The sequence below is a fragment of the Paraburkholderia elongata genome (assembly GCF_013177735.1).
GTDB lineage: Bacteria > Pseudomonadota > Gammaproteobacteria > Burkholderiales > Burkholderiaceae > Paraburkholderia > Paraburkholderia elongata.
On the sequence record NZ_WOEZ01000020.1, the window covers coordinates 1 to 57,008 of the forward strand.

The following is a 57,008-nucleotide window of genomic DNA, read 5'->3' on the forward strand; positions in this document are numbered from 1 at the left end:
TGCTGAGCTGGCACTGGATCTTTCTCGTCAACCTGCCGATTGGCATCGCCGTCTACGCGCTGTGCGTCGCGCTCCTGCCGTCGGCACGCGGCCATGCTCATGGCGAACGGCTCGACGTGGCCGGCGCAGTGACGGTGACGGCTTCGCTGATGCTCGCCGTGTACGCAGTCGTGAACGGCAATGAAGCCGGCTGGACCTCGGCGCAAACCTTGGGCCTGCTGTTCGCCGCGCTCGCTCTGTTGGCCGTGTTTCTCGTTATCGAAGCGCGCGTGCAGCATCCGTTGATGCCGCTCGGTCTGTTCCGTTTGCGCAATGTCGCGACCGCCAACGTGGTCGGCGTACTGTGGGCGGCGGCGATGTTCGCGTGGTTCTTTATCTCCGCGTTGTATCTGCAGCGGGTGCTCGGATACCGGCCCTTGCAGGTCGGGCTCGCGTTTTTGCCGGCCAACCTGATCATGGCGTTCTTTTCGTTGGGCCTGTCGGCGCGCGTGGTGATGCGCTTCGGTCTGCGCATTCCGCTTGCCGTCGGGCTGCTCGTCGCGGCGTGTGGCCTCGCGCTGTTCGCACGCGCTCCGGTCAACGGCAGCTTCGTGCTCGACGTGCTGCCCGGCATGATGCTGCTTGGTTTCGGCGCGGGCATCGCGTTCAATCCCGTGCTGCTGGCTGCCATGAGCGACGTCGATCCGAGCGATTCGGGCCTCGCGTCCGGTATCGTCAATACGTCGTTCATGATGGGTGGCGCACTCGGTCTCGCGGTGCTCGCAAGTCTCGCTGCCGCGCGCAGCGACGCGATGCAAGCTTCTGAAAGCGCCACGGCGGCGCTCAATAGCGGCTATCACGTGGCGTTTCTGTTCGGTGCGATCTTCGCGGCGGCGGCGGGTGTGCTGGGCGGTTTGTTGTTGCGTCCGGGGCAGCCAGGCGGCGCTCACGCGGATGCGCACGGTCACGGCGAATCCACGGCAGCGCAGCCGCATGGCGCAGGTAATGCGGCAACAGAAAACTACTGACCGGCTCCCACCTGAAACCAGGCCGATCGCGGTCAATCAAGCCCAACTGCAAAACCGCAAGCGCGATCAAATGCGCCGGATCGCGCCTGGCTATGCTGGCTTCATGCATACATGAGAGCCGATATGAACCCCGTCGGAAAAGCACTCTGGTTTATCGAAAGCCATTTTGCCCGCGAGCTGACGCTCGACGACATCGCCAACTGCGGATGTGTGTCGCGCTTTCACCTGGCGCGTGCTTTCGAAGCGGCCACTGGGCTTTCGGTGATGCGCTATGTTCGCGCGCGCCGCTTGAGCGAAGCGGCACGGCGCCTCGCCGACGGCGCCCCCGACATCCTGGCGGTCGCCATCGACGCCGGTTACGGTTCTCACGAAGCATTCACGCGCGCGTTTCGCGAGCAATTCGGACTCACACCCGAAGCGCTGCGCGCGCGTGGTCACCTCGACAACATTGCCATCGTGGAGCCGATCAAAATGGACGAAACCCTTCTCACGCATCTCGAACCGCCGCGTTTCGAAGACGGCAAACCGTTTCTCGTCGCGGGCCTAAGCGAGCGCTGCACAAGCGCAACCTGCGCCGCGATTCCTTCGCAGTGGCAGCGCTTTGGCGACTACTTCGGCAAAGTGCCGGGCCAGGTCGGCAACGTGGCGTATGGCGTCAGCTACAACGCCGACGACGCCGGCAATATGGACTATATGTGCGGCGTCGAAGTCAGCGACTTCTCGGCATTGCCTACCGAACTCAGCCGCTTGCGCATTTCCCCGCAGCGCTACGCGGTGTTCAGCCACCGCGAGCATATCTCGACCGTGCGGCGCACCTGGAACACGATCTGGAATCAGTGGCTGCCGGCATCGGGACATATTCCCGCCGATGCGCCGAACTTCGAGCGCTATGACGAGAAGTTCGATCCGGTCAGCGGCATGGGTGGGCTCGAGATCTGGCTGCCGTTGAAGGCTTGATTGGAGGGGTGGCCGGCTCGCCCGGCCGCCGGCCCGATCGTCGGCGCAATGGTCTCCGTGTTGGGGCTGACGCGCCGCCCTGCCGCCGCGCTTGCTCACGGAATGCCCTGGCGGCCTCACGAGAGGCCTGAGCGGCGAGTCGTTGCTGGCGTCCCAACGATTCGGGCGTACCGCCCTACCACTCGCCGCCCTTTCTCGATCGCCTAGTTTTGCGCGACAACCGGTTGCTGCGCAGCGTCGGCTTTAGACGCCGCAGCACTTTCCGATGCGGGGCTTTTGCGCTGTGGGGCGTTTGCGGTGGCGACAGGTCCTCTCCCTCTCTGCGATGCCTCTGCAAGCAGGCTCGCCGCACGGCGATGGCCTGTGCGCTAACTGCCGCCGACCGGACGTTCGCCATGCCGCGGCACCGAACGTCCGATTCCAACTTCAGCGAATGTGTACTTTCGACCCGTTTCTGCCGGTCGAGCCGTCAGAGGTTCAACGGCCGGTATCAAACGTCGAGCAGTCGCACGGTACGATCACTCACGGACAATAGGTCTGCCTACGCATTCCGGGCGGGCGTCGGCCCTTGTGACGACTTCCGCTGTCAAGCGGGCCGCCGCGACTGTCAATGCCGCACTTGCACGTCCTCGCCGCGAACGAGCTCGCTCAGGGTTTCAAGGTGCTTCTCCGCGTACGGGCACCCCGCCATCGTGGTCGGGCAAGCGGGCTATGTCCTTGACATCAAAGCGAAGCGCACTCGGGAAGCCCGGCAGTGACATGCAGTGAAACCTTTGAGAATCGGCGGCATGCGAACGATGCCACGGATACCGACGCATCGGTTGCATCAATCCCCCGAGAGTTGTGCCTAATCCTGCAAACGGACACACAGGCGAATCTATCTGGGGCTACCATGGGAGGACTGGTACACATCCCGGATCGGTTTCGTTGCCCACCATGAGATTCCATGCCTTCAAGGAAATTTCCCAGCTGGTCGCCCGTCATGCAAAAGACGAAGGTGCCAACGTCACGGCTGTCGATAGCCTGTTAGTAGGGCGGCATACTTCCCGTTCGTTGTTGATCCATTGTGCGCAATCCCCGACGTTCGCGATGGTGGTACAGGGCAGAATGAGCATCGAACTCGGTGGACAGGTTCAACATTACGGTGTCGGCGACTACCTGTTTGTGTCGTTCGATGTTCCCGTGGCATTTCAGGTTATAGAGGCTAGCGCAGAACAGCCGTGTCTTGGACTAGGTATGGCGATTTCCCCGGAGCGTCTACACGAAGTGCTCGCGCGGGTGGACTTGCCGCCCCCCCCCACGGCAACCGAAGGTGCATGCAGTGTCATTGTCGCCCGTGCGAGCCTCGACTTGCTGGATGCGACGCTTCGCCTGTTACGCCTGCTGGATGCTCCTGGCGACATCCGGCCGATGGCGCCCCTTATCGAGCAGGAGATCATTTACCGGCTTTTATCCGGGCCGCATGGCGGACGCCTGCTGCAACTGGCCGTCGCTGACAGTCCAGCCAACGGCGTAGCCAAGGCGATCGCCTGGCTGCGCAAGCACTACGAGCAACCGCTGCGGATCACGGACCTTGCCGACCATGTCGGGATGAGCGAGTCCTCATTGCATCATCATTTCAAGGCAATCACCCGCCTTACGCCGATGCAGTACCAGAAGCAACTCCGACTTTACGAGGCACGTCGGCTAATACAGATCGAGCGTCGGAACATCGGCAGCGCCGGCTATGCAGTCGGTTATCAGAGCCGCTCGCAGTTCAGTCGCGAATACAGCCGGCTATACGGGGTATCGCCACAGCAGCACATGAATGGCAGCACTCATGCATGAACGGAGGTAGCTCTCACCGATCCCAACATGTCCGCGGGAACTCTTTCAGGTTCGAGCACGGCCCTCCTAACAAGCTGGAGCCTTTTGCCGATCGCACAGCGGTCGGCATTTTTTTGTTCCGAACGCGCGGATATCGTGCGTCAGCTATCGTCAGACACGCGCTCGTCAGACCGGGCGGTCGCAGCCACCTCTTGCCATTCCGTGCACTAAATGCGGTGCGCAACAAACGAAGCTTTCGATATCCGACATCCCAGCCTCTCGGTAAGCACGGGTGTAGCGGCTCATGAACCACTCATGACAGACGACGTCGAGCCGCCCGTCAAGTCAAAGCTCGAAAACGCGCTCGAGGAAAAGCACAGTCAGCACGACGTTCCCGTCGGATGAGCCCGCGGCGTGGAATTCGGAAGGAACCAAGGGCGGTCCGGTCGGTGAGCCGATTGTAGCCCGCACAGATGCAGCGGGTTGAAGATCTTCCTACACGTCGTGATGGTGAGGCATGCGAACGAGGTCGATAGCCTCTCTCAATGTCGTAGCGCTTACATCATTTTTCTTCGTCACGATGCGGGGCAGCGCAAAGTAGGTGCGACGCACCGGATCACAATACTCTTCATGAGCCTGCTCACTTAGCCAGTCGAGCCGTTCGCTGTCCGCATTACTGGCATGCGCCTCAAATAGGTGCCTGCGAAGGAGTCCAATCTCGCTGGCCGCTTGCCGAAGGGTATCAGCCGCCTCACCCTTCATGGCTTCCGCCAGCTTTCTTAGCTGTTCAAGGTCGACAGGCATATCAGGCTAATTTCTACGCTTTCTGGCCAGGAGGCAAAACCGTTGTGTTTCGCATGAAAACGCCGCTCCGGTTCATCGTCATCCCGTTTCCGTCCTGACCGCCCTTCGCAGACTGTCTTCGTGTCGGATGAAGCCATCCTCATCGGAGAGTTCGTCGTGCGTTACGCCATCCTGACCGGCGCCCGCCAGGACGCCGGGTTGGTCCAGAAGGCGCCGCGCAGGCGATCGCTGCCAGGCTGTGCCGGCGGTTTGGCGGCGGTGGCGCCGATGCTGCCGCGCGGCGAAATTTCGCGGCCGCTCGAGTTGAGACGCCTGATTATTTCGGCGAGCGTGCCATCCGCCTGCCACTCGTCAAAGCGGCGCCTGCATGTAGGCGGCGACGGGTAGCGGCCCGGCAGCCTGGACCAGCCTTCGCCGGTCGAGAGCACCCATAGCACCGCATTGAGAACTGCACGCGTTTCCGCGCGCGGCCGGCCGCGCCGCTCGCTCCGCGCGGGCTTCGCACGGAACAACGCTTCGACCAGTTCCCACTCGCTGTCTCCCAAATCGTCGGCCAGCATCATACTTCACCTCAACAAAGCTAACTCCGGTGTGCCGACCCGCAGCGCGCTCTTCTCGTCCACAGTGCTTCGGGTTGCCTTGACGATAGTCCACCGCGACCTCGAACACCCTCTTCGATCAAGCCCAGATACCCGCTACAGCCTAATCAGGCCGTAAGAAGACGATGCCACGGATGGCGACGCATCGGTTACATCAATTCGCCGAAAGTTGTGCCTGATCCTGCAAACGGATGCACATGCCGATCCATCTGCAGCTACCATTGTGAGGACTGGCACAACTCCCAAATCGGCTTCGTTGACCACCATGAGTACCCCTATCTTCAGGGAAATTGCCCGGCTGGTCGCCCCTTTGAATAGACGAACGGTGGATTGGATGAGAAAAGCTCGTGCAAGGGGCTCGCAGCAAAGTGGAGGAGGACGAATCGATGCTGCGATCCGAACGCTTCTGAGACTTGCGGTTGTGACGGCAATCATTGTCGTAATTGGTTTGCTCGGGATAACGCTTGTCGCGCTGTGTGACGAGGACTGCGAAGTCAATTGGTCAAGCGTTTGTGTCCCATAGCAATCGACGCGCTCGCCTTCGTCCTTTTCGAGGTCAACAGACACCTTTTCTTTTCCGGCGTACATGCAATGCGTGTGAGCTTCTTCATGCAGCATGAAGACATAGTAGGAGACGTGTATTGCACCGCCTGCGAGTTGGGCCTGCGACCGTCGATGCCCGGATCGATGTCCGCCATCACGCACTTCGAACTACCAATCGTCATGCCAATCGTCATTCGGCCACAGGTTCAGCATCACGACGAGCGCAACGACCGCTGCGGCGATGATCCCAATGCCCAACCAGATGACCCGCGTCAGGTCGAACAACAGCCCTTGGATGCAGATCGCCACGCCCGCCAGCGCAGCGAAAGTCGCAAGCGCTGCTAGCGCGATTCTCCATTCAGCTCGCACCATGACGCTCTCCCGAACGGCGCGTCGACTACGCGCCATTTGCCGCGGGTCTCCAACGCTTATCGAACGCCGCCGCACGTGAAAAAGTGCGCCACCACCTGCAGTGGTGGCGCCAAGGCACTTCGGCCCGGGGGGTGGCCGAAGGCGCGGGGATAACGTTCGTCGCAGGTAGCGATCGTTTGGAGCTCTGCGGGGTGACATCGTTAGCTCTCTGGTGCTGCCTGAGCAACGGGACCGAGCCGGATGTTGTCCCAGTCCTTCCATCGTAGCCGCAGATCGATCCGCTGATGTTTCTTTTGCAGGATCAGGCACAACTCTCGCGCGATTGCGGTAACCGATACGCGAGCACTGTGCCATCTTTCGTAAACGGTTGCTTCTCACAAAACCGTTGAATGTGCGATCGCCGGCAACGAGGTTCGGTCGAAGAGAGCAAGCCACCACAGCGCAAAGTCCAATGGGCTGTGCGACGCTTCGGTTAAGCGTACTGATCGCGACCTCAACGTGAACGGGAGCGAGAGATGACGACAAGTATTTTCGGCAGTGCATCGAAGTATCGACCAAAAATCCTGATAGCCTCGACATCGGCGACCAGGGAATCGTGCGACGGTCGCCTGACCGCACTTGCCACTAAGCGACTAGCAGCAGAGAATGCCGTGCTAACGGTATTGAACCTGACTGAATACCCATTGCCGCTCTATCCTGACCGTATCGACGTCCCTGACGACGTCCCCCTGGAGGCCCGATCTCTGCATAAACTGGCGCTCAGACAAAACGGTGTCCTATTGGTGACGACAGCTCGCCACGGCTACTTGCCGAAGTTACTGGTCAACGCCATCGCGTGGCTCGGCGCGATAGAGGCCGAACGACGACAGTCGCCAGAGCGACTCCGACCGGTATACGCATTGGCCGCCGTTTCGGCTGACGGGTTTGGCGTCGACGTCGCCGCACTTAAAATGCGTGTATCGATCGAGATAGACCTGAAGGTGGCGTTCCTTTCCACAGTCCTGGTACGGCACGCATGTCAAGCGTTCGACGAAGCCGGCGAACTGCGAGATGGCCGTACGGTAGCGGCGCTAGAACATCTTACGATGCAACTTGTCGCGGATTCGCAGTGCGACGCTGTCTCGGGCTGAGGCCCCACGGCGACGTTCAGATCGTGGCTTTCTCGCTCCAGGCTACCAGAGAGCCATGCTGGAGCCTGCCGGGCTGCCCGGAAGTTTTCGGGATCAACGAGGGCACAACTCCTCCGTTGTGTCGAACTGCTGCTGGTCATGTGCTGCTGCGGCGATACCCCGTATAGCCGGCTATATTCACGACCGAACTGCGAGCGGCTTTGATAGCCCACCGCATAGCCGGCGCTACCGATGTTCCGACGCTCGATCTCTATTAGCCGACGTGCTTCGTGCAGTCGGAGTTGCTTCTGGTACTGCATCGGCGTGAGGCCGGTGATTGCCTTGAAGTGGTGGTGCAATGAGGACTCGCTCATCCCGACCTGGTCGGCAAGTTCCGGGATGCGCAGTGGTTGCACGTAATGCCTGCGCAACCAGGCGATCGCCTTGGCTATCCCGTTGGCTGGACTGCCGGCCACGGCCAGTTGCAGCAGGCGTCCGCCATGCGGCCCGGATAAAAGCCGGTAAATGATCTCCTGCTCGATAAGGGGCGCCATCGGCCGGATGTCGCCAGGGGTATCCAGCAGGCGTAACAGGCGAAGCGTCGCATCCAGCAAGTCGAAGCTCGCGCTTGCGACAATGACACTGCATGCTCCTTCGGTTGCCGTGGGATCTGGGGGAATGTCCACCCTGGCGAGCACTTCATGTAGACGCTCCGGGGAAATCGACATACCTAGTCCAAGACAGGGCTGTTCCTCGCTAGCCTCTATAACCCGGAATGCCACCGGAACATCGAACGACACAAACAGATAGTCACCCCACCCGAAATTCTGGATCGTCCCACCAAGTTCGATGCTCATTCTGCCCTGTACCACCATCCCGAACATCGGCGATTGCGGGCAATGGATCGCGGGTGAACAGGATGTGTACCGCGCTATCACCAGGCTGTCGACAGGCGTGGCGTTCCGACCTTCGTCCTTCGCATGACGGGCGACCAGCCGGGCAATTTCCCTGAGGGTTTGGATACTCATGGTGGGCAACAATGCCGATCCGGAAGTTGTTCCACCCCATGGTAACGGCAGATAGAACCATTTGGGTGTCTGTTTGCAGGATCAGGCACAACTCTCGGGGGATTGATGTAACCGATGCATCGGTATCCGTGGCATCGTTTTCACGCGGTCGATTCTCACAGGTTTCGCTGCATCCCGCTGCCGCGCTTTCCGAGCGCTTCAGTTTCATTTTCCACGTCACGCCTTACGCACGTTATAGTCGATGACGCAAGAATCTGCTTCGCCCGGGCCGACAACCGGGTTTCCACCGCTGACAGGAAGCAAGCTGGTGATCGCAACCATCGTTGTTGCACTGGCCACGTTCATGTCCGCGCTCGATGTATCGATCGCCAACGTCGCGATACCGACGATCTCCGGCAACCTTGGGGTATCCGTCGATGAAGGCACGTGGGTCATTACGATCTTCGCCGCAGCCAATGCAGTCTCGATGCCGCTGACCGGCTGGTTCACGCAGCGCTTCGGGCAGGTCCGCCTTCTCGTCGGATCCATCCTGATGTTTGTACTGGCCTCGTGGCTTTGCGGGATCGCCCCCAGCCTGCCGTTCCTGCTCGGGGCGAGAGTCCTGCAGGGCGTGGTCGCTGGCCCATTGATTCCACTGTCCCAATCCGTTTTGCTGAGCTCATATCCCAAGGCCAAGGCTGGCCTGGCACTGGCCCTGTGGGCGATGACTGCAACGGTGGGGCCGATCGCCGGACCTATCCTGGGAGGATGGATCACGGACAACTACAGCTGGTCATGGATCTTCTACGTCAATATCCCGGTGGGGATCGCTGCCTCGGCTGTGACGTGGATCATCTATCGGCGCCGGGAAACGCCGACGAAAATACTTCCTATGGACGGGGTGGGACTGCTTCTGCTAGTGGCATGGATCGACCCGCGCACGGTGGCCACCGCGCCTTCATCGGATTTGCGGGTGTCTTTTTGATGTGGACGCAGTACGTGAGCAACGTGGACACGCTACACCTCGTGTTGCCGACCCTCCTGCAGGGTATTCCGACCGTGCTGTGGTTCGTCCCGCTCGTTTCCATCATCCTGTCCGGCCTTCCTCCCGAACGTATTCCTGCCGCAGCAGGCTTGTCGAATTTCATTCGCATTTTCTGTGGTGCCGTCGGGACTTCGATTTCCGGTACTGTGTGGAACAACCGGACGATCCTCCATCACAGCCGCCTTACCGAACAGGCAAGCGTCGCCAACCCTGTATTCAACAATGCCATTGAGTCCATGCAGCAGAGGCTGCACATCAATTTAGATTCTGCACTGGCGCTGTTTGACGTAGCCGTGACCAATCAGGCCGCCGTCATGGGGCTTGACGATTTCTTTTACATTTCGACGTTCATTTTCATCCTCATCATTCCGCTCGTATGGGTAACACGTCCTGTCACGGGAGGGGGTTCCGGCGCCGCGTCGGCAGCACATTAATAATGGAATCGGCTGTACTCAGAGGTGTCCGCCATAGCTGGCACAACCGCAACATGGACCACGTCGCTCGCATACTCATTTTTCGCATCGCCGCTCGGCCGTCAGCCCCTGGTTCACTCAACAGATCCGCTTCACATACCGCTACCGACGCTCACTGACCGCGCGTCCGAGCAAGGAGATTCACGATGAAAGCATTCCGTTTCGACAAGCTCGCCGGTCTGCACGATTTGACGCTACATGACGAGCACCAACCAGTTCCGCAGCGTGGCGAGGTACTCGTCAAGATCCGCGCGGTCTCGCTTAACCGACGCGATCTTCTGATCGCCGAGGGCGGATATCCGGGACCAGTTGCCGAAGGTCGCGTGCCGTGTAGCGACGCGGCGGGAGATGTGATTGCCGTCGGCGAAGGTGTCAGCGCCTTCCGAGCCGGGGATCGGGTGATCAGCACGTATCATCCTCGCTGGTTCGGCGGTCGTCCGCCAGCCACCGTCAGCAACGACACGTATGGCAACGGGGCCGACGGGTGGCTGATGGAATACAAGGCGGTGTCTCAGGAGGCCATCGTGCCGCTGCCATCCGGGCTGTCGTACCAGGAGGGATGTACGCTGCCGTGTGCGGCGGTGACCGCATGGAACGCGCTCTCGGGGCCTTCCCCGATTAGAGCAGGCGATACGGTGCTGACGCTCGGCAGCGGAGGTGTCTCAGTATTTGCCATTCAACTGGCCAAGGTCCTCGGCGCTACGGTCATTAGCACCACGTCGAGCGAACATAAAGGCGCACGACTCAGGCAGCTGGGCGCAGATCGAATCGTCAATTACTCGGACATTGAAGCGTGGGGACGTCACGTCAAGCAAGAATTGACGGACGGGTTGGGCGTCGACCGGGTGGTCGATGTGGTCGGCGCAGGCGCGCTATATCATTCGCTGACGGCCGTTCGTCGCGGCGGGGGAGTCGTACTGGTAGGGCAACTTTCGACTGCCGGTCCCGCTCTCGAGGCGGCGCAGATCACAGCAAGCGGAGCCACGCTCAGACCGGTTCGTGTGGGTGATCGAGCGCTGCTGGAGGAATTGCTTCGCGCCGTCGCTAACGCCCGGGTGAAACCCGTTATCAGTCAAGAGTTTGCATTCGCGGACAGCAGAGCGGCGATGGAAGCGCTTGGCTCGAGTGAACATGTGGGAAAGATTGTCATCGCTTTGCCCGATTAGCTCGTACGCCGTAGCCAGTCGACTGTGCGTCCACCGAGCGATGCACGGTTAGCGCGCCCGGCTTTGCGGTGCACCATAAAACGCCGGGCCTCAACCAGCAAATACGGATACCCCATCATTCCCGCTCGGGCCGTCTTTTGGCGCATACCGTCCGTTCAATGGTGAGGTGCATCGGCCGACGCCCGTGTTGTTCTCGCCACAGGCGATCTGTGATGGCAGCAGGCGCCTCCTCGACGAGGCCTCTGGTAAATTGCGGGACCTCTTCTAAGCTGATGCTTCAGACAGGCCTGCGCATCGTAAATTGCCTCAGCAGAGCTCTTCCACGATGATGGGCTTCGTGTTCTTGCGTTCTCGAGAACCACCCAAAAGAGGCAGTCGCTGGCCGGCTTGACGAGTTCCATCTGCTCGTCGCACAGACACGGAACGCCTGGGTAGTGCCGACCCTTGTAAACGAAATCGTGTGTTGTGTAGAAGAGCCTCACGTGACCTCCTTGCTGGCTAGCGCATCGAGGCAGACCTTCACCGACCGACGCATCCTCGAGGAGCGGCTTGCGCGCTGCGATCAGCGCATCGTCTCGGCGACCGGCATGCCCACGTCCTCGGTCGAGGACAGCTTTTCCGCTTCCGGCAGTTTCTGCGGCCAGCCGCCGGCCAGCGCCTGATAGAGCGCGACCGCGGCCGTGACGCTGCGCGTGCGGCTATCGGCCGCGGCATCCTGGGCGGAGAGCATTTGGCGTTCGGTGTCGAGAGTTTCGAACAGGCCTATGATCCCGGCCTGGTAGCGCACGCGGGCCAGCCGCGCCGCCTCCGCGCTGTCTCGCGCGGCGCGCTCGAGCTGCGCGTCCTCGCTGCGTGTGCGCGCGTCACGGATCAGCGCGTTCTCGGTGTCCTCCAGCGCGAGCAGCACGGTCTGCTGGTACTGCGCGAGCAGGCCGGCCGCATCGGCGCGGCTCGCGGCGATGCGCGCGCGCACGCGGCCGATGTCGAGAAAGGACCAGTCGACGCCGAGGAAGGCCGAATTCATGCCGGTACCGCCGTGAAACAGCGCGCCGGGTGTGAACGCCTGCGTGCCGATCAGCCCGCTTAAGGAAAACCTCGGGAACAGGTCGGCCGTGGCGACCCCGATCTGCGCTGTCGCCGAGTGCAATCGTTCTTCCGCCGCGGCGATGTCGGGACGGCGACGGATCAGGTCGGCCGGCGTGCCGGGATCGATGTCCGCGGGCAGGGCCGGCAGCGGCCTGGGCGCATCGAGTTCGGCGATCAGCGCCTCGGGCGGGCGGCCGGTCAGCACGGCGAGGCGATGCTCGGCCACCGCCACCTGTGCCTCGAGCGCGGGCGCGCGCGAGGAGGTGGTCTCGAACTGGGATCGCGCGAGCGCAAGCTCGTAGTCGGTGTCGCTGCCGGCTTTGTATCGCGCTTCGACGAGGTTCAATGTTTCGCGCTGGTTGTTGGCGTTCTCGCGCGCCACGCGCAAGCGCTCCTGCAGGCCGCGCAGTTGCACGTAGGTGCTCGCGGTCTCGCCGGCGATCGACACCTGCAAGGCGGCGAGATCGGCGCGGCTGGCCGCGGTGTCGGCGCGCGCCGACTCCACTTCGCGACGCACGCGGCCCCACAGATCGAGCTCCCAGCTCGCGTTGGCCTCGATCTCGTAGCTGCGGAACGAGCGCGGCGTACCGGGCACGGCCTGCAACTCGCTCAGCTTCTGATGCCCGCCCTGCGCGCTGGCGGTAATGGTCGGCACGTAGTCGAACCTGGCCTCGCGCAACAGCGCGTCGGCGCGATCGTAGTTCGCCAGCGCACTGCGCAGATCGTGGTTCGCGGCCAGCGCCTGTTCGACGAGTTGAGTCAACTGCGGATCGCCGAACGCCTGCCAGAACTGCATGTCGGCGGGGACCGGCGCAGCGATGCCGGCGGCGCTCGACGCGGACACGGCTTCCTTGCGCGCGAACCGCGCGGGCACAGGCAGGTCGGAGCGATGGTAATCGGGGCCGACCGCGCAGCCGGCCAAGGTCAGGCTGGCGGCGATCAGCAGGGACGGAGTTAACCTGCGCATGGCGTTTGCTTCTCCAGGGAAATCGTTTATCGGCCGCGCGGAACTGCGCGATCTGCTCGGCTTTTTCCGGATGCGCATCGAGACTGCGTTGCGCCCGGTGTCGTCAATGCCCATCCAGACCGACGCGGTAGCGACGCCGTGCTTGCCGGGCTTCAACCATGCGCCATGCTGCCCTCACCATGCTGGACCAGCTTGCGGCCGGACAGCTTGCGCAGGCCGACGTAGAACACCGGCGTGAGGAACAGGCCGAACAGGGTCACGCCGATCATCCCGGCGAACACGGTGACGCCGGTGGCCGAGCGCACCTCGGCGCCCGCGCCATGCGAGAGCACCAGCGGAACGGTGCCGGCGATGAAGGCCACCGAGGTCATCACGATCGGGCGAAGGCGCAGGCGGCAGGCTTCGAGCGCGGCTTCGACGATGCCCTTGCCCTGGAATTCCAGCTCTCGCGCGAATTCCACGATCAGGATCGCGTTCTTGCACGCCAGGCCCATCAGCACCACCAGGCCGACCTGCACGAAGGTGTTGTTGTCGCCGCCGAATAGCTTGACACCGGCCAGCGCCGAGAGCATGCACATCGGCACGATCAGGATCACCGCGAGCGGCAGCACCCAACTCTCGTACAGCGCGGCGAGTACGAGGAAAGCCAGCAGGATCGCGACCGGAAACACGAGTAACGAGGCCTTGCCCTGAGTGGCTTCCTGGAAACTCAGGTCGGTCCATTCGAAGCTCATGCCGTTCGGTAACACCTTTCCGGCAATCTCGGTGATCTTGTCCATCGCCTGTGCGGATGAGAGCAGAGCCGGGTTAGCCTCGCCGACGAAATCAGCGGCCGGATGACCGTTGTAGCGGATCACCGGATCGGGTCCGTAGCTCTGCTTGATGTTCACCATCGAGCCGATCGGCACCATCTCGCCCTGAGCGTTGCGTGTTTTCAGGTTGCCAATGTCTTCGACCTTTTTACGGTAGTCGCCCCCGGCCTGCGCATACACACGCCAGGTGCGGCCAAACAGATTGAAATCGTTGACATAGCTGGAACCGAGATAGACCTGCAAGGTCTCGAACAGGTCGCTTAGCGCCACGCCTTGTGTCTTGGCCTTGAGGCGGTCCACATTCACGTCGAGCTGCGGCACGTTGGACTGGTAGCCCGAAAACGGGAGGCCCATACCCGGCTGCTTCATGAGCGCGCCTTGCAGCGCGCCCACGCCTTGCTGCAACTCGCCGTAACCTCTTCCAGCACGATCTTCGACGAACAGCGAATAGCCGGCGCCGTTGCCGAGCCCTAGGATCGGCGGCGGCATCATGACAAACGCCATGCCTTCCTTGATCGTGCTGAGCTTGGCCTGGATCGCATCAGCGATCTGCTTGGCGCTAACGTGACGCTCGTCGAACTTCTTCAGAATCACGAACGCTATGGCGTAGTTGGGCGTGTTGGTGAACTGGGTTGGGTTGAGGCCAGCGAACGAAACCGTGTGGTCAACGCCTTCTGTCTCCAGGGCCATTTTGTCCATTCGCTTCACGACCGCGTCGGAGCGACTGATCGAAGCGCCATCCGGCAGTTTCACGCCAGCGATCAGGTAGAGCTTGTCCTGGGTCGGGATAAAGCCGCGCGGTACGTTGTTGAACATAAGGCCCGTGCCCACGAGTAGCACCGCGTAGACCGCGAACGCCGCGCCACGGCGCTTGAGGATGCGCGATACCGAACCCTGGTACTTGTCCGAACTCACCTTGAAGAAGCGGTTGAACGGGCCAAACACCCAGCCGAACGCGCGCTCAATTCCGCGAGAAACCGCGTCCTTGGGCGAGTCGTGCGCGTGTAGGAGCTTGGCCGCAAGCGCCGGCGACAAGGTCAACGAGTTAATCGCCGAGATCACTGTCGAGATCGCGATGGTCACCGCGAACTGCTTGTAGAAGGTACCAGTGACGCCGGTCAGGAAGGCCATCGGCACGAACACCGCGCAAAGCACCAGCGCAATGGCCACGATTGGTCCGGAAACCTCCCTCATAGCTTGATGCGCCGCTTCCAGCGGCGTGCGCCCTTCCTCGATATTTCGTTCGACGTTCTCGACCACGACGATCGCGTCGTCGACGACGATACCGATCGCCAGCACGAGGCCGAACAAGGTAAGTGTGTTGATCGAGAAACCGAGCACATACAGCACAGCGAAGGTGCCGACTACCGACACCGGCACCGCGATCAGCGGAATGATCGAGGCGCGCCAGGTCTGGAGGAACAGAATTACCACCAGCACGACTAATAGAATCGCCTCGCCCAGCGTGTGCGCCACGGCTTTGATCGAATCGCGCACGAAAATGGTGCTGTCGTAGTACGAATGGTAGGTCATGCCGGGCGGGAACTGCTTGGACAACTCGTCCATCTTCGCGATCACTGCATCGCGTACGGTCAACATGTTGGCTCCCGGCGCCTGAAACACGCCGATGGCCGTGGTATACCTGCCATCAACCGCGCCACGCAGGGTGTAGTCGCTAGAGCCAAGTTCGATGCGCGCTACGTCGGCGAGGCGGACGACCTCGCCGTTGGCGCCTGTCTTAAGCACAACGTTGCCGAACTCCTCGGGCGATTGCAAACGGCCCTGCGCATTGATGGCGATCATAAAATCACTACCGCCTTTAATGGGTTCAGCGCCAAGCTGACCCGCCGACACCTGGATGTTCTGATCCTGTATCGCGCGGACCACGTCGCCCGCGGTCATGCCTCGGGAGGCGACCTTGCTCGGATCGATCCAGACGCGCATCGCGTAGTCCCCGCCGCCGAACATGCGTATCTGGCCGACGCCGGGCAGGCGCGCGAGTTCGTCCTTGATCTTGATGTTGGCGTAGTTGCGCAGGTAAAGCGCATCGTAGCGGCCGTCCGGAGAGTACGGCGTGACCATGACGGCGAAGGTCGGCGACTGCTTCTGCGTGGTCACGCCGAGCGCGACCACTTCCGAAGGAAGACGCGACAGCGCCTGGGCCACGCGGTTCTGGACGTCGACCTGGGCCTGACTGGGATCGGTACCTGGCTCAAACGTGACCGTCATCTGCAAAACACCGTCTGAACCGGCCACCGATTTCATGTACATCATGTGGTCGGCACCGTTGATCTGCTCCTCCAGCGGCACCGAAACAGTTTCGGCAATCACCTTGGGATTGGCGCCGGGATAGGTTGCGGTCACAACCACGGTCGGCGGCACTACCTCGGGGTACTCGCTGATCGGCAGCAGTGGGATCGCGATCAAGCCGCCGACGAAGATTACGATCGAAAGCACCGCCGCGAAGATTGGGCGGTCGATAAAGAATTTGGAGATATTCATGTCGCGCTTTCCTTACTTCGCTGCGATCGAAGCTGGAGCTACCGCCGGCGCGCCCATGACCACCGTGCTGGCGTTCACTGGTGCGCCCGGAAAGAAAATCTTCTGCAGGCCGGCGACAATGACCCTATCATCCGGCGCGAGCCCGGACTGCACGATACGTAGACCATCGGCGAACCCGCCAAGCGTGACGTCCTTGCGCAGAGCCTCGTGCTTCGGGCCCACCACATAGACATACTTACGGTCCTGGTCGGTCATGATCGCCTTGTCGTCGATCAGCATCGCCCTGAACTCGGCGCTGCCCTCGAGCTGCACACGCGCGTACAGACCCGGGGTCAACGCGCGGTCTGGATTCGGCACCACCGCGCGCAGATTGATCGTGCCGGTGGCCGAGTCGACCTGGTTGTTGACGAAGTTGACCGTGCCGGAATACGGAAAGCCCGTTTCGTTGGCGAGGCCGATGCGCACCGGATTAGCCAAGTCTGGTCGCTGGCCTTTACGCGCGAGTGCCGCGTAGCGCAGGTAGGTCTGCTCGTCCGGTTGGAAGTACACATAGACCGGATTCTGCGAGACGACGCTGGTCAGCACGCTCTGGTCAGCCTGGGCCAGATTGCCGTCGGTCAGCATGGCGCGACTGACGCGCCCGGCGATCGGCGAGCGCACCTCGGTAAAGCCAAGATTGAGCTTCGTCGTGGCCAGCGCCGCCTCGGCCGCGCGCACGTCGGCGTCGGCCTGAGCGAGACCGGCGTGGCGCGTGTCGACGTCCTCGCGCGAAATCGCGTTGGCCGCGATCAGCGTCTGCGCGCGCTGATCCTGCGCACGCGCCAATTGAGCCGCCGCGCGCGCACGTTCGAGCTGCGCCGCCGCGCTGTCATAGGCGGCCTTGTACGGGCGTGGGTCGATCACGAACAGCAGATCGCCGGACTTGATCTCATCGCCTTCCTTGAATGCGATACGGTCGATGTAGCCGCTGACCCGCGCGCGCACCTCGACCGCGTCGATGGCGGCGATGCGGCCGGTGAACTCGTCCCACTGGCGCACGGGCTTGACCACGACCTGAGCCGCGCTAACCTCGGCCGGGGGCGGCGCCGCCGACTGCGCACTGCCCTTGCTGCACGCCGGGAGACCAGCGGTCAACGCTGCGGTGGCAAGCAAAGAAAATCCCGCGCGCAACAGCGCGCAATAACGCTCGGAGTAAGGCACAAGCATCTCCTTCCACTTGAAAACGGAGAAAAGTTCAACGCGCTTTAGCCCATCAAGTGGACCGCTCTTTACACGACGCACAGCCGAACTCAAATCGAAATGGAAATTACAAAATTAACTACCCACAATTTCCAACAACTCATCGGCGTGAAGCTTTGCCCAATCCAGCAGCATCAACGGTGCGCGACCTAGAATTCTTTTCGTATCGTCTGCAACGCTTCCGATGTAGGCCATTCTTCCGTTCTCAACGTCCCGGAAAAATTCGAACCCTCCCTTTGCATAGGCCGATTCGTACGTTGAAGCCGCTGGTATCACCATTTCCTTCAGAAAAAGCTCGTGATTACGAACCTCTGCTGTGAACTGATAACCAGTAGCCGCGGTTAGCGTTCCAGCCACCTGCTGCGGATCAAGTACATCTGCTGAAAACCAGTAGTCCTTTTCATGGTGTTTTTCCGGACCCTCCATAAGAATGGCTGCCGCCGCTTCCGCAACATCTTCCAAGGCTGTAAACCCAATGGGTTTGGAAGTGTATACGCGGCACCGACCACCTTCGACCCGCCACCCCGCTAGCAAATTCTGCATAAACATATTGGGATGCAAATTCGTCCACGCAACGCCACTATCGCGAAGATACGCTTCGATCAACTGATGCCAGGCAAAAACCGTCGCGTATGCGTCGTGCTCTCGTGTAAATACGCCCAGATGCACAATATGACTCACTCCGTTTCGCCTGGCCGCATCAATCAATGTTTTGCTCTGCACAAGCATGTCGACCGTATATCCATTTATAAGAAAAATCCCTGTGACATCTTTCAATGCCTCATCGAAAGTTCGTGGATCATCGAGATCGATATAGCGGGATGCGCCAAATTGGTCTGCGAGCGCGTCCAGATGTGCTTTTCTTCGCGTCCCCGCCGAAAATTGCGCACCGCTACTTCTTAAATTCTTAGCGACGAGCGTTCCTACTTGCCCCGTCGCGCCCAATACAAGCAGATTGTTTGAATTACTCATTTGAATCCCTCTCCTACAGTTTTTTGCTCCGCGAGTGATGAGCCATTTCAGCGAAGGTGGGGTACGTACGCTCGTCATGCATCAAGCGTACTGTCCCCGTCGCTCAAAAGTAATGGGCGACAGCGACCTAATAGCGGTCAGCGGTGGGTGCCCGGCTGACGGTTCGGGCGAAGCTGGCGAAGTGAAAGTTCGCTTCATTAACTATTCGTGTGAGCAGTGGTGTGGAAAATGGAACTGACGCGCTCGGAAAACGCGGCAGCGGGATGCAGTGAAACCTGTGCAAACTGCATGAGAACGATGCCACGATTGCCGACACATCGGTTACATCGATTCCCCGAGAGTTGTGCCTAATCCTGCATACGCAGGCACAGGGGGCGCTCTGCAGCTAACATGGAAAGAGTGAGGTTTCATCTGTATTTTCGCCTTCCCAAAGCCCCAAGTTAGCCAGCCGTCTCCTTCGCTTGCTGAGCGTTGAGCCGGTCCCGCAGGAACAGAGTCAGCGATACGAAGCCGAGCGACGAATGACAACTATTGCCGCTATAAAACGCCTCGATGGATTCAAAAAAATCCGCAGCAGCGTCCCGATGCAGGCGATACCTCGTGCCATGCTCCCGCTCGCTCTTCAGGCTGTTAAGGAAGGGTTCAGTCGGCGAATTACCCTAGCAATTTCCCCTACTGCTCATCGAGCGGCGTATGCCATAGATTGTGAGCTTGCGCTGGAGCCCATGACTCGCACCTTGACTACCATGGTCGAAGTGGTGCAACTCGCCAGGTGCGAGCCTGCGGCGAAACTGTTTCGGTACCGTGGACACTTCTTCTTTCCTTCCTTTGGGTCGACTTCATACACGACACGTTGGAAGGCGAAATCTCAGGGGTAGTTTCACCGCTAAACCTTATGAAAAGTGATCGGCGTACTCAGCATACCTAATCCTTTTGCTTTCTGTGCTTTCGGTTCACCCCTGTACCGAAGCGTCGGCGATAAGCGCTCGATATAGCCCCCCGGATAATGCGGATCATCAGGATTAGGATTTGATGTACAGGAGCGGTACCTTGACGCCTTTTGGGCGGGTGCTTCCTTGCCATTGCCTTAAAAATTTTCAAGCTCTAGTAGCGCGACGCCCACAGACCGATAGAAGCGAGCTCAGTCGACGAAATCAGGATAACCGGGGTGCGAGCCGTTGCAAGCGAGAGGTCGCAGCCATCCGGGAAAGGCCCGGCATCAAGTGCTCCCCGGGCGCGGTGGGAAGGGCGGTTGAATCTGCTTGCAATGTCAACCACGCTGTAGGTCGGCCGATCGTACCCAGTGACGCCCGCCTGCTGCGCGGCCTACTGGGCGGTCTGCTGACGTTGATACTCGTCGTGCTTCATTTGCATGTAGTCGGCGCGGCTGACCTCGTGCAATTGCCGCTGATACTGCTCGGTCGCATCGAACCAGTCAGTTAGGCGTTTGTCGAGGCGGGCGTTGGGCGGGCTGGAAAGCGCACCCAGATAGGCATCGATGGCGAGGTAATAACGCATGGTATTGCGTTCCACCAGACCGCGCACGCCGCCGATGTATTGCGTCTCGCCCGTCGACGGATCGGACGTGGAGGAAAAGCCAACCTTGTCGCTGCCGATCGTCGCCAGATAGGTTTTCATCGCAAGCCGTCCCGCCGTGCCGTAACCGTAGGCGTAGGTCAGATGGATAAAGGTGCGGCTATCGGCCACGGGTATCGCCTCCAGCACGATACGGTAGTCTTTCGTGCTCAGCGGACCCGTGGCGGCGGAGAGCTCCACCCGAAGATAATCCGGGCTGCTCGCTGCCAGGCGATAGTTGAATTGCACGCGGTAGGACGAGGAAAGCGATTCCTCGGTTTTCTTGCCGATGTTCACCGCGAGGACCATACCACTTGCGCTCGTCGATGCATGGCAGTACTTGGTGTTCAGGTGGAGGATCAGCACGTCGCACCAGTTGGCCGGGCCCTGAGTCGGGTCGTTGAGCGTGCCGTTGACGGTTGCGAACGGATAGTTGACCACGCCGTAAATATCGCCCTTGAGTGCCGAGGGCAACTCCTGCGACTCGAGGTATAGCAGTCGCTGGAACTGATTGTGCGCGAGCTGCTGCGTCAGACTCTGGTATTTGTCGCGCAGGCTCGCCGCATTGTCGGCCGCTTGCGCGAAGGCGCTCTGGCACAGGCAGCAGAACACCGCCAGCATCGCGGCCATCAGCCACTGTCGCGCTCTCTGGTTGCCTGCTGGGGATCTGGCAAGCCTGCCCATGGACGTCCTCCTACTTTGGCTCAGGTTGCGGGGCGCCGTGCGTGGATCGGATCGTGGCGCGCTGGTAGCCCTCGCATTCTTGCAGGCGGTGGCGTGGTTTGTACATCCGTAATCGCCGCTGTCTTGCAATCGGTCGGAATAGACTGATAAAACTCGATCTCGGTCCGCCACAGCAACCGCCTGACGAAGCAAATTCCGCTTTACACAGGCCGGAGAAAGACTATTCCGCATCGTGCAAACCTTACTTCGCATGCCTTACCGTCCAACCTTCCGCTGCGCCATGTACGCAAGATAAGCGACGATCAGATCGATCTCGCGATCGCTCAGTTGGTCCTTCGGAAAAGCGGGCATGGTCCGGCCGGGCCAGTCTCGAACCGATGCCGGATTGCGAATGTAGCGGTGCAATGCTGCGGGCTGGAAGTACTCGACTGGATTCATCGGCACGTTGAGATCGGGGCCGGTGTCCGCACTGCCCGCGTGGTTGAGCCGATGACAGGCGAGACACTGAGTGATGAACAGGCTTTGACCCGCGCGGACCGGATCGGTTGCCGGCAGCGCCGGATCGACGCCGAGCACCGGCCAACGCGCGGATGGAGATGGTTGCGTAGAAAGTTGCGCGATCTGGTAAGGCCACTGCTCGCTGCGCACGGATGCCGCTTCCCTGCCGACCCAGACCAGGTAGAACGGTCCCGCGCTGACCGGCTTGCCCGGCAGCTTCGGCCACGGCTGCGCCGGGTCCTCGACCGCGAGCCATGCGACGGCCGTCGCGGGATCGCGGTTGCGCACGAGGTCCATCGGCAGTTGCGCGGCGAAACCGTCGGTCGCACGTGCCTCGAGCACGCTGTCCGCAGGTAACGCCGCACCGTCGAGCAGGTCGGCCAGCGGCACTGCGCGATAGGTCGTCGACGTACCGTAGGCGACATCTCGCGGAACGTGAATCTCGGCAGCATCCGGACGCGCCAGCAACGCCCCTTGGCTAAACGACTGGGTCTTACCGCCTATCCTGAGTTCAATCATGGGCTGCGCTGCCGCACAATGCCCGATCACGCTAAGCGTCAACAGCAAGACCGCAAACAACACGCGTTTCGACATTTGTCCTCCGTGCGCTCGACGCGTTCGAAGTCTACAACAGGATTGTGTCCGGACTTTGCCGCTCTCGGCCGACGCGCGACGATTACACTCCTTCTTTTTCGCCTGTGCAGCGGCCATCCGATAGACCACTGCACACGCAGAACCCGCCGCTGGATCGGTTTTCCGCTCGTATGCGGCCTGGCGATCAGTCACTTAACGATTTTTGCAATCAGCACGCGTCGTTTCCGATATCCTTCATACCATCAAAAGTCAGGAACGCAGACGGACATGAGCCGGCCGTTCCCGACGGGCCAGTCCATTGTTCGAACAGTCGCAACCACTCCTGCAGTTCAATGATTGAGATCAAGACGAGGAGCAAGACATGGCAATAGCACGGCAGGTCATCACATCACTTCAGCGCGACGGTACCGATATGCTCGGCACCAAGGGCGTGGCGGTCAAGATTGTGGATGAAAGCATTGTTTCTGGCTCGCTGCTAACCGTCGAAAGCAACCACTTCTGCGTGCTGAAATCACGGGGCGCTGTGCTCAACGTTTACGAGACTGGTCAGTACGCGCTCACTACGCCTGACAAGCCACTTCTGGGCTCCATCGCGCAAGGATTCTTCGGCGGTTCCTCGCCCTGGGTTTTCGAAGTCATCTATATCAACCGTTCCAAGCTGCTGATTCGCAGCCAGGGCGTCGCGACCAGTGCCGAGATGGCTGAGATGGCGTATCAGGTTGACTACTATATTCACATCGATACCAAGGAAGCGGCGCTCGATCTCATTACCCACCTCCCGTTTAACGGCAACTTCATCGATACGCAAGAGGTAGCGGATTATGCCGGCCCCGCGATCGAGCAGGCGATCAACCAGATCGTCCAGGTTACGAAGATGGAAAATATCAACGAGCACATCAACGAGATCCGCGAGTCGGTCAAGACGCATCTCTCCGACTTCCTGAGAACCTTTGGCATCATGCTGAATGACCTCAAAGTCCTGATCGTGCCCAAGGACGAGCGGATGCGCGAACTCATCTCGCTGCAAGCCATTGGCCTCTCGCCGATCGAGGCTGTTCGTTACTATCTTGCGCTGCGCATGGCCGAAAAGGGCCTTGTGTCCGCGCCGAATGCGGCAGCGGGCTTGCCCTTCCAGATCGGCGCTCCTGCCACCGGAATTTATCCAGTCGGACACGAAGCAGGGCTTTCCGGGAACAGCTAGCCATGGACTCCAGTTTCTACGACGAAGGCGTGCTCCGACAGGCAGCGATCAACCTGTTTCACGGCTGGGGCTACAACTTCTACCGGACCGAAAATCAGCTCCGCGCTGACGATCAACTCGTGCGTAGCAAGGCAGGCTGGCTCCTGGGGATGGCGCGCGCCAGTGTCGAACGTGCTGAAGCCGACTATCGACACGAGTTTATTGGCACGCCGTCTAGGGACAAGCCGTTCCCGAACCCGTCGAACATGGCCGCCGCCCAAAAGCTGGAGCGGCTGGCGGGAAGCATCGGCGTCGTCAGCGGTCGGCTGCAATCGCAGCCGGTCCCAGAGAATGATCGCATGACGCAGCGCTACCGTCAGGAGGCTGAAACCCTCAAGGTATTGATCGGTTGCGACGAGCGGCTCGTGGGGCAGTGTTCGCTGCTCCGCGCGATGCTCGATGCGCGAAGTGGTGTATGGATGCTGGAACATCTTGACGAAGTCGAAGATGGGTTGGCGGCCCTCCAGCAGACGTTGCGGAGTCGCGAAGCGGTGTTGCTCGATCGCACCGGATGATTCTGGCTCATCGCCCCACAATGCTGTCGCAACTTACGGTGCCAGTCGGCCGGAGCCGCTTCCGTACCGCATCGCGGATTTTGTGAACGGAGGACCGCTTTCGAGCATGCATGATTGGTGTTTCACACCCCGATCGGCCGGCTTCATTTTCTTCCACCCGAATCGCAAACGAGTTGCCCTTTCAACAGCGCATCGAGCCAGTCGGCGAACACCTGAACCCTGCGCGACAGATGTTGCCGATGCGGATAGAGCAAGTTCATCGGCATCGCCGCAGCCCGATATTCGGGCATCACCTCGATCAGCTCGCCCGCACGCAGATGCTGCTGCACGTCATAGGCAGGAATCTGGATCAAGCCGAGTCCTGCAAGGCAGCATGCGATATACGCCTCCGCGCTGTTGACGGTCACGCGGCCCTGCGTTGTCAACGTCCTTACCGTCTCGCCGTCGAGCCATTCCCAGGGCGTGATGCGCCCGCTCGATGGCGACGCATACTGAATGACCTGGTGGGTTGTCATGTCGCCGGGCGCGCAAGGCGTACCGTGATGGGACAAATAGAGGGGGCTCGCAACATTGATCAGTGGCAGATCGCCAATGGGACGCGCGATCATGCCGGAATCGTGCGGCTTACCTACGCGCAGCACGCAGTCGACGCGTTCTTCGACAAGGTCGATCGTGCGATCGGTCAGGCTGAGCGTGATGTCGATTTTCGGATAGGAGACGAGGAATTCCGGCAGTGCGGGTGCAATGATCAGCCGGCCAATACGGCCTGGCACGTCGATGCGCAGCACGCCGCTCGGTCCAACCGATGTCTGCCGGAACAGGTTCTCGGTCTCCTCGACATCGGCGATCAGGCGCAGGCAGCGCTCATAGAGCGCGGCGCCGTCCTGCGTCGGCGACACCTTCCGCGTTGTCCGATGCAGCAACCGGGCGCCGATCCGTCCTTCCAGCTCCTGGATAGCTGCGGATACCGACGAGCGGGGCAAGCCGAGCGTGTCCGCCGCGCGCGTGAAATTCGCGCATTCGACAACGCGCGCGAAGACGCGAAACAGGTCAATACGATCCACGTTCGCTCCGACCTTCGCGAGCGCGCAGCTCGACGTCGTATCGAGCTTTCTGCGCGGGATGCAGTCCATCGGTCCGGAATGCGCGCGCGCCGCCGATCTCGCTCATCGTCATGTCCAGGCACGCCTTTCCACTGTTCGACTTTTCTGACCAGTGATGTCAGAAACAGTAGATTTAAATGATTTTCCTGGAATATATCATCCAACAGGATGAGAGGCTGCATAGGGCGGCTTCGGCACTGGGGATGAACCATGGCAAACCACAGCATCAAAGGCAAAACCGTTGTCATTGCGGGCGGGGCGAAAAATCTCGGTGGACTGATTGCACGGGATCTCGCCGCACAGGGCGCCAAGGCGGTGGCGATCCACTACAACAGCGCGGGTTCGAAAGCCGCAGCGGACGAGACACTTGCCGCGATCGAGTTGGCAGGCGCCAAGGCGGTTGCTTTCCAGGCCGATCTGACCTCGGCCGGTGCGGTCGAGAAGCTGTTTTCGGATGTCGTCGCCGCCATCGGCCGCCCCGACATTGCAATCAATACGGTAGGCAAGGTGTTGAAGAAGCCGTTCGTCGACATCACCGAGGCCGAATACGATGAAATGACGGCGGTGAATTCCAAGTCTGCGTTCTTCTTCCTCAAAGAAGCAGGCAAGCACGTCAATGACAATGGCAAGATCGTCACGCTCGTCACGTCGCTGCTTGGCGCGTTCACACCGTTTTACGCTGCCTATGCAGGCACCAAAGCGCCGGTCGAGCATTTCACACGTGCTGCGGCCAAGGAATTCGGCGCGCGCGGCATCTCCGTGACGGCCGTCGGCCCCGGGCCCATGGACACGCCGTTCTTCTATCCCGCCGAAGGCGCGGACGCGGTGGCTTACCACAAGACCGCCGCCGCACTTTCACCGTTCTCCACGACTGGTTTGACCGACCCAGGGGATGTGGTGCCCTTCATCCGCCATCTGGTCAGCGACGGGTGGTGGATTACGGGGCAGACCATTCTGGTCAACGGCGGTTATACGACCAAGTAACAGCCATCCGATCGTATTATTGTCTCATTCTGTAGACCTCCCACAAACCATGCGGGACCGCCCAATGCGCTTTGAAGACTTTCTCAAAAGGTGGAGGGACAACCCCTCCACAGCATTCCAGATCGCGCTTCTTATGCGAATCGCCGCCGCGGTCCGAGACTCTTCAGATTGCACCGGTGCAGTGGTCGTCGGTTCATTTGCAAAGGGGACCGCCGATCGCCTCTCTGACATTGACCTGATTGCCTTTAGCTCGGAAGGAACCGGGCGCTCACTGTTCCAAACGATACGGCAACAGATCGCCCCATCGAAAGTATTCGTCACGTTTGATGGCGCGCATGATCCGGACAGCCCGTTCCAAAAGCTCGTCTTCGACGACTTAACCTCTATCGAATTTCACGTCATATCGCCCAGCACCGAGCTCACCCTGGAGCAGCCCTTTGTCGAGATAGTCAATCGGGATCGTTGCCTTGAGTCGAGGACATCATCGAGGCTCGCGCCGACCGGGCGCGATATGACTGTCTTTCGATATGGTGACCGATTCCTGGCATGGGAACTCTTCAACTGCTTGAAGTGGTTATGGCGTGGAGACTTCCAAACAGCAAAGCGCTACCTGGTCAAGCTAGGAAGAGCTATTGAGGCGTCGGAAGAAGGCGAAGGATCTGCCTTCAAATAGTTCACGCTGCTAAATACCAGACGTTCAACGCCGCCGGTCAGCGGCGGCCGAACGCCGTCCGCTGCAACCGGTTGTTAGGTCGTAGTACGAAAAAGCGGCGAGCAAGCTTCAGCGATTTGTTCCACATGACGGTGGTCCGTGCCACAGCAGCCTCCCATCACATTCAGGTGCGCAAGCCGTTCCTTGAGACGGGCGTACTGCGTACCAAGTTCGACCGGGTTCCCACTATCAAGCTCCGGGGATTCGCTCAACTCCGCGTGACTCTTGTGCGAAGCGTTCGCTCTGAAGCCCCGAATCCGATCTAACCACGACCCGCCCTCAGCCAACACGTGGCCGAAATGCGTGGGATGGGCACAGTTGATCATGTAGTAGCAGGGATAGCCTGACGTCGCCTCGTCAACTTGCTCGATCGCTGTCTTCAGACTCTGGCCGGTCGGGAGATTGCCGTCGGTCTCGACGGTAAAGGAAATGGCGACGGGCATGTCCACTTGCTGGGCCGCTCGCACAATCCCACGGGCTTCCGCCACGTAGTTCATGGTCATGGCACACACCATATCCGCAGCGGAACCAGCGAGGGTTTCGACTTGAGCCTGATGATAGGTCTCTGCTTCCTGCTCCGACATGGCCCTCGCGGGGATATAACCGTCCCCGCGAGGGCCGAGACACCCGCTGATGACCACCGGCGTTTGATCGGTTTCGTATCCGTCCCGGATCTCTGCGAGCAGGTTGATCGCTCTACGGTTTGCATCGGCCAGCTCCTCGGGCATGTACCCGAGCCGGGTTCCCCAGTCCGCGTTGGCCCGCCAGGTCGCGCTTTCGAGAATAAGTCCGGTGCCAAACCGCTTCGCGATCTCCGCATAGGTGCGAAAGTACTTGCGGAGGGCCGCTTCGCCTTCCGGCATCTTCAGCAGGTGGAAGGCAGCGAAGTCCGGGAGTTCCAATCCTTCATGGAAGATCAGGGTAGTTTCGATCCCACCGTCGGTGATATAAAGACCGTCGCCGAGTTGTGGCAACTTATTGCGGTATTTCGCCATGATTTGTCTCCTGTCGTAATCTAAAGGCGTGGCTGCGATCGGCAGCACGCAACCCGCTGCAGTCCTTCAGCATTACCGGCTGAAGGTCACATATCTGCCGGAAAGCAGGCTTTCAAATGTCGTCTGCCCTGGGGCCACGTAGCTCGCGCACCCCGCGCCCAAGGCGCCTGCGCAACAGCGTGCGCAACGTCGCGCCGTCGACATAACCGACCGCCGTGGCAATCGCCTCAATGTCGAGGCGGCTCGTGCGAAGGAGATGAACAGCTCGCTCGACGCGAAGGTCCTGGAAGTAAGACAGCGGAGATTTTCCAAGCACAGCCTCGATGCGGCGCTGCAGTGTTCGCGTACTGGTTGCCAGGGCGTCCGCTGCTGCGTCAAGCGAAAAGCCCTCGGCGAGCCGACCTCTCGCCCAGCGCTCGAAGCGCTCGACGAGCGGATCCGCGCGCGCGAGATGATCCGGGATCATGTAGGGCGCTTGCGAAGGTCGTGCGTCCACCAGCAGATAGCGGGCTACAACCGATGCCAGATCGGGACTCGCCTGATTCAGCAGCCAAAGAGCGAGATCGAGGTGCCCCATCGCTGCGCCCGCGGTGGTGAAGTCGCCCGACGGCACCACCATGCGAGCGCTGTCCAGCCGAACCTCCGGGTAACGCTGACGAAAAAGAGGCGCGAGCCACCACGTTGTGGTGGCTTCCTGGCCGTTCAGCAGACCCGACTCCGCCAGCACGAAAGTGCCAATGCAAGCGGTCGCGATTTTCACCCCATCCGCGTGACTTTGACGGAGCAATGCCATTGCATCGACCACGTCGCGCCGCGCGAGCGCCGGCACCAGTTGCTCCGGCATTTTTGTGGCGAGTGCCGGCACGACCAGCCAGTCCGGCCGGTCCATTGCGCTCACTGGTTTGACCGGCACGCGCATGCCCAAAGCAGTCCGCACGTCGCGCCGCATACCGATCACGTCGATTTCAAAGTGCGGGCCGACGCCGGGCTGCTGGATCGCGGCCAGATCGTTCGCGGTGGTGAAAGCGTCAAGCACCGCGGAAAACCCCGTGTCGAACACCCCGTCGAGAGCGAGAATCGTCAACTTCATGTCGTAAATGACTTCAAAAATGTCATTTACGACAATAGTACGCATGCACGTTCCTGTCTACAGTGGTCCTCAATCCGAACGCAACCTGTCCGCGTTGCCCGGACGACATCCTGATGAACGCCGTTTGATGGTGCAGCAGGAAGAAGAGCGGTCAAAAGGAACCGGTATGAACCATTCAACACAATCTAGCCTCGATCACCCGATCTGGACGGCCCTGACAACCAGGCAGGCGCATCTGCGCCAAGGCGATCTGCTTGCCCGTCGCTACCACCCCGACGTGGCTCCGTTTGCCGCTGTGGCGTACGAAACCCCTGCGGCCTACCAGGCGCTCCACCAGCTCCTGCTGCCTCATGAGCAGGTAGCGTTGCTGTCCTTCGATCCTGTCGTTCCAATCGACACTTTGCGAGCAGAACGTATGGGAGTGGTCCATCAGATGGTAGCCACTCGCCACGAAGCCAGAGGCGTCGACGATCAGGAAGTGATCGCCCTGAGTAACGCCGACGCGAAAGACATGCGCGATCTGGTACAGAAGACCAAACCCGGTCCTTTCGGCAAGCGAACCCACGAGATGGGCAACTACATCGGAATTCGCGACCGGGGGCGCCTCATTGCGATGGCAGGAGAACGAATGCGCCTCGACGGATACGTTGAGATAAGCGCGGTTTGCGTGGATGACGACTGGCGAGGCGGGGGCCTTGCTGGCCGGCTTGTGAATCTCTTGTGCAGGGAAATCGAGCGTCGTGGGGAGACTCCATTCCTGCACGTATTCAGTGACAATCAATCCGCGATCGGGCTATATGAACGTCTTGGCTTCGAGTTGCGGCGCACGTTCCTCCTTACCCTGATCAGACATGCTGATCCAGGCGCAGCGTGATGCGATTTTCCTGTTGGTGCATCGAGGACGTATGCCCGCTCGCTTGCGCCGGCACGAATACCCGGGGTCGACGGAGGTCTGATGTGTGCCGAAAATCGGTCATTCGGGCGGTTACAGTGGATGTCTCCTGCTGGTCGGTCACTCCCGGTCAGGGATCGGCCGAGGTCGTTGAACGAGCCACAAGCGAGCGACCGCTGGTGCCTGACAAGTTCGATGCGGCTAGCGTACGTCGGTCTCTAATCCCATTTGCAATGCTTCTTTACAATTTCATTTATGGCATGACGGTAGTTGAGAAACGCATTTGGCCCGACGCTTTCACGCAAGGACTTCTGCTCCGCTTCACCTAGGTTGGCCATATATGGTCCGGCGGCAACGACAAGGGCGATGGCGTCGATAATCTTCGGTTCTTTATAATAGACAGAATGAACCAATTCAAATTCTAGCGCGGCTAACAGGTCGTTGATTGAGGAGGATGAAGCACAAGTACCCAATCCGTCCCTGTAGGCTTCCAGCAATCCAGTTGCAATCTGTGCTGCCTGTAGCTTCTGATCCGCCAGAATCGTTCGAATAAAACTTGAGGGAATCGGAATTGGACAGAGATTCATCTCTCGTCCGCTCAGGACTTTGTGTTCGACCCAGTGATGCAGATATTCTTCTCCAATCGTGACATTTTTCATGTGGCCTGGGTTGCCAAGTAAGCCAAGAGACACAGCCCTAAGCGTTTTCCAAGCTTGAGCGAGTAGCAGAGGAGTCACAACTCGGACGACAATGCTTCGGCAAGCTCGAAGCAGCACGAGAAGCAGCCGCCACGGAAGCTCCAGGCATTCGACAACAAACTGAACGCGGACAAAGGAAACAGCTAGAATGTATGCGGCGGGGATGAATACTAACGCCGCGTTATCGAGCCACCACTCCCTATGGGGCAGCAGTCGCAGCACAGTAAGGAATCCGATCGCGTACGAGAGCCATACCAATAGGTAAATTGGATGACTCAGGCTGCGGGTATATACGGCCTGGTCGATATTAAAAGCCACTTGCAAGGCGTTGAGGATCGAAGGGCGAAGTCCATCTTTGTCCTTTGCAAGTGGATTCTGCATTGTGTTTACTGCCTTAAGAAATGACTGTGCTTCGTCGAATTCGCTATAGAAATGAAAGATTTTTGGATATATTGGGTAATACTCACCTTCAGGCCCAGGGACGCTCTTCCAGCTAGCAGTCATAGCGCCAATGAAGACCATAATTAATTCAAAAAAAACGTTCAAACAAAATGCTAAAGCGGCTAAAGCAATCATAGTCCCCACAATAAAAACGTGGCGACCCGGAACACGCAAAAATGCATTTAAGGTCTCGGAATCGTGTGCAAGCGCGACTCCAATGAACAGAAGTGTCGCAAGACACAGAAATCGACCCACGCGACCGGTTTTGTAACTAATTACGGGGCAACCCAAGAGAGTAATTGACCTACACGTCTCGTCCAAGCCAAAAAGACGAAAGGCTTCGAGCGCCACATTTCCGCCGTGGCTGTGGGCAACGATGTGGCAGTGCCACCCAGCGTCTTTGAGGTCGCGAACTTCTCGCGCGAGCGCCTTGGCTGCAAAAAGCCTAGACAACCAGTCGTTTCGACCATCCCAGTGGAAAACCGCGCCATCATCTGGCAGGTGACTCCAGCAACGAGGGTTGGAGTGCAGCGTTTCCAGCGATCTATCGAGGGCTTTGCAAAACTCGCTTCCCCTTTGGTACCACTGAACTACACCTTCTTTCGGCGCTGCGAAGGTTCCGTGGACGAGGATAACGGTATGCCGTTCCTCACGATCAGGCGCCCCTGCATGATCTGTCTCAGTATTGACCGAGTCCATTGCGGGTGGACGGCTCCCCCGTATCCAGGCGAACGAGCGATCCCATACATTGAGAAGCCTGCCGAATAATATAAGCATGGGTCGGTGCACTACGCTGGACTGGGCTACGCGGCTCGGTATCGGCAGGATCTTACGGGCCGGAGCGCGCTTTCTGTGCGCTCGAACACATTTAGGCTTACGTACGTCGCGAGCTGTCTCTTCAGTGAATGAAATGCGACATCACGCACAGGTGACCAAGCCTTATGCTCGGCCGAGCGGAGGTATCAATTGGAAGTTGACGTGGGACATTGGCGGAACCAAAGCGGACGCTCAGGGCTTGGATGCCAATGTCTCCTCTGGGCCGCGCTGAGACCCCGCCACTTCGCGCTCGCGTGCACCCACGGCCGCGTAGTCTGTCGAGCTGAAATGGTTGTCCCAGCCCGACTCCCGTCGAAGTCGGCCGACCGGCCCTCGCCGGAGAATGATTTATTGCGGTCTACGTGAACGGACGCCATTCGCGCCATACATCCATCGTGCCTTCACGACGTGGAGAGAGTCGTAGAATATTGCTGTGGATCGTTTTCCGGCGCCCTCCTCGAGCGCCGGACCGGCAAGGGTTACCTCGCCCGACGCGATCGACGAGTCGAACCGGTGCTTGGCCGTCCCGAACTGACGAGCCGCGTCTACGAGGTCGAGCCGGTCGATCATGAGTTTAAGGAGGCGACATGAACGCAGTGTGCCCGCTGCACGGGCCAACGAAAATCATCCGCACGAATGCCTACGGGTTTCCGGTCTATGCGTGCTGCTGCGACGACGTGACCTATGTGACGCCCCCGGATGCGTGTACGAGGGCACCGACGCAACGCGGACGTGACCCGCAACCCGAACAACCGAAGACGAGGAAAGAATGATACTGACGATCAAGCCTGCTGCCATGTGGTGACAGGCAGTCCGCAGTATGTGGACCGGCCGCGGCACGAGGTCGGACAAGTTTGTCAGCTTGCCGTACTCGGACGGTGCCTGCGTGAGCCACTTCAAGCGCGCTAACAGCGCCAACGTCGTAGACCGTTGAGGGTTGTTGGACGCCTGCCGGCACGCGTCGCCGCATGCTCACAGTCATGGCGGTCACGGCAGGCATCCAACAACCCTCAACGAACTCTCCCCAGTCATGGACCGATGCCTTGAGCCGCCGCCCCAATCGCGGCGACTCAGGCGCATCGTCAATTCACGCTGAATGGCGACACCACCATCGTCTTCGTCGCACTCACCCCGGTCCTGGTCAATGCTGGCGGCGTCCAGCGATACACCACAATGCTCGAGCCGTTGTAGTTGTCCTTCGTCACCTCATATTCGCCGGTCGAACGCCGATACGCCCGAAGTCCATACATCGAGTCCACGTCGTTGCCGACGTCGACTTTGTTTGGGTTGCTATTGACGAGCGTGATGTCGAGCTGTCCCGTCGTGAGGTTGAAGGCATCAATATTCGGCACGGTATGTACGTAGCCCACAAACAGATAATTGCCGGCGGCCGCAATGGATTTGGGATTCGCGCCAGTGAGATTGATCACTGGGTTCGGCGTGCTCCTGTTGCCGGCCAGCCAGCCGTGATAGACCTCGACGCGCGATCCGACCGCCGTCCAGTCCGTGCTGCCGGTTGCCCCTTGCGTGAGAATCATCGTGTCGCTGTCAGGCAGGTAGACGATCCGCGTCAGTTGCGAGATTGTGCGCGGGATCGGCGTCGTGATCGCGGCACCCCAGACCGGTTTGCCGCTCGCATCGAAACCGGTCAGCGGATAGTGAGAAATGACGTTGGTTTTGTCGAGACCCGCCCAGATATCGCCCTTGCTATCCAGGCAGAAACCATTGCGGACTCTCGCCGTCGTACCGAAGGACGTTCCCGGCAACGTGCTATCCGGAATCGCAATGTACCCGCTCGCCGGGTTGAAGTGGAAAAAGTAGAAGGTATCGGGGTTCTGGCTCGCAGCGACGAGTATCCGGTGGCCGCCCACGCTGGCGACCTGAGCGAATTGTTCGCCGCGTTCGTGGTCGGCGAGATTGATCCGCGGATCGGACGGATAGGTGATCGGATCGATTGTGTTGGCAACGAAGGTGCCTCCCGCGGTACCCGAATAGATGTTCGTTCCGCCGTAGAAGATCGCCCCGTCGGTGGCTGGGTCCGGTGCCGCGTTGCCCTCAAAGTTCACCGACTGGAGCTGCCAGCGCAGAACCCCGGTTCCGTCGTACGCGTGGATGTCGGTGCCGCCGTTGCGGCCGAGGTCCCATGACCCGCCCCACGGGTTGTTCAGGACATAGAGGTTGCGCGCGGAATCCCTGCCGATGCCGGTGACGCGCGTAAAGCGCCTGTCGCCCACCTGCCCTTTGATGCCAGTGACCGTATTGAGGAAGCCGCCTTGAACACCAAACGTACCCACAGCATAAGGTGCGCCGGACACGTCATAGATCTTGATGTTCATGTCCGGCCCCTCGTCGCCGATCCATAACTGCCCGCTGGACGAGTCAAAATACAGCGAAGATGATTGCGCTTTGGCCGGCAACTGGATGGTGTTTCGCCGTTCGCCGGTCGGGCTGAACTGGATCACAGCGCCCGTGCTGTGTTGCGCGACCCAGATGTTGCCGCCCGCGTCCACCGCGAGCGCGCCCGGCCCTGCCACGCTGATATCGCGCAGCCAGACACCGGACGTCGTGAACACGCGCACGCGGTTGCCTGGGAAATCGCTCGCGTAGAGCAGCGAGCCGGACGTCGCGAGTCCGGTGACGACATCCGCGAGGCGTTCGGTAGTCGTCGCGCTTACCGTGATAAGCAGGTCGCGCGTGCGGCTTGTCCGGTCGTATCGGCCAACCTTGCCGCTTCCATACATGGCGTTGAACTGCAGCGCAGCGAATAGCGAGGTCGAGTTGCCGGTGATCGCGCCACCCTGAAACTCGCCGTGCGCCCCGATTGAGCCGATGTTCTGTCCGTTCTGATAGATCGCGATGCCGCCTTCGCCTTCGTCCCACATTGACGCGGTATAGATCACCCCATCTGATGCCACCCACATCGAGCGGGCCACATTGCCCACCCGAGTCGCGGCCGTGCCATGTGTGTTGGCCACCCAACCGGTAGAGTATTGAGCTTCGCAAACGGACGCAGCCGCTGCGCTCAGCATTACCGCGACGAACGCGGTACAGAGTCCTTTGAAAACCATGAGGGATGTTTCTCGATCGCACGCCGTGCAGTACAGGCGTCCATAGTGCGGTGTTGCCAACCCTGGCAAACTTGGAGTCCGAATCCTGACGATTTGAGCCCGTGCGTCGCGAAGCGTGCGACGTGACGCGTCGAATTGGTCTGGGATGTCGTCTGAGTTAACGGCGGTGCGCGGCGCGAGTTGAGCGATTTTTCAACTGGACCATGAGATCCGCGTGATTGGCGAGATATCGCCAATGGCGATATGCTGAAACCAGCGCGCAGTCCCGTCGCTCTCACGCCGACAGGTGTCTCATGGATGCTTTCACCAAAGAACCGCTGCTTGCCACACTGAATCTGATTGCGGCGCACTCCTGGTACGCGAACCAGTCCGGCGCCTTCACGTTCCTGAACGAACGATGCGCGGATTACCTAGGCCTTGCGAGTGACGATCCCCTTCGGTTCGGCATCGAAACTGGCGCGGCGTGGGACTCCCACATCGCGTGGCTGCATCCAGACGATCACGACGAGGCACGCAATGTCTGGTCAAAGTGCGTCGGATTGGGCTCTGCCGGTGAGGTGACTTTTCGAGTACGTAACGCAGAAGGCGGATACCGCTGGTTCCACTGTCGCGCCGAACCTCTTCTGGCTAAGGATGGAACGCTCCAGGGTTGGATCGGCATCAATTTCGATGTTGAAGAACGCAAGCAAGCCGAGTTTTATCTCGCGGAAGGCGAGCGGCTCGGGCGTTCGGGTAGCTGGGCATTCAACGCCGGCCGCTTCGAATACTGGTCCGGCGGGCTGTTTCAGATCCACGGCCTCGAGCCGGGCGACAAAGCGCCGACCATTCCAGAATACATTGCGCTCGTGCACCCGGAAGATCGGGACTTTATGTCGCAAGCAATTCAAAAGATGCTCGCGGACCATGAGGCCTTCGACTTTACGAAACGGATCGTGCAGCCCAACGGAACGACTCGTCATATCCGTTGCGTCGGCACGCCCGTGAGCGAAGGAGGGAGTTTCCGGCGCTTCGTCGGGATAGGGATGGATGTAACGGAGCAGGAGCGATTGACTCAGGCGCTGCGCGAGCGCGAGGAGGAACTTCAGCAGATATTGGATCTCACGCCGCAACTCATAGCGGTATTGGGGCCCCGACGCGAGCGCCTTTATGCAAACCGCACGGCGCTTGCTTATCTCGGCGCAAGTCTCGAGGAGTGGAGGCAGCGCGACACCAGCTTCGAAGTTCAACCGGACGATCTCGCCCGACACGCTGCGCTTGCAGAGCGTGCGTTGTCGGGCGGCTCTGCTTACGAGCTGGAAGTTCGGATACGCAATAGCGAGGGAATCTATCGCTGGCTTCTGGCCCGTTACAACCCGCTACGCGATGACAAGGGACAAATCATCCGTTGGTATATTGCATGTACCGATATTGACGACCGCAAGCGGGACGAGGAGAGGCTGCAACAAGAAAACGTCGCGCTTCGTCAGGAGATCGACAAGGCCTCAATGTTCGAAGAGATCGTGGGGAAGTCGCTCGCGCTGACCGGCGTGCTGTCACGCGTGTCCAAGGTTGCAGCCAGCGACTCGACCGTTCTGATCACCGGCGAGACCGGGACCGGAAAGGAGCTTATTGCCCGTGCGATTCACCGACGATCAAGTCGCTCCTCAAGGGCATTTGTTGCCGTGAATTGTGCCGCCATCCCGCGCGAACTGATTGCCTCGGAACTGTTCGGGCATGAGAAGGGAGCCTTCACGGGCGCCACACAACGGCGCCTGGGCCGCTTCGAGCTCGCCGACGGCGGAACGATATTTCTCGATGAGGTCGCAGAGCTGTTGCCTGGCATGCAGGCCGCGCTGCTGAGGATGCTGCAGGAACGGGAGTTCGAGCGCGTCGGGGGGCGGGAGGCAATCCGCGTCGACGTTCGCGTCATTGCCGCCACGAATCGCGATCTGGAGGAAGCAGTCGCTGCCGGAACTTTCCGCCAGGATCTCTTCTATCGTCTCAACGTTTTCCCCGTCGAGATGCCCCCGCTGCGGGAACGCGGAGACGACATTCCGCCGCTCGTGGCGTACTTCATCGATCGCTACGCGCGGAAGATGGGCAAGTCGTTCCGGCACGTCAACAAGTGGACACTCGATCGCCTGAAGGCCTATCCGTGGCCGGGGAATGTGCGCGAACTGCAGAACGTGATCGAGCGGTCGGTGATCGTCTGCGATTCCGATGAATTCATGATCGACGAGAGCTGGCTGTCGGCGAGCCCGCCACTCAATAGCCGGGTTGTCCTGCCATCGACGCTCGCTGCTCATGAGAAGACGATCATCGAGGAGGCGCTGCGCGCCTGCGGCGGGCGGGTCTTCGGACCCACAGGGGCGGCGACGCGGCTCGGCATTCCGCGCTCGACGCTCGAATCGAAAATCCGCGCGCTGAGGATCGACAAGAGCCGCTTTCGGCACTGACCGGCGAAAGCTTGGTCGGCCAGCTGTTGTACCGAAGTTCGCCATTGACGAGATATCGCCACTGCACCGCACCGAAACACGCTTTAGATTCAATACCTTACCGTTGGCTCGGCAATTGCGTCGGATATGGCCATGCCCCCTGCTGAAGAACCGCAGCAGGGGCGGCGCCGACGATCGCAAGAGATGACTCATGATCGTCACGCTTCGTTCTGACCGCATGGCCCCGAGGAGACGCGATGAAAGCCATCACGCAGCATTACATCGACGGTGCGTTCGTCGAATCCCATGGCCGCGAGGTCATCGAGAGCATCAATCCGACCAACAAAAAGGTAATCGGCAGCGTGCTTCTGGGCGACGAGGAGGATGCGCGGCGCGCGATCGCCGCCGCGAAGCGTGCCTTCCCCGCTTACGCCCGGACGACGAAGAAAGAGCGCGCGGACATCCTGCGCCGGGTGCACGAAGTGGTCGCGGCGCGCACCGACGATCTGACGGCGGCGATGGTCGAGGAGTACGGCGGCGTGTGCCAGTTCTCCAGGCTCATCGTGCAGTCGGGAGTCGAATCGTTCCTCCACGCCGAAAAGGCGCTTCATGAGATGCAGCTCGTCCGGCGCTGGGATAAGACAACGGTAACTTTTGAGCCCGTCGGCGTGGCCGGTCTGATTACGGCCTGGAATGCGAATGCGCTGTTCATCTGCCTCAAGCTTGCCTCCGCGATCGCCGCCGGTTGCACGGTGGTCGTGAAGCCTAGCGAGCTGAGCGCGCTGCAGACCCAGGTATTGCTTGAATGTCTGCACGAGGCAGGATTGCCCCAGGGCATTTACAACGTCGTGACGGGCCGCGGCAACGTGGTCGGCGCCGAGCTCGTGCGGAATCCCGACGTCGCGAAGATCTCGTTCACCGGATCGGGCGCCGTTGGCGAACAGATCATGCGCGACGGTGCGGCGACGATGAAGCGCGTCACGCTCGAGCTGGGGGGCAAGTCACCCAACATCCTGCTCGACGACGTCGACCTCGCCCAGGCGATTCCGATGGCCCTCGGCATTGCATTTCTGAACAGCGGACAGGCCTGCGCGGCAGGAACGCGGCTCCTCGTGCCGAAGAGCCGTCTCGATGCGGTCAAGCGCTCGATCGTGGCCGCCATGCCCGCCTTCACGGTCGGCGACCCGGCCGATCCCGGGATTGCTATCGGCCCCATGGTGACGGAGAAGCAGTGCGAGCGCGTGCAGTCATACATTCGGAAGGGCATCGCGGAAGGCGCGGAAGTCCTCGTGGGCGGGGATGGCCATCCGCCCGGTCTGGAGGGGGGCAACTTCGTCAGGCCAACGGTGTTCGTGGACGTAAGGAACGATATGACCATCGCGCAGGAGGAGATTTTTGGTCCGGTGCTCTGTCTAATCGACTATGAAACGGAAGATGAGGCGATCCGGATCGCCAACGATTCGAAGTATGGCCTCCATGCCTTCGTGAGCGGGTCCGACGTAGAGCGCGCACGCCGCGTGGCGTCGCAGATCCGTGCCGGGCGCGTCGTGATCAACGGCATGCGGGACGATCCGCAGGCGCCCTGGGGCGGATTCAAGCACTCAGGCGTGGGTCGCGAATATGGCGCCTTCGGTATCGAGGCATTTCTTGAACCGCGGGCCATTCTTGAGTGACCGGTCTCGCCGATCCGAAACGTTCATTAAGGAGAACGGCATCATGTCCAGTCAGAAGTGGTTCATTACCGGTGCGTCCGGCGGTCTGGGGCTCGCCGTCACGGAAAAGGTGCTGGCCCAGGGGCATCCTGTGGTTGCAGCGGTGCGTCGTATCGAGGCAATGCAGTCGCTGAGGCAGGCCTATCCGGATCAGCTCAAAGTGGAGTCGGTCGACTTGACCGACCGCGAACAGGTTCAGGCCGCCGCGGCGCGCCATCCAGATGTCGACGTCGTCGTCAACAACGCGGGGGGAGCCGTTATTGGCGCGATGGAGGAAATGAGCGAGGCCGATATCGAACAGCAGATCGCGCTGAATCTGCTGGCGCCAATCCACGTCACGCGCGCCTTCCTCGGTGCGCTGCGCGCAAAGAAACGCGGCACCTTCATCCATGTCAGTAGCGTCGGCGGACGTGCCGCCTTCCCGGGAGGCTCGCTGTACCACGCCGCGAAGTTCGGACTTGAAGGCTTTGCCGAAGCGGTGAGCCAGGAGGTTGCCGAGTTCGGCATTAAGACCATCATCATCGAACCGGGCTCGATCAAGACGGGTTTCGTGGCCAATATCCGCTGGACCACAGAACTCGATGAATACAAGGACAGCGCGGTCGGCAAGCTGCGTCGCTGGATCGAGGAGAACGGCGACGCCAATGCGTCGGGCGATCCCGTGAAAATGGCCGACGCGATCTACACGGTCAGCCAGATGCCGGAGCCGCCGCTGCGCACCGTCCTCGGCGGGGATGCCTATGCGGTGCTGGAAGCCGGCTACTCGGGGAGTCTGGCCGCACTACAGGCACAAAAGGACATCGCCGGGTCGGTAATGTTCGAGGGCAAAACCGGCTTCATTCCCGAGTGAGCGTGCAGCCATGGCCGAGTGCCGCCTGATGCGATTGATATACGCGACCCAACGGCACCCCAAGCCGCGATCGGCAGGACGCGACTCTGAACCGGCGTTCGGAATCAAACGACGGCAATGACCGCTTCTGAGGTGCCCCCCCTCTCACTCATACAGAGCTAATTTGTAATTCCAGCGGAGATGCGGCGCGGTCTTGCTGGCACGCCGTTCACCTTTGGACGAGGCAGCCTCTAATCAGCCGCGGTCGAAGTGGCGAAAGAATAAATACAAGCAGACTGCCGCAGCGGACCAGAGCCCGGCCTGCGCAATGCCCGAGCCCTTGCCCGTCCCGAAGCGCCGTCTCCACCACACATTCAGCCCCTCAATGACCATGCCCGTAACCAAGAATGTAATGAGGTACGCCGCTATTCCGAAGGCAGTCATCCTGCCTGTTTCATGATACTGAATGGCGAAGACGATCAATGCATTGGGAATCAAAAGCGATAAGGGGCGCTTGAATACTTCGGCGAGCATTGCTTCCTCCGGGACTCTTAAATTTTCGCCAGATTGTACGGCCAACAACACTGTCGAAAAAAATAGCTAGCTCGCTATGCGCCTTGCATCTTCACGCGCTATTTTTATTCTTCCAGGCCGTTGCCTGGTTCGATGATCTGCGATTCCGCCCGGGTTCCTCTTGAGGTGAGGTCGCGATTGTCAGCGATTCAAGCGTTGCCGTCGAACGTCTCCAACTGGCCGGTCACTGCCTGTCGGCGATCGGCAGCGCGCGACCCATAGCGGGCGCTCGAAACGCCCAGCAGACAGCCGAATAACGGACGCTCAACGTTTGACATGAGAGGCGGCCTAGCCTCGCGAGTCCGCTCGATGGAAGGGTTAGGCCTCGGGTTGGTGGCAAACCACTTCGATGTTGTGCCCGTCCGGACCAATGACAAAAGCTGCATAGTAGTTCGCGTGGTAGTGCGGGCGTGGACCAGGCGCACCATTGTCTTTGCCACCCGCCTCCAGAGCCGCGCGATAGAAAGCTTCGACTTGCTGGCGATTCTCGGCCGTGAACGCCAGGTGAAGATGCGCCGGCTTCTCCTCGGTTTGGTACAGGCACAGTGAAGCCTTACCCTGTGGGCTAAGCTCGACACCGTATGTCGGCGGCCCCTCCGAGACAACAGCTACGCCGAGCGGTTCGAGTGCCTTGAGGAAGAACGCTTTGCTCGCTGCATAGTCGCTGACTCCGAATTTGACGTGGTCGAACATGAGTTCTCCTGAAGTGTGTGGGCCTGCGCGAGGCCTAACGTGATTTAGAGATCACCGCGATGTTGCCACACGTAGCCACAAGTAGCTACCGGTGGCAATCGGGGTATGACATCCGCACGGTGCAGGAATTGCTCGGGCACGCAGACGTGACCACCACGATGATCTACACGCACGTGCTGAAGGTTGGCGGTGGAGGCGTGCCGAGCCCACTGGACTCCTTGCCTTGAAGGCGGGCAGCGTGTCACCACGATCGACGTACGTGACGCTGAATGAAAAGCCGGAGAGATTACCTTCGACGAAAGTGCCATGTATCTATTCGGCGCGACGGTCTCCTAAAGCTTGACGGAACCAGGAAGCGTTCGAGCAACTTCAGACGCCTTGAGCGCGGCCTCATAGCGTCCCATGCCAAACATGCTGAGTGCAGCGACGATAGCGGGAACCGCTACAAGCATGAACATGATGGGCAGGCCCAGATGCATGGCTAGCAGCACTCCGCCGACCATCGAGCCCACGATCGAACCCACCCGGCCAATGCCTAGCGCCCAACTCACGCCCGAGACGCGGCTAGAGGTTGGATAGTAGGCCGCCGCCAGTGCATTGACGCCGGTCTGCGAGCCGCCGGTCCCAAGACCAGCCCCAAAGACTGCGATCACCAGCATCGGCAACGACGAAGCGACGCCGATGAGCAGGATGAACACCGCGGCAATAAGGTAGGAACTTGCGAGAACCAGACAGGGACTGTGCTTGTCCATCAGGCGGCCGATCAGCACGGCGCCGACCGTGCTGCCCAAGGGCAGCGCCGCGGCGATCAGTGCAGTCATACTCAGAGGAACCCCTGTGTTGTTAATGACCGTCGGCAGCCAGCTGGTGAGCAGGTAATACACCAGCAGACTCATGAAGAAGGTGAGCCAGAGGCAGATGGTGCCGACGATCACGCCCTTGCCGAAAAGGTTGCGGACCGGAGAGCCCTTGACCTTGTTCTCGGGAACAGTGAACGTCGCGTGGTCGAGCGGCTCCTGCGGCGCGATGCGCCGGAGCGTGCGAGCCAGTTGCTTCTGCATCTGGCCGGACAGCGCCAGGTACCGGACAGACTCGGGCAGCAGCCATACCAGAACCGGCACCAGCATCAACGGCATTGCTCCGCCGAATAGCAGCACGCCCTGCCAGCCATGCAAGGGAATGATCTGCGAGGCGACCACGCCCCCTAATGCCCCGCCTAACGTGAAGCCGCAGAACATGCTCGTCACCAATAGCGAGCGCTGTTTCTCGGGACCGAATTCGGATGTCATCGTAATGGCCGTAGGCATGGCTCCGCCAAGACCCAGGCCGGTCAGGAATCGCAATAGTATGAGTTCGCGCACAGAAGTCGCGTAGGCGGACCACAGGCACATGGCGCCGAAAAACGCCACTGAAAGGCAGAGTATGGGCTTGCGCCCAAACCTGTCGGCAAGCGGACCGAACAGGAGCGCGCCTATCATCAGACCAAACAGGCCGCCGCCGAACATAGGCGCCAACTGAAGCGCGCTCAATGCCCATTGCTTCCTGATGGCAGGCGCGATAAATCCGGCGCTTGCCGTATCGAAACCATCGAACGCGACTGTCAGGAAACACAGCGCAACGATCAGAAGCTGATACGTTGACAGCTTGTGCGAGTTGATGAAGTCCTGAACATCAACCGTTCTGATCGTCGCCATGGCGTTCTCCCTGCAGTCGCGGAATCCAGGCTATCTGTTCGAGTTGGGTGCCGGCAGGAAGCCTGCGCCCGCGCGTTCTCAGCACGCCGTCTTCGGCGGCCTTGATGTTCTAGCGCGATCAACAATGAATCTGGTCACGCGTCAGGTTCGAAACTCCGGAATGTCGGGTTTGGCGCCCCACATGCAAAAACCGGTGGAATCGAACGGGAACTGGCGGGGGCACCAGGTCGCCTCCTCGTCCGGCCTGATCAGGCGAACGCCTGTCGAATATTCATAAGTCATTCCGTCAGGCCCCTCGAAGTAAAGAAAGACGGCGCCCGAAGTCGGATGCCGCCCGGGTCCGAACCGAATGGGTATGCCCTGTTCACGCAGGGTGTACCAGGCGCGCATGAGGTCGTCGATGCTTTCAACCTGGTGATTGATATGTTGAATGCCGGCGAACGAGGATGGAAAGAGGGCGATCCTGTGATGCACCTCGTCGATCCTCAGTAGCGGTGCAGGCCCGATCCAGTCGCTAACGCGCGCATTGCACAGTGTCGTCCAGAACATCTCGTCGCGTCGGGGATCGCTGGTGCGCAGCCCCACATGGCTGAAGCCGGTGATTCCGGCGTCGCGTGACGGAAAATAACGGCGGCCGCTATGCAGGGCGCCGAACACCAATTCGACCTGGTTGCCAGACGGGTCCCTGAAACCGATGAAGGCACGTACCCGACGTTGGTCGCACTCGTCGCGACTGCCGGCGTGTATGCGGAAACTGTTCTGCTCCAACACCGCACCTGCATGCTCGAGCGCCTCGTTCGCGACGACATCGAATGCGATGGTATGGTCGTTTGGATCGCCCTCGAAGTAGACCAGCGTGTGATCGCGCTCATCGGAGCGCAAGTAGACCCACCCGCCCTCGCGGCGCACCAGCTGTAATCCAAGGATATCGACGGCATACTTCGTCGCGGCGTCAATGTCGCGGGTACCGAGCCGAACATACCGGAGTTCGTGCAAATTGATCATGAACGGGACCCTGCGGTTCGCTTATCTCCAAGGATAGGCGGCATTACCCCCGGTGTGCACAATGTCCGTAGTTGCTCGCCTTGGGGCTGCTTCGGGCTGGAGACGGAAAGTCATATCGGTTTGTAGGATGCCTGATGACATTCTCAAGGTCGATGGCAGGTTTGCGATCAGGTAGCGGCCGTTCTGACCGCAGGCTCCTCCGTCAAAACATCATATGTAACGCCCATCACAATCGCGTGCGCCCAGTCAACCCAAACTTTGACTTCCCTCCCCCCTGCCATACACTAGATTCGAAGCACGCTACTCGTCGCGGAGCACAAGGAGAACAACCATGACTCCCTGGGAAATCCAAGGCACCGAACTGATCAACTGCAATTGCTCATACGGTTGCCCGTGCCAATTCAACGCACTGCCGAACAACGGCTTCTGCGAAGCGATGGGCGCCATCTCGATCAGCAACGGTTACTACGGCGACGTGCGACTCGACGACCTCAACATCGCGGTCGTGTTTCGGTGGCCGGGACCGATCCACGAAGGCAAGGGCAAGTGCCAGCCGATCGTCGACGAACGGGCCAGCCCGGAGCAACGCGAAGCCATTCTGAAAATCATGACGGGGCAGGACACCGAGCCGTTCGCCACGATGTTCTCCGTATTCGCATCGACGCTCGAGCAGGCATTCGATCCGATCTTTACGAAGATCGACTTCGATGTCGATGTCGATACCAGACGCGGCCGGATTCATGTCGAGGGCGTATTCGACGTCGTCGGCGAACCGATCCGCAATCCGGTGTCGGGTGACGAGCATCGCGTTCGAATCGACTTGCCGCACGGCTTCGAATACGAGCTTGCCGAGATCGGCTCCGGCACCAGCCGCTCGCACGGAAACATCGCACTGGATCTCAAGGGGACTTACGCGCAGTTCGCGCGACTGCACATGAATAACAAAGGACTGATCCGGCATCGCGCTGCCGCATGAGCAGCGTCGAAAATATCCTCGGACGTGAGCGCGTCATCGCCGCGCTCGGCATTGTCGCTGTCGTCGCGTTGTCGTGGGCCTACTTGTGGACGGGCGCCGGAATCGGCATGTCCGCGCTCGAGATGACGGCCGTCGCGCTGTTCCCGCATCGACTGGCAGACGGCGGAGGGGGAATGGATCCGTCGCTGCCCACCGTGATCCTCATGTGGTGGGTGATGATGATCGCGATGATGACGCCCAGCGCAGCGCCGCTCGTCCTGTTGTATCGACGCGTATTGCGGCACCACGCCGCGATCGAGGCCAGGTCGGCCATCCCGTCGTTGTTTCTCCTGGCCGGTTACCTGACCACATGGCTGGCATTCTCGATCTGCGCGGCATCGCTGCAGAAGGTGCTGCAACCGACCGGCCTCATTTCGGAAATGATGTTGTGGTCGAAGAGCGCGCCCCTTTCCGCGATCGTTCTGGCCGCGGCGGGCGTCTACCAGTTCTCGCCGCTCAAGCGCGCCTGCCTGACGCAGTGCCGTTCACCAGTGAATTTTCTCACCGCGCACTGGCGTCCTGGCGTCGCAGGCAGCTTCCTGCTCGGGATGCGTCATGGCATTTACTGCGTGGGCTGCTGTTGGCTTCTGATGGCGTTGTTGTTCGTCGGCGGCATCATGAATCTCGTCTGGATCGCCGCGCTGTCGCTAATCGTTTTCGTGGAAAAAATCCTGCCCGGCGGTGAGCGTGTCGGCCGCGTGCTGGGCGTCGTGCTGATCGCCTGGGCAGGCGTCACCCTGCTGGTGTGATCGGCTTTTCTGTTCTAACACGGTCATTCAAATGACCGAACAGCTGGATCTGTTAATAGAGGTGCGTCCCGTAACACAGGGCCTCATTAAATACCCAGACGATCTGGCATGGCTTCGGCGCTGTACGTAAATCGGACCTCTCCCAGTTGCCGATCGCCGCGCAATACGCTACCCGCGAACCCGTATGAAACGGGTCAGCCTCGCGCACGCAAAACCGGTTTCCCCAGAAGCTACTGCGCTGCCGTGAGCTTGAGATTCAATCTCGCTGCAAGCGCACGTCAGTTGTCGCGTGCCGTCGGATAAGGACTATCAAAATCTGGGACGCTGCTGTTTGACCTGGCGCACCTGTTGAAAAAATGTCGAATGATCACCACACGATTCGCGTTTTTGGAAGCGCCGCTTTGAGATCGTCGACGTTCCTGGCCTGGGTGCCATACAGAACGAGCTCTCGCAGGCCAGTGAGCCCCTTCAGCGCGTCGACGTCTTCGACAGGGGTGTTCGCAAGGTAGAGTTCCTGCAAACCGGTCAAACCTCGCAGTGGATCGATGTTTCGAACCCTGGTGCGAAAGAGATTGAGCATTCGCAGGCTTTTCAGGTCTGTCAGCGCCTCGACGTTCTCGACCCGGGTGTCGGCGAGATTGAGCCTTTGCAGACGGGTGAGCCCCTTCAATGCATCGATGTTCGTCACTTGCGTGCGAGCGAGCACCAGCGTGTCCAGCTGGAGCATGCCCTGAGCCGCGTCGATATCATCGACCTTCGAACCGTCCAGCACGAGCGTCCTGAGCGAGGACATTCCTTTTAGTGCGTCGATGTCTCGCAGCGGCGTGTTCGCTAGATAGAGCGCTTGCAGACCGCGGAGCTTTTTCAACTCACTGATGCTGTCGACCTGGGTTTCGTTGAGGTCGAGCGTCTGCAAGGAGGCGAGCTGGCTGAGCGCGTCGACGTTCCGGACGTTCCTCGCGCCCCCGAGTTTGAGCGTTTCCAGATGCGGCAAATCTTCGAGCGGATTGAGATCGCGAACCTGTGTATCCCGCAGGTCGAGTTCTCGCAGATCGCGCAGGTTCTTGAGCGCGTCGAGATTCGAGACGCGGGTATCCCAGAGGTTCAGCGATTGCAGACCGGTCAGCCCTTTTAGCGCGGCGATGTTTTCGACTTCGGTGCGATGGAGCACGAGCCTTTTCAGCGAGTGCATTTCCTTCAGGGCGTCGATGTTCCAGACGGGCGTGTCCGTCAGGTCAAGCGATTCCAGATCGTCCAGTCCCTTCAGCGAATCGAGGTTATCGATCTGGGTGCCTCCCAGATTCAGTTCGATCTTGCGGTCGGAATTCTTTAGATGTGGCAAAGCGGCCGCGACCTGAGATGCCGTCATTGTCGGTTTCGCCCGCAACGCCAGGCATTCCGAGTCGGGCGTGGCTGTCGACGCGTCGCTGGCGTAGCAGGTGCCTTTGATGAATCCCAGTTCGCTCAGCGCCCGTTCATCCGGGCTCTTGTGGAACGGGTTGAAGATCAGCAGCAAAATGCCGAGCAACAGCACGATTGCGCCGCCGATGGCCCACGGCTTGATGATTCGCGGCAAGGACGGGTTCGGACCTTCAGCGGTTGAGTTCGTGGTTGACGGCGGGGTTTCGGGCACGGCGGGCTCCCGTAGTACAGGCTTCCTCCTTTATACACGAAGAGCGGGGCGCATTCCGCCCAGGCAACGTCGCTCTTCGCTCTACGCGTGAGAGCCAGCGACACGTTCTGCCAGCTTGGCGTCGTAGCTCGAATGAATGTGCACGTGCTTCTTGTCCGGGAACGCGTAGTTGTAGGCTTTGCGAAGGGCAAGCGAAGCCTCGTGAAATCCGGAGAGGATCAGCTTCTGCTTGTTCGGATAGCCCGCTCCTTATCACGTTGAGTGGGCGTTTGGCGGAAAATGCAGGTGCGAGAGCTCTCGAAAGCGTTTGTCGGCTGCTCGGCTTTATGCGAAGCTTTCCATAAGGCAGACATTCCGTCATCACCGTCTGTGTCCTCCCGAGTTATCGATGCGTTCCTCGGCAGCAATACAGTCAGCTTGATCATGGCGCGTCTCCAACAATGTTTATATCGCCAGGCCTCTTCACATAGAAAACAGGCTCTCTTTGCCGGGGCACCTCATTGCGAGGCCCACGACCCAGATACTCGCAGACCACGGGCCCCGCCTTTCGGCACATCTTATTGTCACTCGTTGAGCCCCTCCAACAGTTGCCCAAACGACGCCGAATACTCTTGGGGTGCACGCCGACTGCACTCGTGCGCGCAGCCGGGGGCCCGCTCTTTTAACTCTCCCGCCGCCCCGGATAACTCTGTACGTAGTCGAGAACTTCGATGTTCCGCTCCTCCCGCAGAGCGCGCGAAATTTCCGCTTCGTACGTCTTCCGATAGGACTTGGTAAACAGGTTCTTCATGAAATAGTCTATGTCGCAAGACCAGGCTTCATAGATCACTAGCGACGTCGGATCGTCCTTCGAATGATGCACCCATGCGTGAACGAACTCCTTCTCCGCGCTCATTGCATCGCCAACGTCCGCGACCAAAGCCTTGATCCTGTCGAGTTTCTCAGGCTTGATCTTCAGGTGGACCACAGCGGCGAAACCGTCTTTCATTTCCATCTCCTTGAATCACATAACTCACCGAAATATGTTCCCGTCGCCACGACTGGTCGCCACAGTGACGGTCCTGCCGCGACGGGAACGTCCGACCTAAGGCGATCCGCCTTCCTATGCGTTAAAACCTCCGTCAATCGTCAGACTGGCACCTGTAACAAACGCGGCCTCAGGACTCGCGAGATAGGCAACCATTCCCGCAATTTCGTCCACGTGAGCAAACCTGGGTAGTGCAAGCATCTGCTTGAAGGTCGGCGCGTAGGGGCCGTCGGACGGATTCAGATCCGTATTTGTAGGGCCGGGTTGAACGTTATTGACTGTTATACCCCTCGCACCAAGATCGCGCGCTAGTCCGCGGGTGAATCCGGCTACAGCCGCCTTCGTCAACGCGTACACACTTCCCCCTTCAAACGGCATTCTGTCGCCGTTGCAACTTCCGATTGTGATGATGCGTCCACCTTCCTTCATATGTCGTGCCGCAGCTTGCGAGGCCATAAACACACCTCGGACGTTGATTGCCAGCATGCGCTCGAAATCTTCCGTCGAGAACTCGTCGATGTGCGAAACAACAATGATGCCGGCGTTGTTCACGAGAATATCCATGCCTCCCCTGTCCCGCGCCACCTGATCGACTGCAGCGGTTACTGCTTCAGGCACTGCGCTGTCAGCTTCGATTGCCCACGCCTTGCCCCCCTCGTCGGTAATCGCACGGAGCACGTTATCGGGCCCGTCGAACGCACCCGGATATGTGACCGTGACGCGCGCGCCTTCCCTGGCAAGACGTTGAGCGATGCCAGCGCCAATTCCGCGTGCACCTCCGGTTACTAGCGCGACCTTTCCTGTTAGCTGTTTCATCAAATGTCTCCGTTCCGTTCGTCAACAATATGTTTTACGTTTGCACAATATAGCCAATACTGGCAAACTTGATAGGCGCGATAGATCAAGAAAACCCTTCCCCCGGTGGGCTTCCGTCGTCTTCGCATTCGCTTTGATCGTCGGGCCGATATCCGTTACGTATTCCTTAATATTTGCTACGCTCTTGTCTGCTGGAATATATTTAGGCATTCGGTACAACCTTTTTGACCTGGCCTCTTAGCTGCCGTCGTCCTGCGGAATTGCAGGGGAGCCCGAGAGTCGGTGCGGATCGAGAGGCCACAGGAATGGCTCGATCGCTTCGAGGAACGCACCGGGTGCCTCTTCGGGAATAAAATGGCCACAGTCTGCGATCACCAAGCCGGCCACGTTGTCGGCGATGAGTCTTGCCGTGCCTTCGACATACTCACCCAAAGCACGCGACGCACCCACTGCGAGAATCGGCATCGGCAGACGCGTCTTCACACGCTCCTTGTTCCGCTCCATATTGACGTCGATGGCACGGTAATACTCGAAGCTCGCGCGCAAGGCTTCGCTGTTTTTTACGGCGTCGACATAGATCTCGACCGCATAGTCCGGAATGGCGTTGGGCGAGCCTGCCTTGCTCGCAAACTGGTGACCGAAGTAAATTTTCTCGCGCCCTTGCACCATACGCTCATTGATGCCGAAGGCGCGGTTGAATCCGACGTGCCAGAGGTTATCACTCAGTTGCCGGACGTCGAACACCGGCGGCGACGGCGTCACACCCGGAAAAATGCTTTCCACAATCACCCAACGCTCAATCCGATCCGGTCTCGCAGCCGCCATCGCATAACCGGTCCAGTTGCCGATGTTGAACCCCATTAGCGCGAAGCGTTCGTGTCCGAGAGCCGTCATCAGCCCAAGCAGGTCGTTTGCAAGCGTGTCGGAATCGTACCCGACGGCGGCTTTTTCGGAGAGCCCAACGCCACGCGGCTCGACAGCGATAACGGAGAACTGCTGTGCGAGGCGCGGCATAACGTAGCGCCACGCATACCAGGTCTGGGGCCAACCGCACACCAGCAGCAGTGGAGGCCCCTCGCCACCGATCACGGCATGCAGACGCAGGCCGTCGACGTCGATGTAGCAGCTCTCGAACGTCTTGGCAAAACCATCTGGCAGTTCGGGGACCCCGTATACCGATCCCGCTCCGGCAGCTCGTTCGATATGAGCCGAGCCCTCTCGCAATGTGGCATCAGACATATTTGCCTCCTTGAGTGTCAACCTCTGCGTACCGGACCTTGACTAAGATCGTCTCCGCACTAATGAATAGCCGCGAAAGCCCTGCACACAACCCTGCGCAGCTTCGCCGTCGGATCGCCCCATCAACAGCTAGAACGAATGTGTTATCCCGACATTTGCTCCGAAAATTTCTCCGGATGGCAAATACAATGGTCCGTCGTTGGAAAGGCCAGTGTCCATCTTTCCGCTATTGCTCACGTAGCCGAACTGCGTGTACAGCATCGTCCGCTTCGAGAGCAAATACCGCACACCGGTAGCGACCAGGATCGAATGATTGCTCGTGTCGTTCCCGTCCCGAGTAAGCCACGCACCGGCGTCGAGGGTAAGCGCAGGTGTCGCGGCATAACTTACCCCGCCTCCATATACACGGCTATCGAAGGATCCCGCGATCTTAAAATTGACGAACACCGCCCTGAATGTCAAATTGCTGAATGTATACCCAACCCCAATGGTGCGTCCCATGAAAGCTACCGTCGAGGATGCTGGAGCGGAAGTCGACGCGTCTCCTGCGTTCCCGCTATAGAAGGCCACGTTAGCGAAGACTCCGTTCCGATCATAGGTCAAGCTTCCCGAGTACTGCCTTGCGGCCTGGAAGTTGCCTGCCTCTCCACCGAGGGCGATCATGACACTTCCCTGCAGTCCGGCAAAAGTCGGACTTGAGTAGGTAATCGCATTGGAGTTAAACAGCCCAGTCGTGAGGACACTATCAACGTAAATCGGTGCCAGGGATCCAAAATCCGACGCGCCTCGCGCATCCGACTCGATTAGCGCCAATACGAACGGACAGAATTGCAAGCCTGCCGTGACAGAGCCGAAGTTACCCCCTAGCTGGAGCCATGCCTGCCGGCCAAACAGGTTCCCATTCGAGTTGCCGATACTTCCATTTGCGATGTTAATGCCACTCTCGAGTTTGAAAGATGCCTTAAGCCCTCCCCCAAAATCCTCAACACCCGTCATACCAAAGCGCGACCCAAAAGCCTGGCCATCAATCATAGCGATTTGATGACCTGCGTCCCGACCTGTCGACGAATTCAAGGTCCTGCTTGAATAAGACAGCGCATCATCAACTATTCCATACAGCACCACATTGCTCTGCGCGTACGCGCAGCCCATCATCCCTACGAACAACGCGGGAGCGGCCGCACCGTGCAGACCAATCTTCATGTAGCTGGTTCGCCTCATCCTCCCTCTCCTTTCATAATTTTTTTAATGGTGTAGCATTCCTAATTAACTGCGTCCGGCACATTCAAACGATTTGTTGACTTTCAAGAAGCTCTTGAGCTTTCCCGTTCTATCTTGTCAAACGAATTTTTCTAAAGGAACGGCGATGACACAACGCACGTGATCTTTCGTCACGTGTTGATACGCTTACGGACATAGGATCCGGCCTGCTTCTCGTAGGCCTCTAACGTTTGCGAATCCATCTAGACTCTCCATTTGAAGGACCGATCGCCAAACAATGGATCCGTATAGGATCGCAAGTGTAAGAACCGCGAAGGTTGAATTGCGTCTGCACGATTGTCACAGGTCGTCAGTCTATGAACGCGTACAGCTCGAGAAGTCTTCCGTCTCGCGTAACCGCAATGTCGACACCCGTCACAGCCGTTCGATTGTCTTCAGGCCCATATCCCCATGCGAAACGCCCGATTCCATGCATGGCCTCAACTGGCCCACGCTCGATAAAGTCGAAGCCGGGAAATCTTGCCTGCAACGCGGCAACCTTGCGGTCGGCCATCGGGATCGACGAAGCAGCCCTCCGGCAGCCAGATGGTTTCCAGTTCCTTCATGCGTGCAGCGGAATCTCGCTCGCCAAAGATAGCGAGCCGGTTTCGCTTCAGAAGCTCATTCACCGAGAAATGCATCGTGGATTCCTTTGAGTAGTCGGGGATCAGGTTGAGCGATAGTCCGCTAGCACAAGACCCTGTGCGCTGACAGTTGGTGGCCCCGTTAGTGTCGGGAGGCCATCGATACGGCGAAGCTGTCTTCCAGCAGCAGGAAGCTTGCGATCTTCGCGTCGGTGAACGTCAGGACGATTGCAAATGCGCTATCGATCAGTTTTCCAGTGGTGCTGATCCGCGATTGCACGTGGCCAAGAATGACGGCGCGATCGTCGCTTGCGAGAACCTCCTTGATGTCGAAGCTGATGCTTTCGACCATAATTTTCGTATCGCGAATAAAATCCGAGATTGCCTCACGCCCCGTCTTGTGTCCGATCCAGGGCAGCGCGCCTGAGTCGCCCGGAATATTCCAGTCGATATCGGGTGTGCACAACGAAGCAATCTCATCAGGCCCCGCACTCGAGCGCAGTTTTTCAAGAAACTGCTGTGCGAGGCGATGGCTTTCTTGCGAACCCATGGTATTTGTCCTCCTGATGCCGCACCCACATTCGGGTGAGCGCGGCGCCGAAATATCAGACTTGCGCGAGTCCGCCATCGACGAACAGCTCGGTACCCGTTACGAAACTGGCGTCGTCGGAGGCGAGGAAGGAGACCGCCTTGGCGATCTCGTCGGCAGTGCCAACCCTGCCAAGCGGAGTCGTCCCGGAGACGTCCTTGCAATACGCGTCAATCTGCTCATCACTCATCTTGAGTTCGGTCTTGTAGGCAGGCGTGATAATGACCCCGGGGGCGACCACATTGACGCGGATGTCACGGCCTTTGAGATCGGATGCCCAGGTGCGCGTGAAGGCCCGCAAGGCTGCCTTGGTGGCGGCATAGACACCGAATGCAGGTATGCCCTTTATCGATGCAATCGATCCCGTGATGACGATCGCACTGCCCGCAGGCATGAATGGCAGTGCACTTTGCACGGTGAACAATGTGCCTTTCATGTTGATGCCGACATATTTGTCGAATTGCGCTTCGGTGATCTCGCCGAGGGGCACGAATTCGCCGCCGCCTGCGTTGGCATAGAGGATGTCGATTTTTTGGTGAGCCGCCGAGACGGTCTCCACGATGGGTTCAAGGTCGGCCGCAGAAGAGATGTCGCCGCGAATCGCTCGTGCGCCATGGCCGATTTCCGATACTGCGGCATCCAGTTCCGCCTGGCGTCGCCCGGTGATGAACACCGTGGCGCCTTCTAGCGCAAGGCGCTTGGCGGTGGCTAAGCCAATTCCGGTGCTACCGCCGGTCACGAGCGCGACCTTTCCCGCATGCTTGGTCGAATGAATGTTGTCGTAGCGTGAGGTTGTCATTTCAGGGTTCCTAGGTTGCCTGCGTGGACGAATGACCCCAGCTTATATTAGGCATACGTGTAGATAAATGTACGTATTGTGGTTACTCTATTCACATACGTGGATAATTGGAGGTGGATCAATGGACCATTTGCAGGCAATTCGTGTTTTTGTCCGCGTTGTTGAGACAGGAGGCTTCGGGCGGGCTGCCCTTTCTCTGAATATGCCCAACGCCACGGCGAGCAAATGGGTCAAATCGCTGGAAGCGCATCTTGGCGTAAAACTGCTTGAGCGCAATACGCGGCGGGTCAGTGTGACGACCAATGGCGCTGCTTACTATGAACGCGCTCGGCAACTGCTCAGTGAACTCGATGATCTTGAGGCCACGCTCGGTCGAGAGCAAGCGAGCCCACGCGGGGAGCTGAGAGTCGACGTCGGAGGATCGACCGCAAGCTGCATCCTCATTCCTAGCTTGCCGGCCTTTCTTGCGCGCTATCCCACGATGCGGATTCACCTTAGCGTCACTGACCGCACTGTGGATCTTGTCGCAGAAAACATAGACTGTGCAATTCGAAGTACCTCAAATGATCCGGACGTTATCACGCATCTGATCGGAACGGCTGCATGGACCACATGTGCAAGTCCCGCTTATCTTGCGAAGTACGGCAGACCGAAACATCCGCAGGAAATCGTGGATAAAGACATGCCTGTCGTTGGATATTTCTCTGCAAGTACGGGTATGACGCAGCCCCTTACGTTTCGCCGAGGCGAAGAGACGATAACGCTTGGTCGTGTACGCAATGACATTCTTGTCAGCGAGAGCAATGCACACCATGCAGCCGCACTGGCTGGTCTCGGGATCGTCCACACAATGGACTTCATGGTTCGTCCGTCCATTGAGCAAAAAAAACTTGTTCCCATTCTCGCGCAATGGCGACCGGACCCGCTCGAGGTATATATCGCGTATCCGCCTAGCCGAAGATATAGCACCAAGGTTAGGGTGTTTGCGGATTGGGCAGCTACATTGTTCGCGTCTGCGTGAGTTGGCAGGCAAACTGCTTAGCATTCTTCTGAGCGTCGCTCATGACTTTGCGGAAACCGCCAACGTTTGTAGCAGGCCCGCTACCTTGTTCTGGGCCAGCGTGCGCGGCGAGCGCACGGAGGGTCATCCCGACTACCAGCCACCGGAATGACACCCCCTACGCGGCATGGCCATCGGGGCAGACGGTTACGAGGTGAACAAGTCATCGACAATACGTCGTCCCGATCGCGGCCATGTGACGTGCAGGCTTCGTATGTCCGATGCATGAGGCGGCACCCGGCCACTTTGAGACGTTCGTTGGAACCGCTTGAATGGCAGCTGCTCGACGTGCAGGGGACACTCGTGTCCCTTGAGAAAGGTGCTCGCGGCATGGCGGAATTACGCATGGTCTGCGCTCCCCGAGTTTCGCAAACAGGTGGCCTGCAACAGTCGTTCGGCCCGCTCGCGACCCACGGCGAAGGCATCCTGGACGCTCACGATCTCGATCCCGTGGCGCTTCGCGGCCCACCTCTGACCCGTGGCGGCAGAGGCAAAGAAATGTACATGGCAACAGAACGCAGCGCGGATGTCAGGCGTGTCCTGCGGCAGGATCAGTGACACGGCCGCGCCCGTCGGCGCAGCATCCTGTATCACGGTGGGCGTGGCCGTGAGCGAGACCGGCACGCCGGTGGCCGCACAACGCGAGGCCACGTGGGCCGTCCGGTTAATCAGCGCCGGGAAGAACAATGTGTCGAAGGCGCACCATGTATACAGGCGACGGCCGCCGACTTCGAAAGCGTGTGGGGTCTCACGCAACGTCAAACCGTAGCCGAAGACGTTGCCATCGTCGTCCCACTCGGTGCTGACCGCCTGTTCGAGTGCCGAGGTCACTCGCACGACGGGCCGGTCCAGGGCCAGAGCCAGCACGGCGGGAGAAACCGGCGCCCCCTTGCTGAGTTCACGTAACAACACGACAAAGAGTTCTGCGAAGCCTTCCGACCGGTTGCCCATCGTCAGGCGCTCGACAAGTTCGGCCGTGTAGCGGGCAAGGTTCATCGTTGTCCCCCGTGGCGGGTTATCCGGCGCAGCACGAGAGCTGCGTCACGTCCTTCGAGAAGGTCTGTGCGGCGAGCTTGAGCCCTTCGACCATCGTCAGGTACGGGAACAACTGGTTGGCGAGTTCCTGCACGGTCATCTTTGCGCGGATCGCGATCGCGGCCGTCTGGATGATTTCGCCTGCCTCGGGCGCCACCACCTGCACGCCGATGAGCCGGCCGCTGCCTGCCTCGGCCACCAGCTTGATGAAGCCGCGCGTGTCGAAGTGCACCAAGGCGCGCGGGTCGTTATCGAGCGTCAGCGTGCGACTGTCGGTCTCGATGCCCGCCTGGTGCGCCTGCGCCTCGCTGTAGCCGACCGTCGCAATCTGTGGCTCGGTGAAGACGACCGCCGGCATCGTATCTAGATTGAGCCGCGCATCGCCGCCGGTCATGTTGATCGCCGCGCGCGTTCCGGCAGCGGCCGCAACGTAGACGAACTGCGGCTGGTTGGTACAGTCGCCGGCCGCATAGATATCCGGTGCATTCGTGCGCATCCCCGTGTCGATCACGATGGCGCCGCGCTCGTCGAATTGCACGCCCGCACTAGCCAGGTCCAGACCGCCGGTGTTGGGAGAGCGGCCCGTTGTCACCAGCAGCTGGTCGACCCGCGCCTCGCCGTACAGGACGTTGATGTTCGGGCTCGTGTCGAGAATGTTTTCGTATTTGGCGTGGCGCAGCTCGTCCACGCGCGCCTGCTGCTGAGCGAGCAGGCGCGGCCGGTCAATGGCCGGTGCCGTCGCAGTGATGCCCGCGTCGAAGGGACTCGTCTGCCGCAGATGCGCGATATGGGCTGCACGGATCATGATCTTGGAGGGCACGCACCCGACGTTCACGCAGGTGCCGCCGATAGTGCCGCGCTCGATCAGTGTCACCTGCGCGCCGTTTTCGGCGGCCTTCCGCGCAGCCGCCATGGCAGCGCCGCCACTACCGATGACGGCGACCCGCAGCGTGCCGGCATCGCCGCTACGCGTCCCACCAGCCCCCGCGCAGGCGAGCAAACCGGCCTTATCGGCCGCGCGCGTGACGAACGACATTGCAGTACCTCCGCAGTTTCAGGGTTTGACCGACGATGGATAGCCCGCGTCAGCGGTGGCCTTGATCAGCGCCTGGACGTTGGTCTTGCCATCGTCGAACGTCACGGTGGCTTCCCTCTGCTCGAAACGGACATCGGCTTTTTCGACGCCCGCTACTTTGGAAAGCGCGTGCTTGACCGTGATCGGGCAGGCCGCGCAGGTCATGCCCGGCACGGCCAGCGTGACAGTCTGCGTCGCGGCCCAGACCGGAACAGCGACGACGGCAACGACGAGTGCAGCAAGCAGCTTTTTCATGACGACCTCCAGGTTCAATAGAACAGGGGCAGCACGTAGGGAAAACCGAGCGCGATCAGGACAAGCGCGACGACGATCCAGAACACGATCTCCGCCTAGTAGCGTAACGTTACTTCCGTACCTATGTACGGAGTCAAGCGGTATGGAAAACGGTAACGAAAGCCTGACCATCGGCGCGTTCGCAAAGGCGGCCGGCGTTAATGTGGAGACGATCCGGTTCTATCAGCGCAAGGGCCTGCTGCTCGAGCCGGAGAGGCCGCACGGCAGCATCCGTCGCTACGGCGCAGCTGACGTCACGCGGGTGCGGTTCGTCAAATCGGCCCAGCGCCTAGGCTTCAGTCTCGATGAAATCGCGGACCTGCTGAAACTGGAGGACGGGACGCATTGCGATGAGGCGAGCAGCCTCGCCGAGCACAAGCTCCGCGACGTTCAGGAGAAGCTCGCCGATCTCGGGCGTATGGAAGCAGTGCTCACCCAGCTCGTGTGCGCGTGTCATTCGCGCAAGGGTAACGTGTCATGTCCACCCATTGCGTCGCTGCAGCGAGGGGAAGAGCTACGCGACACCGCCTCCCGATAAAGGC

General features: G+C 59.8%; 47 protein-coding genes and 5 pseudogenes. 21 read left to right on the top strand and 31 right to left on the bottom strand.

Going from position 1 to position 57,008, the window contains the following annotated elements:
• The 3 genes from GNZ13_RS04015 to GNZ13_RS04025 all read left to right on the top strand — a co-directional run.
• Window positions 1-1,007: MFS transporter (locus GNZ13_RS04015; protein WP_172160720.1), on the top strand; the 1,007-nt coding region annotated here is incomplete at its 5' end.
• Between the two features lie 123 nt (window positions 1,008-1,130).
• The gene (locus tag GNZ13_RS04020) at window positions 1,131-1,964 is read left to right on the top strand and encodes an AraC family transcriptional regulator (protein ID WP_172160722.1); all 834 of its coding nucleotides are present in this window, start codon (window positions 1,131-1,133) and stop codon (window positions 1,962-1,964) included.
• Window positions 1,965-2,900: 936 nt separating this feature from the next.
• Window positions 2,901-3,791, top strand: a complete 891-nt coding sequence (locus tag GNZ13_RS04025; protein ID WP_172160789.1) for an AraC family transcriptional regulator — start codon at window positions 2,901-2,903, stop codon at window positions 3,789-3,791.
• 474 nt (window positions 3,792-4,265) lie between these two features.
• Here the strand turns inward: GNZ13_RS04025 and GNZ13_RS04030 are convergent, their stop codons facing one another.
• The 3 genes from GNZ13_RS04030 to GNZ13_RS04040 form a co-directional block, all read right to left on the bottom strand.
• A complete protein-coding gene (locus GNZ13_RS04030; RefSeq protein ID WP_172160724.1) occupies window positions 4,266-4,574 on the bottom strand; it encodes a hypothetical protein in 309 nt (102 codons plus the stop codon).
• 161 nt (window positions 4,575-4,735) lie between these two features.
• Entirely contained in the window at window positions 4,736-5,137 is a 402-nt protein-coding gene (locus GNZ13_RS04035; RefSeq protein WP_172160726.1) for a transposase, read from the bottom strand.
• A 747-nt stretch (window positions 5,138-5,884) separates the two neighbouring features.
• Window positions 5,885-6,088, bottom strand: coding sequence for a DUF2964 family protein (locus tag GNZ13_RS04040; RefSeq protein ID WP_172160728.1), 204 nt, complete (start codon window positions 6,086-6,088; stop codon window positions 5,885-5,887).
• 515 nt (window positions 6,089-6,603) lie between these two features.
• Between GNZ13_RS04040 and GNZ13_RS54135 the strand changes: the two genes are divergently transcribed.
• On the top strand, window positions 6,604-7,218 hold the full coding sequence (locus GNZ13_RS54135) for an NADPH-dependent FMN reductase (RefSeq protein WP_172160730.1): 615 nt from the start codon (window positions 6,604-6,606) through the stop codon (window positions 7,216-7,218).
• Here the strand turns inward: GNZ13_RS54135 and GNZ13_RS04050 are convergent.
• Window positions 7,107-8,237 carry an AraC family transcriptional regulator gene (locus tag GNZ13_RS04050; protein WP_216674704.1) on the bottom strand — a complete coding sequence of 377 codons (1,131 nt, stop codon included), beginning with the start codon at window positions 8,235-8,237 and terminating at the stop codon, window positions 7,107-7,109. The genes GNZ13_RS54135 and GNZ13_RS04050 overlap by 112 nt on opposite strands.
• 229 nt (window positions 8,238-8,466) lie before the next feature.
• Between GNZ13_RS04050 and GNZ13_RS04055 the strand changes: the two are divergent.
• Window positions 8,467-9,683 (top strand): annotated as a pseudogene (locus GNZ13_RS04055) (DHA2 family efflux MFS transporter permease subunit).
• 185 nt (window positions 9,684-9,868) lie between these two features.
• A complete protein-coding gene (locus GNZ13_RS04060) occupies window positions 9,869-10,888 on the top strand; it encodes a zinc-dependent alcohol dehydrogenase family protein (protein WP_172160732.1) in 1,020 nt (339 codons plus the stop codon).
• A 562-nt stretch (window positions 10,889-11,450) separates the two neighbouring features.
• Here the strand turns inward: GNZ13_RS04060 and GNZ13_RS04065 are convergent.
• The 6 genes from GNZ13_RS04065 to GNZ13_RS04090 all read right to left on the bottom strand — a co-directional run bounded on the left by GNZ13_RS04065 (window position 11,451) and on the right by GNZ13_RS04090 (window position 21,817).
• The gene (locus GNZ13_RS04065; protein ID WP_172160793.1) at window positions 11,451-12,941 is read right to left on the bottom strand and encodes an efflux transporter outer membrane subunit; all 1,491 of its coding nucleotides are present in this window, start codon (window positions 12,939-12,941) and stop codon (window positions 11,451-11,453) included.
• Window positions 12,942-13,093: 152 nt separating this feature from the next.
• Window positions 13,094-16,255: an efflux RND transporter permease subunit gene (locus GNZ13_RS04070; RefSeq protein ID WP_172160734.1), complete on the bottom strand. Its 3,162-nt coding sequence runs from the start codon at window positions 16,253-16,255 to the stop codon at window positions 13,094-13,096.
• Window positions 16,256-16,267: 12 nt separating this feature from the next.
• Complete coding sequence (locus tag GNZ13_RS04075; RefSeq protein WP_172160736.1) at window positions 16,268-17,461, bottom strand: efflux RND transporter periplasmic adaptor subunit; 1,194 nt, start codon at window positions 17,459-17,461, stop codon at window positions 16,268-16,270.
• Window positions 17,462-17,569: 108 nt separating this feature from the next.
• Entirely contained in the window at window positions 17,570-18,466 is an 897-nt protein-coding gene (locus GNZ13_RS04080) for an NmrA family NAD(P)-binding protein (RefSeq protein WP_172160738.1), read from the bottom strand.
• Between the two features lie 1,326 nt (window positions 18,467-19,792).
• A complete protein-coding gene (locus GNZ13_RS04085) occupies window positions 19,793-20,725 on the bottom strand; it encodes a hypothetical protein (protein ID WP_172160739.1) in 933 nt (310 codons plus the stop codon).
• A gap of 255 nt (window positions 20,726-20,980) precedes the next feature.
• On the bottom strand, window positions 20,981-21,817 hold the full coding sequence (locus GNZ13_RS04090) for a c-type cytochrome (RefSeq protein WP_172160740.1): 837 nt from the start codon (window positions 21,815-21,817) through the stop codon (window positions 20,981-20,983).
• A 361-nt stretch (window positions 21,818-22,178) separates the two neighbouring features.
• Between GNZ13_RS04090 and GNZ13_RS04095 the strand changes: the two genes are divergently transcribed.
• Complete coding sequence (locus GNZ13_RS04095; protein WP_172160741.1) at window positions 22,179-23,018, top strand: SPFH domain-containing protein; 840 nt, start codon at window positions 22,179-22,181, stop codon at window positions 23,016-23,018.
• A 2-nt stretch (window positions 23,019-23,020) separates the two neighbouring features.
• The gene (locus tag GNZ13_RS04100; protein WP_172160742.1) at window positions 23,021-23,572 is read left to right on the top strand and encodes a hypothetical protein; all 552 of its coding nucleotides are present in this window, start codon (window positions 23,021-23,023) and stop codon (window positions 23,570-23,572) included.
• Between the two features lie 143 nt (window positions 23,573-23,715).
• Here GNZ13_RS04100 and GNZ13_RS04105 read toward each other — a convergent pair whose 3' ends face one another.
• Window positions 23,716-24,636: a LysR family transcriptional regulator gene (locus GNZ13_RS04105; protein WP_172160743.1), complete on the bottom strand. Its 921-nt coding sequence runs from the start codon at window positions 24,634-24,636 to the stop codon at window positions 23,716-23,718.
• 249 nt (window positions 24,637-24,885) lie between these two features.
• On the opposite strand from GNZ13_RS04105, the gene GNZ13_RS04110 reads away from it, so the two are divergent.
• Both GNZ13_RS04110 and GNZ13_RS04115 read left to right on the top strand, forming a co-directional pair.
• The gene (locus GNZ13_RS04110; protein ID WP_172160744.1) at window positions 24,886-25,659 is read left to right on the top strand and encodes an SDR family oxidoreductase; all 774 of its coding nucleotides are present in this window, start codon (window positions 24,886-24,888) and stop codon (window positions 25,657-25,659) included.
• A 64-nt stretch (window positions 25,660-25,723) separates the two neighbouring features.
• Window positions 25,724-26,332, top strand: coding sequence for a nucleotidyltransferase domain-containing protein (locus GNZ13_RS04115; RefSeq protein ID WP_172160745.1), 609 nt, complete (start codon window positions 25,724-25,726; stop codon window positions 26,330-26,332).
• 74 nt (window positions 26,333-26,406) lie between these two features.
• Here GNZ13_RS04115 and GNZ13_RS04120 read toward each other — a convergent pair whose 3' ends face one another.
• Both GNZ13_RS04120 and GNZ13_RS04125 read right to left on the bottom strand, forming a co-directional pair.
• Window positions 26,407-27,366 (bottom strand): homocysteine S-methyltransferase family protein, encoded by a 960-nt coding sequence (locus GNZ13_RS04120; protein ID WP_172160746.1) that lies wholly within the window; start codon window positions 27,364-27,366, stop codon window positions 26,407-26,409.
• A gap of 112 nt (window positions 27,367-27,478) precedes the next feature.
• A complete protein-coding gene (locus GNZ13_RS04125) occupies window positions 27,479-28,456 on the bottom strand; it encodes a GlxA family transcriptional regulator (protein ID WP_172160795.1) in 978 nt (325 codons plus the stop codon).
• Between the two features lie 166 nt (window positions 28,457-28,622).
• Between GNZ13_RS04125 and GNZ13_RS04130 the strand changes: the two genes are divergently transcribed.
• Window positions 28,623-29,330, top strand: a complete 708-nt coding sequence (locus GNZ13_RS04130) for a GNAT family N-acetyltransferase (RefSeq protein WP_172160747.1) — start codon at window positions 28,623-28,625, stop codon at window positions 29,328-29,330.
• 236 nt (window positions 29,331-29,566) lie between these two features.
• Here GNZ13_RS04130 and GNZ13_RS04135 read toward each other — a convergent pair whose 3' ends face one another.
• Window positions 29,567-31,186, bottom strand: coding sequence for a lipase family protein (locus GNZ13_RS04135; protein WP_172160748.1), 1,620 nt, complete (start codon window positions 31,184-31,186; stop codon window positions 29,567-29,569).
• A gap of 704 nt (window positions 31,187-31,890) precedes the next feature.
• Between GNZ13_RS04135 and GNZ13_RS04140 the strand changes: the two genes are divergently transcribed.
• Window positions 31,891-32,076 carry a hypothetical protein gene (locus GNZ13_RS04140; RefSeq protein ID WP_115101509.1) on the top strand — a complete coding sequence of 62 codons (186 nt, stop codon included), beginning with the start codon at window positions 31,891-31,893 and terminating at the stop codon, window positions 32,074-32,076.
• A 309-nt stretch (window positions 32,077-32,385) separates the two neighbouring features.
• Here GNZ13_RS04140 and GNZ13_RS04145 read toward each other — a convergent pair whose 3' ends face one another.
• On the bottom strand, window positions 32,386-34,332 hold the full coding sequence (locus GNZ13_RS04145) for an SMP-30/gluconolactonase/LRE family protein (RefSeq protein ID WP_407945604.1): 1,947 nt from the start codon (window positions 34,330-34,332) through the stop codon (window positions 32,386-32,388).
• Window positions 34,333-34,664: 332 nt separating this feature from the next.
• Between GNZ13_RS04145 and GNZ13_RS04150 the strand changes: the two genes are divergently transcribed.
• The 3 genes from GNZ13_RS04150 (at window position 34,665) to GNZ13_RS04160 (ending at window position 39,347) form a co-directional block, all read left to right on the top strand.
• Entirely contained in the window at window positions 34,665-36,806 is a 2,142-nt protein-coding gene (locus GNZ13_RS04150) for a sigma 54-interacting transcriptional regulator (RefSeq protein ID WP_172160750.1), read from the top strand.
• A 236-nt stretch (window positions 36,807-37,042) separates the two neighbouring features.
• Window positions 37,043-38,458: an aldehyde dehydrogenase family protein gene (locus tag GNZ13_RS04155; RefSeq protein ID WP_172160751.1), complete on the top strand. Its 1,416-nt coding sequence runs from the start codon at window positions 37,043-37,045 to the stop codon at window positions 38,456-38,458.
• Window positions 38,433-39,347, top strand: a complete 915-nt coding sequence (locus GNZ13_RS04160; RefSeq protein ID WP_236001794.1) for an SDR family NAD(P)-dependent oxidoreductase — start codon at window positions 38,433-38,435, stop codon at window positions 39,345-39,347. Before GNZ13_RS04155 ends, GNZ13_RS04160 begins: the two co-directional genes overlap by 26 nt.
• Window positions 39,348-39,581: 234 nt before the next feature.
• Here GNZ13_RS04160 and GNZ13_RS04165 read toward each other — a convergent pair whose 3' ends face one another.
• Window positions 39,582-39,860 (bottom strand): hypothetical protein, encoded by a 279-nt coding sequence (locus GNZ13_RS04165; protein WP_172160752.1) that lies wholly within the window; start codon window positions 39,858-39,860, stop codon window positions 39,582-39,584.
• A gap of 357 nt (window positions 39,861-40,217) precedes the next feature.
• Window positions 40,218-40,592, bottom strand: coding sequence for a VOC family protein (locus GNZ13_RS04170; RefSeq protein ID WP_172160753.1), 375 nt, complete (start codon window positions 40,590-40,592; stop codon window positions 40,218-40,220).
• 92 nt (window positions 40,593-40,684) lie between these two features.
• On the opposite strand from GNZ13_RS04170, the pseudogene GNZ13_RS04175 reads away from it, so the two are divergent.
• A pseudogene (locus tag GNZ13_RS04175) lies at window positions 40,685-40,819 on the top strand (tyrosine-type recombinase/integrase); the annotation flags it as partial.
• Between the two features lie 105 nt (window positions 40,820-40,924).
• On the opposite strand, the gene GNZ13_RS04180 reads toward GNZ13_RS04175, so the two are convergent.
• Both GNZ13_RS04180 and GNZ13_RS04185 read right to left on the bottom strand, forming a co-directional pair.
• Window positions 40,925-42,286 (bottom strand): MFS transporter, encoded by a 1,362-nt coding sequence (locus GNZ13_RS04180; protein WP_172160754.1) that lies wholly within the window; start codon window positions 42,284-42,286, stop codon window positions 40,925-40,927.
• Between the two features lie 141 nt (window positions 42,287-42,427).
• The gene (locus tag GNZ13_RS04185) at window positions 42,428-43,291 is read right to left on the bottom strand and encodes a VOC family protein (RefSeq protein WP_172160755.1); all 864 of its coding nucleotides are present in this window, start codon (window positions 43,289-43,291) and stop codon (window positions 42,428-42,430) included.
• A gap of 331 nt (window positions 43,292-43,622) precedes the next feature.
• Between GNZ13_RS04185 and GNZ13_RS04190 the strand changes: the two genes are divergently transcribed.
• Both GNZ13_RS04190 and GNZ13_RS04195 read left to right on the top strand, forming a co-directional pair.
• The gene (locus tag GNZ13_RS04190; RefSeq protein ID WP_172160756.1) at window positions 43,623-44,267 is read left to right on the top strand and encodes a DUF1326 domain-containing protein; all 645 of its coding nucleotides are present in this window, start codon (window positions 43,623-43,625) and stop codon (window positions 44,265-44,267) included.
• On the top strand, window positions 44,264-45,055 hold the full coding sequence (locus GNZ13_RS04195; protein WP_172160757.1) for a DUF2182 domain-containing protein: 792 nt from the start codon (window positions 44,264-44,266) through the stop codon (window positions 45,053-45,055). Before GNZ13_RS04190 ends, GNZ13_RS04195 begins: the two co-directional genes overlap by 4 nt.
• A 367-nt stretch (window positions 45,056-45,422) precedes the next feature.
• Here GNZ13_RS04195 and GNZ13_RS04200 read toward each other — a convergent pair whose 3' ends face one another.
• From GNZ13_RS04200 to GNZ13_RS04215, 4 genes and pseudogenes are all read right to left on the bottom strand, one after another.
• A complete protein-coding gene (locus GNZ13_RS04200) occupies window positions 45,423-46,688 on the bottom strand; it encodes a leucine-rich repeat domain-containing protein (protein ID WP_172160758.1) in 1,266 nt (421 codons plus the stop codon).
• 81 nt (window positions 46,689-46,769) lie between these two features.
• Window positions 46,770-46,934 (bottom strand): annotated as a pseudogene (locus GNZ13_RS04205) (NAD(P)/FAD-dependent oxidoreductase); the annotation flags it as partial.
• A gap of 415 nt (window positions 46,935-47,349) precedes the next feature.
• Window positions 47,350-47,676, bottom strand: coding sequence for a putative quinol monooxygenase (locus GNZ13_RS04210; protein WP_172160759.1), 327 nt, complete (start codon window positions 47,674-47,676; stop codon window positions 47,350-47,352).
• Between the two features lie 114 nt (window positions 47,677-47,790).
• Window positions 47,791-48,531: an SDR family oxidoreductase gene (locus tag GNZ13_RS04215; protein ID WP_172160761.1), complete on the bottom strand. Its 741-nt coding sequence runs from the start codon at window positions 48,529-48,531 to the stop codon at window positions 47,791-47,793.
• 111 nt (window positions 48,532-48,642) lie between these two features.
• Between GNZ13_RS04215 and GNZ13_RS04220 the strand changes: the two are divergent.
• Window positions 48,643-48,759 (top strand): annotated as a pseudogene (locus GNZ13_RS04220) (IS5/IS1182 family transposase); the annotation flags it as partial.
• 9 nt (window positions 48,760-48,768) lie between these two features.
• On the opposite strand, the gene GNZ13_RS04225 reads toward GNZ13_RS04220, so the two are convergent.
• The 5 genes from GNZ13_RS04225 to GNZ13_RS04245 form a co-directional block, all read right to left on the bottom strand.
• A complete protein-coding gene (locus GNZ13_RS04225; RefSeq protein WP_172160763.1) occupies window positions 48,769-49,770 on the bottom strand; it encodes an alpha/beta fold hydrolase in 1,002 nt (333 codons plus the stop codon).
• 129 nt (window positions 49,771-49,899) lie between these two features.
• Window positions 49,900-50,973 carry a porin gene (locus GNZ13_RS04230; protein ID WP_172160765.1) on the bottom strand — a complete coding sequence of 358 codons (1,074 nt, stop codon included), beginning with the start codon at window positions 50,971-50,973 and terminating at the stop codon, window positions 49,900-49,902.
• Between the two features lie 497 nt (window positions 50,974-51,470).
• Window positions 51,471-51,671: a hypothetical protein gene (locus GNZ13_RS04235; protein WP_172160767.1), complete on the bottom strand. Its 201-nt coding sequence runs from the start codon at window positions 51,669-51,671 to the stop codon at window positions 51,471-51,473.
• Between the two features lie 85 nt (window positions 51,672-51,756).
• A complete protein-coding gene (locus GNZ13_RS04240; protein WP_216674706.1) occupies window positions 51,757-52,242 on the bottom strand; it encodes a nuclear transport factor 2 family protein in 486 nt (161 codons plus the stop codon).
• The gene (locus GNZ13_RS04245) at window positions 52,220-53,002 is read right to left on the bottom strand and encodes an SDR family NAD(P)-dependent oxidoreductase (protein WP_172160769.1); all 783 of its coding nucleotides are present in this window, start codon (window positions 53,000-53,002) and stop codon (window positions 52,220-52,222) included. The genes GNZ13_RS04240 and GNZ13_RS04245 overlap by 23 nt, the downstream gene beginning before the upstream one ends.
• Before the next feature lie 121 nt (window positions 53,003-53,123).
• Between GNZ13_RS04245 and GNZ13_RS04250 the strand changes: the two genes are divergently transcribed.
• Window positions 53,124-54,023, top strand: a complete 900-nt coding sequence (locus GNZ13_RS04250) for a LysR family transcriptional regulator (RefSeq protein ID WP_172160771.1) — start codon at window positions 53,124-53,126, stop codon at window positions 54,021-54,023.
• Between the two features lie 378 nt (window positions 54,024-54,401).
• Here the strand turns inward: GNZ13_RS04250 and merB are convergent, their stop codons facing one another.
• The 3 genes and pseudogenes from merB to merP form a co-directional block, all read right to left on the bottom strand.
• Window positions 54,402-55,058 (bottom strand): organomercurial lyase MerB, encoded by a 657-nt coding sequence (gene merB, locus GNZ13_RS04255; RefSeq protein ID WP_172160773.1) that lies wholly within the window; start codon window positions 55,056-55,058, stop codon window positions 54,402-54,404.
• Between the two features lie 19 nt (window positions 55,059-55,077).
• Window positions 55,078-56,082, bottom strand: a pseudogene (locus GNZ13_RS04260) (FAD-dependent oxidoreductase); the annotation flags it as partial.
• Window positions 56,083-56,151: 69 nt separating this feature from the next.
• Window positions 56,152-56,427, bottom strand: a complete 276-nt coding sequence (merP, locus tag GNZ13_RS04265; RefSeq protein WP_172160777.1) for a mercury resistance system periplasmic binding protein MerP — start codon at window positions 56,425-56,427, stop codon at window positions 56,152-56,154.
• A 142-nt stretch (window positions 56,428-56,569) separates the two neighbouring features.
• On the opposite strand from merP, the gene merR reads away from it, so the two are divergent.
• Window positions 56,570-57,004 (top strand): Hg(II)-responsive transcriptional regulator, encoded by a 435-nt coding sequence (gene merR / locus GNZ13_RS04270; protein WP_172160779.1) that lies wholly within the window; start codon window positions 56,570-56,572, stop codon window positions 57,002-57,004.
• The last annotated feature ends 4 nt before the right edge of the window (window positions 57,005-57,008 follow it).

Excerpts from the sequence above, each read along its gene's own strand:
- GNZ13_RS04020 (WP_172160722.1), top strand. The coding sequence starts at position 1,131 with ATGAACCCCGTCGGAAAAGCACTCTGGTTTATCGAAAGCCATTTTGCC.
- GNZ13_RS04025 (WP_172160789.1), top strand. The coding sequence starts at position 2,901 with ATGAGATTCCATGCCTTCAAGGAAATTTCCCAGCTGGTCGCCCGTCAT.
- GNZ13_RS04030 (WP_172160724.1), bottom strand. The coding sequence starts at position 4,574 with ATGCCTGTCGACCTTGAACAGCTAAGAAAGCTGGCGGAAGCCATGAAG.
- GNZ13_RS04035 (WP_172160726.1), bottom strand. The coding sequence starts at position 5,137 with ATGATGCTGGCCGACGATTTGGGAGACAGCGAGTGGGAACTGGTCGAA.
- GNZ13_RS04040 (WP_172160728.1), bottom strand. The coding sequence starts at position 6,088 with ATGGTGCGAGCTGAATGGAGAATCGCGCTAGCAGCGCTTGCGACTTTC.
- GNZ13_RS54135 (WP_172160730.1), top strand. The coding sequence starts at position 6,604 with ATGACGACAAGTATTTTCGGCAGTGCATCGAAGTATCGACCAAAAATC.
- GNZ13_RS04060 (WP_172160732.1), top strand. The coding sequence starts at position 9,869 with ATGAAAGCATTCCGTTTCGACAAGCTCGCCGGTCTGCACGATTTGACG.
- GNZ13_RS04065 (WP_172160793.1), bottom strand. The coding sequence starts at position 12,941 with ATGCGCAGGTTAACTCCGTCCCTGCTGATCGCCGCCAGCCTGACCTTG.
- GNZ13_RS04070 (WP_172160734.1), bottom strand. The coding sequence starts at position 16,255 with ATGAATATCTCCAAATTCTTTATCGACCGCCCAATCTTCGCGGCGGTG.
- GNZ13_RS04075 (WP_172160736.1), bottom strand. The coding sequence starts at position 17,461 with ATGCTTGTGCCTTACTCCGAGCGTTATTGCGCGCTGTTGCGCGCGGGA.
- GNZ13_RS04080 (WP_172160738.1), bottom strand. The coding sequence starts at position 18,466 with ATGAGTAATTCAAACAATCTGCTTGTATTGGGCGCGACGGGGCAAGTA.
- GNZ13_RS04085 (WP_172160739.1), bottom strand. The coding sequence starts at position 20,725 with ATGGGCAGGCTTGCCAGATCCCCAGCAGGCAACCAGAGAGCGCGACAG.
- GNZ13_RS04090 (WP_172160740.1), bottom strand. The coding sequence starts at position 21,817 with ATGTCGAAACGCGTGTTGTTTGCGGTCTTGCTGTTGACGCTTAGCGTG.
- GNZ13_RS04095 (WP_172160741.1), top strand. The coding sequence starts at position 22,179 with ATGGCAATAGCACGGCAGGTCATCACATCACTTCAGCGCGACGGTACC.
- GNZ13_RS04100 (WP_172160742.1), top strand. The coding sequence starts at position 23,021 with ATGGACTCCAGTTTCTACGACGAAGGCGTGCTCCGACAGGCAGCGATC.
- GNZ13_RS04110 (WP_172160744.1), top strand. The coding sequence starts at position 24,886 with ATGGCAAACCACAGCATCAAAGGCAAAACCGTTGTCATTGCGGGCGGG.
- GNZ13_RS04115 (WP_172160745.1), top strand. The coding sequence starts at position 25,724 with ATGCGCTTTGAAGACTTTCTCAAAAGGTGGAGGGACAACCCCTCCACA.
- GNZ13_RS04120 (WP_172160746.1), bottom strand. The coding sequence starts at position 27,366 with ATGGCGAAATACCGCAATAAGTTGCCACAACTCGGCGACGGTCTTTAT.
- GNZ13_RS04125 (WP_172160795.1), bottom strand. The coding sequence starts at position 28,456 with ATGAAGTTGACGATTCTCGCTCTCGACGGGGTGTTCGACACGGGGTTT.
- GNZ13_RS04130 (WP_172160747.1), top strand. The coding sequence starts at position 28,623 with ATGAACCATTCAACACAATCTAGCCTCGATCACCCGATCTGGACGGCC.
- GNZ13_RS04135 (WP_172160748.1), bottom strand. The coding sequence starts at position 31,186 with ATGGACTCGGTCAATACTGAGACAGATCATGCAGGGGCGCCTGATCGT.
- GNZ13_RS04140 (WP_115101509.1), top strand. The coding sequence starts at position 31,891 with ATGAACGCAGTGTGCCCGCTGCACGGGCCAACGAAAATCATCCGCACG.
- GNZ13_RS04145 (WP_407945604.1), bottom strand. The coding sequence starts at position 34,332 with ATGCTGAGCGCAGCGGCTGCGTCCGTTTGCGAAGCTCAATACTCTACC.
- GNZ13_RS04150 (WP_172160750.1), top strand. The coding sequence starts at position 34,665 with ATGGATGCTTTCACCAAAGAACCGCTGCTTGCCACACTGAATCTGATT.
- GNZ13_RS04155 (WP_172160751.1), top strand. The coding sequence starts at position 37,043 with ATGAAAGCCATCACGCAGCATTACATCGACGGTGCGTTCGTCGAATCC.
- GNZ13_RS04165 (WP_172160752.1), bottom strand. The coding sequence starts at position 39,860 with ATGCTCGCCGAAGTATTCAAGCGCCCCTTATCGCTTTTGATTCCCAAT.
- GNZ13_RS04170 (WP_172160753.1), bottom strand. The coding sequence starts at position 40,592 with ATGTTCGACCACGTCAAATTCGGAGTCAGCGACTATGCAGCGAGCAAA.
- GNZ13_RS04180 (WP_172160754.1), bottom strand. The coding sequence starts at position 42,286 with ATGGCGACGATCAGAACGGTTGATGTTCAGGACTTCATCAACTCGCAC.
- GNZ13_RS04185 (WP_172160755.1), bottom strand. The coding sequence starts at position 43,291 with ATGATCAATTTGCACGAACTCCGGTATGTTCGGCTCGGTACCCGCGAC.
- GNZ13_RS04190 (WP_172160756.1), top strand. The coding sequence starts at position 43,623 with ATGACTCCCTGGGAAATCCAAGGCACCGAACTGATCAACTGCAATTGC.
- GNZ13_RS04195 (WP_172160757.1), top strand. The coding sequence starts at position 44,264 with ATGAGCAGCGTCGAAAATATCCTCGGACGTGAGCGCGTCATCGCCGCG.
- GNZ13_RS04210 (WP_172160759.1), bottom strand. The coding sequence starts at position 47,676 with ATGAAAGACGGTTTCGCCGCTGTGGTCCACCTGAAGATCAAGCCTGAG.
- GNZ13_RS04215 (WP_172160761.1), bottom strand. The coding sequence starts at position 48,531 with ATGAAACAGCTAACAGGAAAGGTCGCGCTAGTAACCGGAGGTGCACGC.
- GNZ13_RS04225 (WP_172160763.1), bottom strand. The coding sequence starts at position 49,770 with ATGTCTGATGCCACATTGCGAGAGGGCTCGGCTCATATCGAACGAGCT.
- GNZ13_RS04230 (WP_172160765.1), bottom strand. The coding sequence starts at position 50,973 with ATGAAGATTGGTCTGCACGGTGCGGCCGCTCCCGCGTTGTTCGTAGGG.
- GNZ13_RS04235 (WP_172160767.1), bottom strand. The coding sequence starts at position 51,671 with ATGCATTTCTCGGTGAATGAGCTTCTGAAGCGAAACCGGCTCGCTATC.
- GNZ13_RS04240 (WP_216674706.1), bottom strand. The coding sequence starts at position 52,242 with ATGGCGGACTCGCGCAAGTCTGATATTTCGGCGCCGCGCTCACCCGAA.
- GNZ13_RS04245 (WP_172160769.1), bottom strand. The coding sequence starts at position 53,002 with ATGACAACCTCACGCTACGACAACATTCATTCGACCAAGCATGCGGGA.
- GNZ13_RS04250 (WP_172160771.1), top strand. The coding sequence starts at position 53,124 with ATGGACCATTTGCAGGCAATTCGTGTTTTTGTCCGCGTTGTTGAGACA.
- merB (WP_172160773.1), bottom strand. The coding sequence starts at position 55,058 with ATGAACCTTGCCCGCTACACGGCCGAACTTGTCGAGCGCCTGACGATG.
- merP (WP_172160777.1), bottom strand. The coding sequence starts at position 56,427 with ATGAAAAAGCTGCTTGCTGCACTCGTCGTTGCCGTCGTCGCTGTTCCG.
- merR (WP_172160779.1), top strand. The coding sequence starts at position 56,570 with ATGGAAAACGGTAACGAAAGCCTGACCATCGGCGCGTTCGCAAAGGCG.